This window comes from Brevibacillus daliensis, assembly GCF_021245735.1.
Taxonomy (GTDB): Bacteria; Bacillota; Bacilli; order Brevibacillales; family Brevibacillaceae; genus Brevibacillus_B; species Brevibacillus_B daliensis.
In genome coordinates this window covers 461,373-519,043 of sequence record NZ_JAJISB010000001.1, presented here as the reverse complement: position 1 = coordinate 519,043, position 57,671 = coordinate 461,373, and the positions used below count along the sequence as shown (strand labels likewise).

The following is a 57,671-nucleotide window of genomic DNA, read 5'->3' as shown; positions in this document are numbered from 1 at the left end:
GTCTGTAGATGCGGTAAAGGCTGTTATTCAGGAAACATTTGAAGTGAAGTATCCAAAGTTGGTTGCATCTAATCTACGTACCTTTGATGCGGGTTATTCAGAAGGTCTCATGACAACCTACATAGATGTAGAAAACACTGTTTCTGTTACAACGAAGCAAGCAGGTACTCTACTTGGATATCTTACACAGCCAATTGGTGGCGTAATCCATAATCCAGGTAATTCAATCCTAAAAGATTTAAGCGGTTCAAGACAAGGTTATTTACCACATTTTAATTCGGAGACCTGTATTCATTGCGCAGCCTGTGATATGCATTGTCCTGATTTTTGTTTTGTCTGGGAAGAAGGCGAAGATAAACGCGGACGCCCACAACAATTTTTAAGTGGGATCGATTATCAATACTGCAAGGGATGTATGAAATGTGTGGAGGTTTGTCCTACAGGCTCACTGACAAGTGAGCAGGAAGTTGAAGGATATGCACATGAGCATGCTGTTAAACACCACTTTGCATTGGTGAACGAATAGGGGGAAAGAAATCCATGAGCGCAGATACATCGATAAAACACGTTACAGAGACCACTGATTTTCGCTCCGGTAACGAGATGGCCGCAAAAGCAGCGGCACAAATCAATTACCATTTGATGGGCTACTTTCCCATTACACCTTCTACGGAAATAGCTGAATATCTGGATGAAATGAAAGCGAACGGTGAACATGACATCGTGCTGGTACCAGCAGATGGGGAGCATGGCTCCGCAGGGATTTGTTATGGGGCTTCCACAGCAGGGGGACGTGTGTTTAATGCTACTTCTGCTAATGGTTTCCTTTATATGCTTGAGCAATTACCTGTACAATCTGGGACACGCTTTCCAATGGTTCTAAATCTGGTTACTCGTTCCGTATCGGGACCACTTGATATTCGCGGAGACCATTCTGATTTGTATTACGGACTTAACACTGGCTGGCCTATTTTGTTAGCAAAAGATCCGCAAGCAGTTTACGATATGAACCTGTTTGCCCTACGTGTAGCAGAACACCATGATGTACGTCTGCCTGTCATTGTAGCTTCTGACGGATTTTTCACCTCTCATCAAAAGCGGAAAGTGAAATATTTTACCGACAGGAAAGATGTCCAAGCTTTTGTTGGTGAAAAACAACCTGTTTATGTTGATTCTACAGACGTGAAAAATCCGATAACCATCGGACCATACATGAACGATCCAGATTATATCAATAACAAATATCAACAATCAGAAGCTATGTACAATGCGGAAGAAGTTTTCCTGACAGTGGCTAAAGAATTCGAGCAATTGACTGGTCGTGAGTATAAACTGCTTGATGAATATTGCATGGAGGATGCTGAAGTTGCTTTATTCCTGATTAATTCAGCCTCTGGAACAGCTCGAGATGTCGTGGATAAACTTCGCAATCAGGGAATTAAGGCTGGTGTCGTATCACCTAACATGATTCGTCCATTCCCGAAAAAAGCGATTCAGGAATCACTACGTAAGGCAAAAGTGGTGCTGGTGGGTGAGCGTGCTGACTCCTATGGGGCACATGGTGGCAATATCAGCCACGAAATAAAATCAGCTCTACAGGATTGTCATGCCGATACAACCGTTTTGACTCGCATTTTTGGTGTGGGAGGTAAAGATTTTTATGCTTCGGACGCAGAAGAATTCTTTACCCTTTGCCTGAAAAAGTTTAATGGCGAAGAGGTGGCAAGCTTTGATTATCACGGTATTACACCAGGTAAAGAAGAGAATGCTCCAAAACGTCTGCTAGCACCATTAACAAAAGAAGAAACAACAGGATTTATAAACGTGACACAAGACGAGGCTAGTGGCGAACTGAAAGTGAAAATGTCTACCATGCGTGCCTTAACGAAAAAAGCGAAACGAATTGCGCCTGGTCATGGTGCTTGTCCAGGATGTGGAATTTTCTCAGGTCTGGAAATGTTCTTTAAAGGGATTGAAGGGGACATCGTAGTTCTCTACCACACGGGTTGCGCGATGGTTGTTACAACTGGATATCCATATTCTGCTCATAAAGTTAACTTCATTCATAACCTGTTCCAGAATGGATCGGCTACACTGTCAGGTGTGGTTGAGATGTTCTGGGAGCGTGTTCGTCGTGGTGAGGTTGAGGTAGACGAAAATAATCTAACCTTCATCATGATCTCTGGTGACGGGGGTATGGATATCGGAATGGGACCTGCTATCGGTACGGCTCTCCGTAACCATAAGTTGATCATCCTTGAGTACGATAATGAAGGATATATGAACACAGGTTCTCAAATGTCTTATTCCACGCCACTAGGTCATATGACTTCCACTTCAAATATTGGTGTAGAGAGCGTGGGTAAAGCATTCCATCATAAGGATACCGTTCAAATCATGGCTTCTACCAACATTCCTTATGTATTTACAGGAACGGAAGCATTTCCACAGGATTTGATCAAAAAAGCAGCAAAAGCTCAGTGGTATGCACAAAACGTAGGTACTGTATACGGGAAAATCCTGATCAGTTGTCCACTCAACTGGAAAGCTGCTGATAATCAAGGGAAGTCCATTGTGGAAAAAGCAGTGAATAGTTGTTTCTTCCCTCTATATGAAATTGAAAAAGGAATTACAAAGATTACTCACAATCCAGACGAGAAAAACAAACGTGTTCCACTAACGGAGTGGCTGGAAATGATGGGTAAGACCAAGCATTTGTTACGTCCTGAAAGCGAAGGGGCACTCAAGCAGTTTGAGGAAGAAGTGGAGCGTCGCTGGAATGTGTTGAAAGCGAAGCATGAAAGCCCTTATTTGTAAGTAGAATATAGATGAGTAAGTAAAAAAGAAGATGGCGTTGGTTCTGTGAACCGAAGCCATCTTCTTTTGTATGATACGTTTTCCATTTATAAGATGATGATAGAAACGAGTAAAAACAGAACAGATCCTATAATTTCAATAATTCCTATTTTTATCGGAGGAATTAGTTTGCCCCCATAAACGAATGCTCGAATTGTTGAGAATAAATAAGCAAGAGCCATCCAAGGATAGCCGACAGCAAATGGTACAAGGAGTATCAGTATGTGATATATCTGAGAATAGAGAATCCAACTTTTATTTTTTCTCTCCCGAAACATGGACTTTACATAAAATACAGTTCCAGTGAAGTACAAAAAATTGAACAGAACGACCATAAACATCGTGTTGTCCCATCCTCCACCGCTGAGTAAGTAGGCTGCGGCCCCACCAATTGAAAAAATACCAATAGCGCAAAGATTATTAATAAGCGAACGCTCTGATTTATGTGTAACATGCCAGAGCGTTATCAGTAGAAGTACAAGTAAGAAAGGTCCAAAGGTTAAGAGAGAAGGAAAGCTTAGTAACGTTGGAATTAAACAAATCCCGGCAAGTAAGCCGTAAATAACTGCCCACCTTAGCAAGTGTTCTCGATTTGAATTTCTCTTCATTGCCTGCAGGAGGGGATAAGACATTAGATATAGGAATAACCATGCTAGAAATAAGGGGAGGTGCATCCACTGAGGATGTCCAGCAAACATTCCTATAAGGAATGGTACACTGACCATTGACCATCCACCATGCTCATGGGGAATAACAATACCCTGCTTTTTCACGATATCATCCTTCCTTTGTCGAATTGCTCTATTCATTATAGCGCGTCTGTTTGTTAATAAGAGGAGCAAAATTAGCATTGAAGTGAACATTCGCAATTCGAAAGAGGGACTCTATTTATCGTCAACATTGTTTAAAGCAGAGTATTTGCTTTTTCTATTATAGATCAAGCAAGACATCAAAAAGTGAATTACTCAGAGTGAATTTTTCTTGCCATTGGTATGTATGTGCGAGGCGCAGTTGATTGATAAAAACGTATTTTGTTAGACCTAATTGTTGCGCTATCTTGATTGTTTCCTTCAGTGTAGATTCACTTTCATTTAGCTTACCAAGTACACGATAATAAGCCCCAATTAAACCATTCATTTTTACCCAATCGGTGCAATTTTGTTCCATTGCACTATTTCGTCTGACCAAGACTTCAATGCCTTGTTCCATTTCATCCCTATTATCTGGTACTTCACGCATTCTATCATCATAGTGAAAGTTCATATTAAACGGATCAGCCAGCAAGTGAATACACTCCTCAGAAACGAATTGTAGTGATATCATACAGAATATGGATCAGCATGAAAAGTGAAAAAGGACCTGCAATGAGGTCCGATTGAGTAGAAACTTCTTTTTTTTCTGATGATTGATCTAGTTCGTAACAGTTGTGGTTGTTTTAAGCATACCATTTGATAATAAACGCTTGCGTACTTCCACTCCTAGATAGGCAGCTAAAACTGCTTTTAAAATACCGCCCGCAATAAAAGGGGTAACGCCGATAGCCATAGCTTCTGCCCAGCCAACCGACAGTACGAATTTTAATTGCACCACACCAACTAGCATTGTAATACACATACCAACAAGATTTGCGAATAATGCCATGGAGAAGGTGAAACGAGTTTTTTCTAGAATAAGTCCAATAATGAATGCAGTAATAATAAAGCCAAAAATAAATCCGCCACTTGGGCCAATCAAAACTTGGGGACCGCCTGAAAACTCTGCAAAAACAGGTACACCAATTCCACCGAGTAATGCATACATCGCCATTACCAACGTTCCTTGACGACTTCCAAGAATCGTAGCAACAATACCTACTGCTAGTGTTTGTCCAGTGATAGGGACAACAGTTGGTAGGGGAATGGTAATTTGTGCGAGTACAGCGGTTATCGCTGTAAAGATCGCGGTGATAATATAATAGCGCAGCTTTTCATTACGATATTGCAAGAAGGTCACCTCTTTCTGAAATATGTAAACTTAATGTTATGTATAGGTTTACATATATGATTGTAGCAGACCCTTTTTTCTTTGTAAAGAAATTACTCTACACTTACATAGGTCCTATTCTTCTTAGCTCCGCAAAGAGTTTTATAGGAAATAGAAATAATTGTATCGCAGATAATTGAGCCTTTCCATCAGATAAAAAAGGACCTGGATGGGACAATTATTTCTTTCGTCCTATCCAGATCCTTTAGTTAACAACCCAGTATTCGCTACCATCTGCTTTTCGATCAAGAAAACCGTACTCAATCAAATATCGACGCAGAGTAACATGGTCTTCAGATGCGGTAAGCAGTATGGCATTCACTTCTTTTTCTGTGTAAATTTTATTCCGTTCAAAGCGACCTAAAATATGGCGCAAGATTGCGGCTTTTCGTTTTGCTTTGCGAGGGAACTCCTTAAGCGGTCCATGTAGTCCATCTGGAAAATATGCTTGTAATATTTCCATATATTCTTTTTCAGTCATGGCAAAACGCTCATCCTGAAAAGTTGTTTTAGGGGGGACTGGCAAAAACGAATCTGTTTTTACTGAGGTAGTTGAAGTTGCTTTCTTTTCCTCAGATGATTTACTGCGGTCACGATTAGATAAGGCTTCTTGCATGAGCGACATGATTGCCAGAAAAACTTTGGCTTGCTTTTCTTTTTCTCGTAACTGATAACGATGGTTTCTGATCGTAGAATTACTGGTTCCATGACCCGATTTCACAATCTCAGCATCACTCATGCCCTGATAGAACTGTTTAATAAGATCACGTTGGATCTCCGAGAGTCCAGTTACTTTCTTGTCTAGTTGAATTAAGTAGGTAAACATGGAAGAATGCTCATGATCTACATGGTGCTCGGCCGCTTTTTTCGCTTCAAAAAGGAGTTCGTTATGTGGATAAATAATCCCTTGTTCATATGTCTTACCGCATATTAGACAGGTATATACCTGTTTAGCCTGATCAAAGGTGTATCCTTTTTTTAACTCGTCCAAAGGTGCATTCCAGAATAAGGTGGATAGATCACTCATAAACAAAACCTCGATTCGTTTACTTTTATATAAACATAATAATATTTAGTTTGTAATAAGTCAAACAAAAAAGAGCTTTATCTAATTCCTCTATATATAAAACAGACTGCAAGTCATATGACCAGCAGTCTGTTTTTTTCTTATATATTTTGGGGGCATATAAGAGCTTATTTTTGTGCTGCAGCGTTTTGTCCAGCGATACGACCGAAAACGAAAACGTCTGCAATTGCGTTACCGCCTAGGCGGTTTTTACCATGGATAACACCAGTAACTTCACCAGCAGCATATAGACCAGGAATTACTTTGTTATCTTTATCAAGCACGCGAGTTTCTGTATCGATTACAAGACCACCCATTGTATGGTGAACAGAAGGCACTGCTTTTTGAATGTACCAAGGACCTTCTTCCATTGCAGTTAAAGTACCACGGTGTTTGAAGTCTTCATCTTTACCAGCTTTTGCAAAACCGTTGAAACGATCGATTGTTTTTTGCAATTGATCAGCTGGAATATTGAAGTGTTTAGCTGCTTCTTCCAGTGTATCTGTTTTAAACAAGATGCCATCTTTTACTAGCATGTCATACTCATCTTTGTGTGTTTCAACTGTCTTACTGAAATCTCCAACTTTTTGATTCCAAATCTGGTATGCATATCCGCCTTCTTGAGCAAGGATTGCTTTGGAGATTACATCACGACGTTCCAATTCTTCTACGAAACGGTTACCGCTTTGGTTAATCAGGAGCGCACCATCGAAGCGAGAGTCAGCTACCAGAGAGATCAAACCAGATTTAGGGTTACATACAGGGTAGGTTTGGATACTACCCATGTTTGTAGAAGCAGCACCGATTTTTTCACCCATGACGATACCATCACCAGTTGAACCAGTGGTTACAGTGGATAGGTAACTTTCGTCTAGCTCAGGAGCATACTTTTTACGCATTTCAATGTTGGAACCGAAACCACCAGTTGCAATAATAACACCGTTTTTCGCGTTAAAAGTAAGTTCTTCTCCAGAAGCTCCAGTTGCTTTTACGCCAGTTACACGACCATCAGTCATGATGAGTTCTTTTACATTTGTATCTGTTTTAACAGGGATTTGTAATTCATCAGCTTTCGCTTTCAGTTTTGTAACCATTTCTTGACCAGTGTGGCCATTAGGAATGAGAGCTCGTTTTACACTATGTCCACCGAATTGGAACAGGTTATCATCTTCAAAAACTACTTTTATTTCATCGCGAAGCCATTCAGCAGCTTCTGTTGCTTTTGTAGTCATGATGCGAACCATTTCAGGGTTACCGACATTGTCGCCGCCCTTCATTGTATCTTCATAGAATAATTCTTGGCTGTCTTTAATTCCTAACTTATTTTGTACCCATGTGTTTGCTGCATTCATTTCAGCACCAGAGATTAGTGTGTTACCACCAATTGTTGGCATTTTTTCTAGCAAAACTACGTTGGAACCAGCAACTTTTGCTTCAATTGCTGCTGCAAAACCTGCACCACCGGCTCCTACGACAACTACATCAAAATTTTGAACAGCTTCTTCCTTGCTCGTTGTAGCTGCTGCTGCTCCTGCTGCTACAAGCGTGATACCAGTTTGTTTCAGAGCATCTTGTACAGCGGCAATAAAACCGTCACTAGTAACGGTAGAACCACTAATCGCATCTACTTCTGTGCTATTGGAAGCGATCATTTGGTCACTTAATTTTGTGTAAACGGGTTCAGCTAATACTTCATTTTCTTTGGATTCAAGTACTTTGATTTCTTTCAGTTTGTCTTTTTCTACAGTAATTTCAACCTTGATAGGACCATGTTTTCCGTCTGCCTGTCCAACAGCAGTTACAACATCACCTGATGCTGTATCTTTACCGCCCCCGCAACCTGCCATTGTTAATACAAGGGCAAATACAAGCATAAAGATGAATGACTTACGTAGTGTTCTCAACTGATGAAACCTCCTTTATATCTGTGTGATGAAAAGAGAACGTTTACAAACCCATTTAAATACGATTCGAAAATAAAAGATGTGAAAACAATCACAAAGTGTTTTTAGTAAATAGTAAATTCAATTTTATTAATGTTAAAAACGTTGAAATAAAAAGCTTCTTCAGATACAAATAAAAGTTAATAAAATAAAATGAAATAGCATATCCACATGTAGTAGCTAGATATGCTCACAATGATTATCCTGTTATTCTGGCAGTCGAAGATCTCCAGGACGTATCCATTCTTTTTTCCATAGAGCGAGATAGACTAAATAGGAGATTACACCGGGAATTAATAGATAGGTAACCAGCATTGCCAAAATGATGTACCCAGGTGGATAAATAGTCAAGAGATGAATGGGGACAATGAGTGAGCATAGCCCCAAACCTGCATATTCCTTAGCAACCTCTATTCCAAATACGAAAAAAGAAACAGGACCAGCAATTGCGCCTGCAATCACAGAGGGGACGACGATCCAGATGTTTTTAGTGATGTTAGGTAACTGTATCTTGGGGGTACAAATTAATTGAGCGAGGATTCCACCCAGATTGTTTTCTCTCGCAGAGATTAAGGAAAAACCGATGAAGTGAGCCGCACACCCAGCCAATGCAGCCCCACCTATCAGCCCGTCCATATTCAGGGCAACCGCTAATGCCACAGAGGAAGCAGGGGAGAGAAGCAACAGGCCCCACACAACAGAAATGACAATGGAAGAGACAAATGGTACCCCGGAAGAGGCATCTTTTATAAACCCAGCTACGGTTGTAAGGATGGGCGAAATAGCACCTGAGAGCCACAAGCCAGCCCATCCAGCAATTAATATGGATCCAAGTGGCACGATCATCATATCAACGGGTGTTTTTCCTGAGATTCTTTTACCTATGTAGGTAGCCAGTGTAGCTGCCAATAGCGCACCGATTGGCTCTCCAGATTTAATGAGAAAACCTGCTGCTGTAAAGGTGATAGCACCAGCACCCAGAGAGGAAGTAATCATAGCGGACATGATCGTTAACAGATTAGCTCCTAACATGAAGGCAATCCCTACACCAATACTGGGTGCCATCAGGTTTTTTGCTACATTTCCAATCTGTATTAAGGATTCGGAGTCAATCAGCCTACCAATATTTTCAATTAAAAGTCCTATCCCTAATGTTACAAAAATACTTCGTGCGATCCCGGTTGAAGCCTTAAAGATGCGGGGCATGATGTAATCTTTCATGGTAGTTATTCCTTTCCGTATCTTTAGTATCCAATGGTTTTCATGTATTCATGAAGTACTTGATTAGACATGTCTATTTTTCTCGTATCAATCGACATGATTTATCCCCTTATGGAAATAGTTTGGCTTAGTGTTCGTGTATAAATATCGCTTTATACAACATGCAAGATGAGTGATGAGTTGATTCAACATCCAGAACAGGGCTACATATCAGTAATAGCGAATATATAATTGAGAAATGGTCATAAATGTAAGGTGAATTATGCAACGTTAGTTAGTCTGAACCGTATTACTAAGGGAATGATGAAAAGTAGGAGGCGAATCGTCATGAAAAGACGTAAGGTGAATAGACGGAGTATTCCGGTAATGTTTATTGCAGCGATGTTGATTGTAACGGGTTGTTCCAGTGAATGGGAACAAGAAATGACGCAAGCACAACAAGCAGTGGAGCAAGTAGGCAATGAGGCTACCAATAAAATTAATGACTTAGCAAATACTGATTTAGCTCAGTTAACAGAATATGTAACTACAATCGTTCCTTCTATAGAAGAAATGCAAAATTCAATAGCTAGAGCAGATGAGTTACTTCAACAATTCATAGATAAAACCATACAAGTAGAGGCATTCAAAGCTGAAGTAGCCAAACTTGAGGTAGACTTTAATCAGATTCAGAATGACCTACAAGCAATGGTTCCACCACAACCAATAGAAGCTTTACATAACGAAGTAACTCAAGTTGCAGCTAATTATCAGGAATCGTTAAAGCAAATAGGTGCAGAAGCAGGTAAATCAGGTGAACAAGCGATGAGCACCTTAGGAAATATACTAGGAGATTTGAATACCCAAACAGAGAAAATAATGAATCAATTTACGAGCGTAACAGGAGGAAAATAGCAGATATCTTTTTAAAGAAAGCCTGGTTAAGATATCGTCGCATTTCGCGAAGAATCTGAACCAGGCTTATTTATGGTACAGGAGTAGTGGAAGGTGCAGGTGCGACCTGAATCGGAGGGACGACAGTCGCTCCATCTGAATTGTTACTGTAATTAAACTGAGGTACTTCTCCAGGAAAGTACTGATTACTAATAGGCACGGAGGTAGTAATGATGGTCTGTTCAGTTGCGAACGGAATGATGACCTGTAGTTTTATCTCCACATGCAAGAGTACGGTTAACATCACATTATTAATGCCAGCTTCCTTCATTTCCGTATCTAACCATGTTTTTGCCGAACCTACAGGAGCAATAGTAATTGGCAATTGAGGACCAGTACTTGCCAAAAGTGAGCTGCCAGTAGCTAATCCCAATGGAATCGAAGCGTCAATCTTTTTTTGTTCCATGTCTTTTAATTGCTGCTTAATACTCAGGTTTGCTTCACTCATAATTTTTGAATAGGTCTGGAAGTTGTAAAAAATTGCTTGAATTCGACCGCCATTATCTTTTTCAACCTGAAAAATTTCCTCTTTGCCCAATTCCAATTGGGAGAAATGCTCGATTACCGCATCTGCAATTGCTTCCTTGGCGATGCTCTCTGTTTTTTGTTTGGCAAGGACTAAGAGGGTAGGCTTTATTTTGTCCTCCACATAAAACAAACCTTGTAGTCCAAACGCAAACAAAAGGACGAGCACAACAAATACCCATTTTTTTCGGGTTCTTGCAGTGCGCATTCGACGTCTCCTACGGAAGGCCATCTGGATCACTCCAATCTCTAGATCATATGAAACAGATGGTAGGAAACATGCCCTGGATCATAAATTTCTTTACTTTTATGAAAAGAAATTAAATTCAGAATAGTAATTGGAATGGTTTGGTTGCTTAGATATAATAAGTAGAAAGGAAGGAAGGGGAGAGAGTATTGACATACAAAATGATTTTTTTTGATGTAGATGGAACGCTACTGAACGAAGAAATGCTGATATCTGAAAGTACGAAAAAAGCCCTTCACACACTACATGAAAATGGAGTTGAAACAGTGATTGCAACAGGGAGATCACCGTTTCACGTAAGAGAACTGGCAAATGAGCTAAAGATAGAATCATTCGTCTGCTACAATGGTGCGTACGTCGAATATAAGGGAAAAGTTATATTTACCAACCCTATTTCTAAACAATCGCTTGAATATTTGACCAAACAAGTAGAGAATCATAACCATGCCCTCGTATTTTTGAGTGAAGATGTATGTTATGCCTCGCATGATAATGAAATGGTGCAGAGTGCGATCAAATCAATTAATTATGATCCACTGGAAGCACGCCCCGATTTCTGGCGAGATAATCACATATATCAATGCTGGCTCCATTGTCGGGAAGGGGAAGAACTAGTTTACGAACAGGATAAGCTATTAGGAGATGTTCGTTTTTTTCGATGGCATCAAGTCTCACTTGATGTAATGCCAAAGGGTGGTTCGAAAGCACTTGGTATTGAAGCCTTGCTCTCACATGCAGGGATAAAAAAAGAGGAATCAATGGCAATCGGTGACGGCCGTAATGATATCGAAATGATGAACTGCGTTGGAATGAGCGTGGCAATGGGAAATTCTCATCCCGATGTTATCCCGCATGCACAGTTTGTAACGAAGCATGTGGATGAGGAAGGCATTGCTTATGCATTAAGAAAACTGAACGTAATCAAGTGAATAAACTAGAACTAATACATAGATAGTACAGTATTTATTACTGTACTATTTCTTTTTTATGAAAATATGAAAAGTGTTATATATCAAGACTTTTTAACTGTATAACAGTTTTTGATATTAAATGAAACAAATTTGTGAATTCGATCACAAAACCATGTAATAAGTGATATTTATCACAAGTGAATAACGTAAGGCTCTAGTATGATCGAGGTGTAAAGAATATCAAGCATAACTATCACGTTTAGAAGATGGAATAAGCTTTAACAAGAGCCGAACAATAGGAGGAATGTAAGATGGCAGTTCAAGAAAAAGAATTATCTACAGTTGAACATGCATGGAGAAGTTTTAAGCCGGGTAAATGGATGAAAAACATTGATACTCGTGACTTCATCGAAGAAAACATCAATCCGTATCATGGAGATGATACATTCCTAGCTGGTGCTACTCAAGATACAAAAGCGCTTTGGGATATCATATCTGATCTGTCCAAAAAAGAACGTGCAAATGGCGGAGTACTTGATGTTGATGTAAACACTCCATCTACCATCACTTCTCACAAACCAGGCTATCTGGACAAGAATCGTGAGAAAGTAGTAGGTCTGCAAACTGACGAACCGTTCAAACGCTCTTTACAACCATTCGGCGGTATCCGCATGATGGTGGATGCTTGCAAAGCATACGGATTCGAAGTTCCTGAATCCATTATCAAATTATTTACAGACATTCGCAAAACACATAACCAAGGTGTTTTCGATGCTTATACAGATGAAATGAAAGCTGCTCGTAGAGCTGGTATCATCACTGGTTTACCAGATGCTTATGGACGTGGACGTATCATCGGTGACTACCGTCGTGTAGCACTATACGGTGTGGACCGTCTGATCGTTGAAAAGAAAAATGATCTAAAACAAATGGAAGTAGACGTAATGACAGAAGATGCAATGCGTCTACGTGAAGAGCTATCTGAGCAAATTCGCTCTCTGAACGAATTAAAATTGATGGCAAAAGAACATGGTTTTGATATTTCCAAACCTGCTTCCAATGCTAGCGAAGCATTCCAATGGTTATACTTTGGTTATCTGGCAGCAATCAAGGAGCAAAATGGTGCAGCAATGAGCTTGGGTCGTGTGTCTTCCTTCCTTGATGCTTACATTGAGCGTGACATTGCAGAGGGTACATTGACTGAGGAACAAGCACAAGAACTGGTTGACCATTTTGTAATGAAACTACGTATCGTTAAGTTCCTACGTACGCCTGATTACAACGAATTGTTCTCTGGTGACCCAACTTGGGTAACTGAATCCATTGGTGGTATGTCCATTACAGGTAAAACTCATGTAACGAAAAACTCTTTCCGTTTCTTGCACACACTATACAACCTGGGGCCAGCTCCAGAACCAAACTTGACTGTTCTATGGTCGAAAGATCTTCCTAATAACTTCAAAAAATTCTGCTCGAAAGTATCTATCGAGACAAGTGCAATCCAATACGAAAATGATGATTTGATGCGTCCTTACTTCGGTGATGACTATGGTATCGCTTGCTGCGTATCTGCAATGCGTATTGGTAAACAAATGCAATTCTTCGGTGCTCGTGCCAACCTGGCAAAAGCTCTGTTATATACAATCAATGGTGGCGTAGACGAAAAACTTGGCATGCAAGTTGGTCCTCAATTCGCTCCGATTACTTCCGAATATCTTGATTTCGATGAAGTAATGGCTAAGTTCGATAACGTGATGGAGTGGCTAGCGAAGCTATACGTCAACACATTGAATGTGATCCACTTCATGCATGACAAATACTCCTATGAGCGTATTGAAATGGCGCTGCATGATCGTGAAATTCTACGTACGATGGCAACCGGTATCGCTGGTCTGTCTGTAGTAGCTGACTCCTTGTCTGCAATTAAATATGCAAAAGTAAAACCAATCCGTAACGAACAAGGTATTGCAGTTGACTTCGTTACTGAAGGAGAATATCCAACATACGGTAATAATGATGATCGCGTAGATGAGATTGCAGTTGATCTTGTTGAGCGCTTCATGAACAAAATCCGTAAGAACAAAACATATCGTGACGCTCTACCAACAATGTCTGTACTTACTATCACTTCTAACGTTGTATATGGTAAAAAGACTGGTACAACTCCAGATGGTCGTCAAGCAGGCGAACCGTTTGCACCAGGTGCAAACCCTATGCATGGACGTGATCAAAAAGGTGCTCTAGCTTCATTAAGCTCTGTAGCTAAACTACCTTATGAGCACAGCTTGGATGGTATCTCCAATACATTCTCTATCGTGCCTAAAGCACTAGGTAAAGAAATGGAATCTCGTGTTAACAACATGGTAGCAATGATGGATGGTTACATGACTCCAGATGGCGGTCATCACCTGAACGTTAACGTATTTGATCGTGCCCAATTGATGGATGCTATGGAACACCCAGAAGAATACCCACAATTGACTATCCGTGTATCTGGTTATGCTGTTAACTTCATCAAATTGACTCGTGAACAACAATTGGATGTAATCAATCGTACATTCCACGGTAAAATCTAAGATATATATGCTTTACTGTCGTCCGAGGCGGTCCATTAGGGCTGCTTCGGGCAACAACAAGGAAGGGGAAGTGACATAAGAAGGACTCACTATTTAGGCCAGCTTTCCCTTCCTTGTTGTTGTAGAGAAAGGATTGATCAGGATGAAGGGTCGTATTCACTCAATTGAAACATTTGGAACAGTAGATGGACCAGGCATTCGTTTTGTCTTGTTTTTACAAGGATGTGCCTTGCAATGCAAGTTTTGTCATAACAGAGATACATGGGACACAACTAAAGGAAAAGAAATGACTGTCGAAGAAGTTTTGGCAGAAATTGAACCATATTTGGCGTACTATCGCGCCTCAGGCGGCGGTTTAACAGTAACAGGAGGGGAACCATTGCTACAAACCCCATTCGTTGCAGAATTATTTAAAGCCGTGAAAGACAAATGGAACTTGCACACTACCCTGGATTCCTCAGGCTTCTGTGAGACAAGCAAATTGGGAAAATTAATGGAAGCTACTGATCTTGTTTTATTGGATTTGAAACAGATAGACCCTGAGAAACACATTTGGTTAACTGGTCAACCTAATGATCGCACACTTGCCTATGCGAAGTGGATGTCTGATCATGGTAAAAAAATGTGGATTCGCCATGTCTTAATTCCAGATGTAACCGATTCTGCAAGTCACTTGATTTCACTAGGACAATTTGTAGGGACCTTACAAGGTGTAGAAAAGATTGAAATCCTGCCATACCATGAAATGGGTATATACAAATGGGAGGAAATGGGAGAAGAATATCCGCTTGAGGGATATCGCAGTCCTACTGATGAAGAGGTTGAGCGTGCTTATAATCTGATTGAAAAAGGTAAAACTCAACAACTACAAGTAATAAAATAATTGATATAGATGATAGCTAAGTCCTTTGAGACCGGAGATGGTTTCAAGGGCTTTTTTGTATTCACTACACCAGTGTGCTTCTTTTTTATACATACTGTTCTACATGCTTCAATCTCAACAGGAGAACCTAAAGTTGTATAGGGCAGCTGATATGGCAACAACTATTTTAGTCAGGTTGAATTAAGCGGGGTGGAAAGAAGCCTTTTGCTAAGCAGTTTTATGGGTTGCAAATTAACTTTTGTCAACAATCATGATGACGATAGTGTACTTTCATTTTGTTGAATAAGCATAGGCATGGTTTTACTATTAAATCATAAGCAAACAAGACAAGTCATAACAAATCACACAGAGTCAACTAATCGATTATGACAAGCAACATTACAATAATTCGGTATTTGACAAGATGAGAGGAGCTTGGATATGAGGCAAACAATCGAAAATCAGACCCAAGAAAAGGGCGCTCGCGTAAAAATTCAAAAGTTTGGTCGTTTCCTAAGTGGAATGGTAATGCCAAATATCGGTGCATTCATTGCTTGGGGATTAATCACCGCGCTATTCATCCCTACAGGATGGTTGCCAAATGAAGAACTAGGTAAAATGGTTGGCCCGATGATTACATATCTTCTTCCCCTGCTGATTGGTTTCACAGGTGGTAAGATGATTTATGATGTTCGCGGTGGTGTATTAGGTGCCGTTGCAACGATGGGGATCATTGTCGGATCAGATATCCCAATGTTCCTAGGTGCAATGATCATGGGTCCACTTGCCGGTTATCTGATGAAAAAGGTTGACAGACTGTTTGAAGGTAAAGTAAAAGCAGGCTTTGAGATGCTAGTAAATAACTTCTCCGCAGGTATTCTTGGTGCCATTTTGGCAATCGCAGCATTCTTGGGAGTAGGTCCACTTGTTACTTACCTGACAAACGGTCTTGCATCTGGAGTACAGAGCATTGTAGAAATGGGATTGTTACCGCTCGCAAGCATTTTCGTTGAGCCAGCAAAAATCCTGTTCTTAAATAACGCAATTAACCATGGTGTACTTGGCCCGATTGGATTAGATCAAGCTGCTGAAACTGGTAAATCAATTTTCTTCCTAATTGAGTCTAACCCTGGACCTGGTTTTGGTATCTTGCTAGCTTACTGGTTAGTAGGTCGTGGAATGGCAAAACAATCAGCTCCTGGTGCTGCTATTATCCACTTCTTAGGTGGTATTCACGAGATTTACTTCCCTTACATTCTGATGAATCCTAAACTGATCCTTGCAGCTATCGCAGGTGGTATCAGTGGTGTGTTTACCTTCAATGTGCTAGGTGCCGGTTTGGTAGCTACAGCTTCTCCTGGTAGTATCTTTGCATTAATGGCGATGGCTCCAAAAGGTGGCATGCTGGCGGTATTAGCTGGTGTAGCTATTAGTACCGTTGTTTCTTTCTTAGTAGCATCCATCTTCCTAAAAGCATCTGCAAAGGATGAAGATGAAGAAGATTTGGCAAAAGCTACAGAAAAAATGAAAGCAATAAAAACAAATCAGCCTGCTACGACAGCTACGAATGCAGCAACAGCAACTGCGCCACATGCAGAGCAGAATGAGCTTCCACCTGCTGATCAGGTTAAAAAAGTAATATTCGCATGTGATGCTGGAATGGGTTCTAGTGCAATGGGTGCTTCTATCCTTCGCAAGAAATTCCAAAAGGCTGGAATCGATGTAGAAGTTACGAATAAAGCAATCAATGACCTGCCACAGGATGTAGATATTGTTGTAACACACAAATCGCTAACAGAACGCGCACAGCATACAGCTCCGAGTGCGCATCACATCTCAGTAGATAACTTCCTGGGCAGTCCTAAATATGACGAGTTGACTAACTATCTAACCAAATAAAAGAGGGGGAGCATCACTCCCCTTCATTTTTAATAGGAGAGGCGGTGTATAGATGCAGCTATCGTCGAGACAGCAACAAATCATCAACATCATGCTTCATGTCGATCAGGGAGTAACGGTAGGGAAAATTGCTGAAGAAATCCAGATTAGCCCGCGTACCGTACACCGTGAACTTCGAGAAATTGAACAGATTGTTAAAAGATATGACCTACAGTTAATCAAACGTTCCGGTATTGGCGTGATCCTTGAAGGAGAGGCAGCAGATAAACAGCGACTATCCGAAGATTTATTTCATGCTATATCAGGGGAATACACTGCGGAAGAGCGGAAATTAATGATCTTGTGCACGTTGCTTTCAGCAAATGAACCGATTAAGTTGTTTGTTCTCTCGCATAATTTGAAGGTTGCGGTTCCAACGATAACTAGTGACCTCGATCAATTGGAAGAGTGGCTCTCTTTGCACCAATTGCAACTGATTAGACGACGAGGATATGGAATTGAGATTAAGGGTACCGAAACAGCCAAGAGAGGAGCAATGATTTCACTCATTGCGAATAATTTTGATGAAAACAAGCTAATCGCTCTCTTAAAAGAGAACGTCCAGCATAAAAACGAAGCAAAGGTAAACAGTGCCTCAGAAAAGCTCTTGAATCTGATTCAAAAAGATAGATTAATAGCTGTAGAAAACGCGTTGAAAAATGTACGAAGCCAACTAGTTGTACCTTTGGCAGACAGTTCTTATATCGCGCTTGTTGTGCATCTCTCTCTGGTCATCGAGCGATTGATAAAAGGCGAAGAGATTGAGATGGATGAACTCTACCTGAATGAACTCACCAAGGAGCCAGAGTATGCGGTGGCACAGGAGATTATCAGAGAGCTGGAAGAGAGATTTTCCCTTCCCTTTCCCAAAGCTGAAGTTGGTTATATCACGATGCATCTCCAGGGAGCCAAGCTACGCAAGTCCCAACAGGATCTGCTTGATACCCATCATGCTGAGGTAACCATTATTGCTCAAAAGCTAATGGACGGAGTAGGCAAGGAATTAGGCATTAACTTTTATGAGGACCGCTCACTTTTACCAGGTCTACTAACTCACCTGGAGCCAGCATTACATCGTCTAAAACGTAATATGCGTATCAATAATCCATTACTTGAAAAAATCAAGGAGGATTATGGTCATGTATTTCGACCGGTAGCCGCTATAGCAGCGGAATCCTTTTCTGATTTACACGTACCTGATGAGGAAATTGGCTTTCTGGTTCTGCATCTTGGTTCTTCATTAGAACGAATAAAGCGTACGAAGAAAAATTATCGAGTGCTAGTAGTTTGCTCTAGTGGAATTGGTACATCGCGTATGCTGGCAAACAGAATTGAAACGGAGATTCCAGAGATTCATGTGTTACGACATGTTTCCTTGTTTGATACCAATCACATCGATCCGGAAAGCTATGATTTGATTATTTCAACCATACCTCTTCCCAAGGAACTGGAGCCTTTTGTTATTGTCAGCCCGTTTTTGGATAGAAATGAGATCAATATGATCCGCCATTTTTTAAGTGAGCTAGACATTACCATGTCAGAGTCAGAGATAGAACAAGAGGATCAAACCGTTGATCAAATTTTGTCACAACTGGAGAAAAACCAACAATATCTACAGGTTACTCTGGATATTTGCAGACAATGGCAACATGTGATGATCAACAACCAGGACTTGAATATCGAGCAAATCTTGCTGAAAATAGCGAAACAATTAAAACAGGATGGGATTTTACTTAATCCCAAGCGTGTAGTAACGCAATTGCTTGCTCGTGAAAAAATGGGTGGATTAGGTATACCAGGAACTACTCAGGTTTTGTATCACACCAAATCGGGTGAGATTTTGAAACCTTCCTTCTCCGTTGTCTTTTTGGAACATCCGATTACAAGGAGTTCCATGGACGGAAAAGAGATGAAGATAACAAAATTACTGGTACTGATTAGTCCCGAACCGATGTCCAGCGAAGGGACAGAGATCCTGAGTGAAATAAGCGCGTTATTGATAGAGGAAGAAACGATCGAGGTAATGGAAAATAGTAAGCCCGATCAGATTAAAGCATTTTTTATTAAAAAGCTAAAAAATTATTGTTACCAACAATTGAGAGAAAGAGGGGATGTTTCATGTTAAATATTCTATCTGCAGATAAAATTGCTTTAAACGCAAAAGTAGCAAACAAAAATGAAGCGATTGAACTAGCTGGTAAACTATTGGTGAACGCTGGTCATGTAGAAGAAAGCTATGTTGAAAAAATGAAAGAAAGAGAAGAGCTACTAACAACTTTTATGGGAAACGGTGTTGCGATTCCTCACGGTACTAACGATGCGAAGGAACTGATCAAAACTACAGGTATTTCTATTATTCAAGTTCCAAATGGAGTAGACTTTGGTGACGGAAATGTAGCTCGTTTCATTATTGGTATTGCTGGTGTAGGAGACGAGCATCTAGAGATTTTGTCGGAACTAGCCGTGCTAGTATCCGAAGAAGAAAATGTTGATAAATTGGTTCAGGCAGCAACAGCAGAAGAGTTGATGGCGATGATCCAGGAGGGAATGTAAAATGAGGGCTGTTCATTTCGGAGCGGGTAACATTGGACGAGGATTCATTGGTCTACTACTTAATCAGGCTGGCTATGAGATTTGTTTTGTAGATGTAAACCAGGACCTGGTTAATGAAATAAATAACCGTCGTTCCTATCAGGTGCAAATTGCGGGAGAAGAAATGTCAGTGCTCTCTGTAACAAATGTGAATGCAATACTTGGCACAGATGAACATGCTGTTGCAGAGGCAATTGCCTCTGCTGAAATTGTTACAACGGCAGTAGGACCTACCATTCTTCCCCATATTGCCAAGGCGATTGCTGCTGGATTAAAGGTTCGTATGGAACGTTCCGCTGCTACATTACCTGTAATAGCTTGTGAAAATGTAGTAGGTGGTAGCACGTTGCTGAAAGGACATGTTTATCAGCACTTAACAGCTAAAGAACAAGAAGCAGCAGATAAACAGATTGGATTCCCTGATTCTGCTGTCGATCGTATTGTGCCAATGCAAAAGCACGAGGATAAACTGCTCGTTACAGTTGAACCATATTTTGAATGGGTAGTAGATCGTTCTGCTTCAAAAGGAGATTTGCCAAAATCAGATGATATCGTTTACGTAGATGATCTGACTCCGTATATTGAGCGGAAATTATATACGGTTAATACAGGTCATGCAACAGCAGCTTACTTGGGGTATCTAAAAGGATATGAATTGATTGAAGAAGCGATTAAGGATACTGAGATTCGAGAAATAACCAGGTCAGCACAGCAAGAGACTGGCCGAATGTTACAAGCTAAATACGGTTTTAATGAAGAAGAGCACCATGCATATATTGAGAAAATCATCAGCAGATTCGAAAATAAGCACTTGCATGATGAAGTTACAAGAATTGCCCGTTCTCCAATTCGTAAAATTGGTCCAAATGATCGTTTTATTAGTCCTGCCAAACAGGCGTTACAATTTGGACAAGTGCCAACATCACTCTGTATGGGAATTGCGGCAGCACTCTCATTTGACAATGCAAATGATGTAGAAGCAATGGAACTGCAAGGGAGCCTGATGGAAAATGGACTGCAAGAGACGTTGATCAAATACTGTGGATTAGATCATGAAAGCCCACTTATCCAGTTAATCAGTGAGCAATATGCAAAAATCCAGGCAGAGAAAAAATAAGTGTTTGCCTCAACTTGAAACAGCGAAACACTCTGGGTCGCATGCCCGGAGTGTTTCGCTGTTTTTATGTAATGGAGAATATCCAACACTCGGATGTTATATTAATTTACAAAATATTACAATCAAAAACTTTTTGTCGAGAAAAAAAGATCGCAAATTATGGTAAAAAACAGGTAAAATAAAGATTAGTACCTACATACGGTTTTATAGGCAAAATGACAGAATCATATTTTGCAAGGAGGAATAATAATGCTACAAAAATTACAGGAAACTTGGGATCTGGAAAGTGTTTTTCCAGGTGGGAGTCAATCGAAAGAACTGGCAGCTTTTCTAGACCAGATCAAAAATTCAATCGTTTCCTTAACAGACACGCTGCGTAAATTGCCAGCACCAGAATCGATGGAGCAAGCTAAGCAGCTAGAGGATATTATTACAGCATGGCAGGAAATGAGAACTGATTTAGGGGAAGCGAGCAGCTTTGTTGAATGTCTGGTAGCACAAAATATTCATGATCAAAAAGCTATCCAGTTACGTGATCGTGTAAATCAATTAAGTGCTGGTGCTAAGGAAACAGCCACTTTGGTGGAAGAATATATCTTGAAATTCTCTGATGATCTATGGAAAGAGTTCCTGAAGCTTCCTCGCATTGAGTCGATTGCTTTTAATTTGGATGAAAAACGTAAGCTGGGAGCTTCCAAGCTGCCGCCAGAGCAAGAAATATTGGTGAGTAATCTGGCAATAGACGGCTATCAAGCATGGGAGCAATTATATGATGTAATTGTAAGTCGAATCTCCATTCCGTTTGAAAAGGATGGAAAAGAAGAAAAGTTATCTGCAGGTCAAGCTTTCAATAAATTGGTGGACTCTGATTCTACTGTTCGTAAGGAAATGTTTAAGAAATGGAAAGATGCATGGGAAAACAGTGCTGATCTATGCGCTGAGTCGCTGAACCATTTAAGTGGATTCCGTCTTGCATTATATCGTCAACGCAAATGGGATAATTTCCTGAAAGAGCCAGTTGATATTTGTCGTATGGACGAAAAAACGTTAGATGTGATGTGGCAGGTTGTAGAACAAAACAGAGAACGTCTCGTTCCTTATCTGAAGCGTAAAAAAGAATTGCTGGGTGAAGATCGTCTTTCCTTCTATGACTGGATGGCTCCACTTCCAGGCGGCAAAAGCAAAATGTCATATGACGAGGGTGCTAGTTTCATTGTAGAACACTTCCGTAATTTTAGTCCGAAAATGGCTGATTTTGCTGAAGTAGCGTTCAATAACCACTGGATTGAAGCAGAGGATCGTTCTGGTAAACGTCCTGGAGGTTTTTGCACAGACTTGCCTAAGAGTAAAGAAACTCGTATTTTTATGACATATGATGGTGGTTTGTCTTCGGTTTCTACCTTAGCTCATGAATTAGGTCATGCGTACCACTCTTATGTCGTGAAAGATCTACCTGACCTGGCTTCCAACTACGCAATGAACGTGGCAGAGACTGCTTCTACTTTTGCAGAATTAATTGTAAAGGATGCCGCTCTACAAAATGCCAAGTCCGACGAGGAGCGTCTAGCTTTAATTGATGACAAGCTAACAGACAGTGTCTCTTTCTTCATGGACATCTTCAATCGCTTCACGTTTGAAAAGAAATTTTATGAAGCGCGCAAGGATGGTATCCTAAGTGCAGAAGAAATTAGCAACTTAATGGAAGAAACGCAAAAATTCGCGTATGCAGGGGCATTGGATGATTATTTCCCTCAATTCTGGGGTGCAAAATTACACTTCTATATCAGTGATGTTCCGTTTTATAACTTCCCGTATACATTTGGCTTCATGCTAAGCGCTGGCTTGTTTGCTCGTGCTAAAAAAGAAGGAGCTAGCTTCGAAGATAAATATATTGACTTCCTAATGGATACAGGACGAATGAAGGTAGAGGATTTGGCAAAACAACATCTTGATGTTGACCTTACTCAACCTGAGTTCTGGCAAAGTGCTGTAGATGTTGCTTTGGGAGAAGTAGATGAGTTCCTTCGACTAAGTGATTCGATGGTAAAATAAGAGGAAAATGATGGTGAATGAGAGAAAGCTCGTAATGGGCTTTCTCTTTTGTATCATTAGAATGTAAAGGTAGAAAGGATTGTTACGTATGAAAGAAAGCACACAGCTTGATATAACGACCGTGGAAGGGATACTGAAGCATCCCGTATTTCATTCGTTCAACCAGTTATCTCAGATTCCAAGAGGATCTGGTAATGAACATGCAGTAAGTAACTACCTGATGTCCTTCGCTAAGGAACTTGGTCTTGATGCGATACAAGATGAAGCATTAAATCTCATCATTAAAAAACCAGCTACACAAGGGTTTGAAGCTGCACCTGCTATTATTTTGCAGGGGCATATGGACATGGTTTGCGAAAAAAACAAGGGTACTACCCATGATTTTGACAAGGACCCGCTACAATTACGCGTTAAAGATGGAATGCTATATGCTACGGATACTACTCTGGGAGCGGATAACGGAATTGCTGTTGCCTACATGATGGCATTACTATCGGATAAGAATGCAGAGCATCCTGCAATTGAAGCACTCATTACTACAGAAGAAGAGAGTACGATGGGTGGAGCGTTGGCAGTTGATTTTTCTAATATGGATGGTCAAATTTTACTTAATCTGGATGGGGAAGCAGAAGGTGTTTTATTGGTGAGCTGCGCAGGTGGTGTAACAGCTAGACAGCGGTTGCCGATAGAATGGGATAGGCTACAGGCAGATAGAAAGGCCTATCGTTTGTGGATAAGCGGGCTATTTGGCGGACATTCTGGTGCGGAAATACATAAAGAACGTGGTAATGCTAATAAATTGCTAGGAAGAGTGCTATCTGATGCTAGAGAGCAAATCTCCCTACAAATTCAGTATGTTCACGGTGGCATGAAAACCAATGCAATTCCGAGAGAAGCAGAGGCGATTATTTTCATTTCCATTGAACAGGAAGCTACGTTACAGGAAATTGTAGAAAAATGGCAGATGACTCTTCAAAAGGAGTTGCGTGTTCAAGACCCTAATGTACAAGTTTCTGTGGAGCAATTGGAAGCGATTGAATCAGCTCATGGGAAAGAGACGAAAGTACTTTCTGAAAAAACAGCATCTCTTTTACTTTCTTCCATTCTTCTTACTCCAAATGGTGTAAAAGCTATGAGTATGGATATTGAAAATCTGGTGGAAAGTTCAAATAATCTAGGTGTCATTCGAATAGATGGAGATATGATCCTGCTAGAAAATGAAGTGAGAAGCTCCGTTGCAACTGCCAAGGAAGCGATCGTAGAAGAATTGCGTGCATTAGCCACTCTAACAGGCGCAACTCTAGCAACAGATTCTTCCTATCCAGAGTGGGCTTATCGCCCTGATTCTATGATTCGTCCGCTTTGTGTAGATGTATATGAAAAGGTGTATGGAAAACCGGCTCAGGTAGAAGCTGTCCATGCAGGGCTAGAATGCGGTGTTTTTGCCGGTCATGCTCCTTATCTGGATATGATCTCGTTCGGTCCTAATATTTATGATCCACATACACCAGATGAGCATGTAGATATCCTGTCTACGATCCGTGTTTGGGAGTATCTCTTAGAAGTCTTGCAAGCAACGAAAGATCTACAAGATGTAGAAGCCGGTTGATCCATGCTATCATGGTAAGAAAAGCTTCAATTGAAGACTTTTCGAAGAAGCTGGTTCTTCCTTAGAGGATGTTTTTCATGCGTATCAGGAAGTGACCCTTCGAAGATTATAATTTCTGATACAGAAAAAAACGGGTACAGGCAGGGGAGCTAGCATGCAAACGGGAATGTCAGACCGATGGATGAGTCAAGTCCTTACACATATTATTCATTTATCGAAAGAGCATTTGCTGGTAACAGATGGAGATGGAATCGTTCGCTTGGTTGGACCTACCTCGGAAGAAATCTATGGAGTGAGCCAAGCAGAGTTACTGGGAAAAAATGTACGTGATTTAGAAAAAATAAAAGTCTTTTCTCCATCTGCTTCTCGCAAGGTGCTAGAGACAGGACAGCCACAAACTATGATGCAGGAGACTGTTAATGATCAAAAATTAATGGTCTCTGCTTTTCCCCTTTGGAGCGATGAGGGGAAGATGCTAGGTGTCATTAGTTTCACACATGACTTAACAGAAATTTTAGAATTAAAGCGACGTTATGAAACGTTGACGAGACAGATTAAAGAATTCGAGAATGAGATTGAAGAATTACGTGAAAAAAACGGTTCAGACCATTTTATCGCTGTTAGCAAAGCGATGAAAGAAGTAGAAAGAATGGTAGAAAAGGTCTCTGGTGTAGATTCAACCGTTTTGATTCTAGGAGAATCAGGAGTAGGAAAAAATGTTATAGCCCGGGAAATACATCAACGAAGCAGGCGAGCACACGGGGAAATGGTTGAAATTAACTGTGGCTCGATTCCTGAGGGTTTACTTGAGTCGGAATTATTTGGGTATGAAGCAGGTTCTTTTACGGGAGCAGCCAAGTCAGGTAAGCCGGGCATGATTGAACAAGCGAACCAAGGGACACTATTTTTAGATGAATTGGGCGAATTGCCTCTGCCGTTGCAGGCAAAATTATTGAAAGTCATTCAGGAAAAGCGGCTACAACGTGTGGGCAGCACCACATATCGAGACGTTAATTTTAGACTAATCGCTGCAACGAATCGCAATCTGGATGAAATGGTGAAGCAAGGAGCATTTCGCCAGGATTTATATTTTCGTATCCATGTTGTACCCATTTTCATCCCACCACTTCGGGAGAGACCGGAGGATATTTCAGCACATATTAAACGTACCTTGCACTCCTTACATGAACGATACGGTTTGCAAAAGCAATTATCTCGTAAAACATTACAGCTGTTACTTCATTACGATTGGCCAGGAAATGTGCGTGAGCTGGAAAATGTGCTGGAACGTATGGTTGTTATTTCTGATGATGATTTATTGGAACCAGGGGATCTTCCAGTGGCAATCATACCTTCCGATCATACGGTATTGCCACATGATCTACTTTTATCTGATCACCAACTTACCTTACAGGTGGCATTGGAAGCACTTGAGCAAAGAATGCTGAAAGAGGCAGCTAATTCCTGCCGTACTACGACGGAAATGGCAGAGAGACTGGGGATTAGTCAGCCATCTGTGGTGCGTAAATTGAAAAAGTACAAAATTGAGAGATTCAAAAATGAATAATTGAAGCAATACGGGACTATCCAATAAAGTTAAAGTAGGTTTGTGAGTTGTAAAAATGCGAGAGAAACAAGCTACTTTCATAATTAGTCTGGATAATCACATGTGATGTAAAAGGAATAACGATATTCATAATTGAATAATCTTAAGATATTTATTCAATTTCGAATAATAATCCGTATAAATTACTTGCCTTCACAAGCTTAATAACTCGGAAAATCCCTATTATCCCTTATTAATTCCTTTTTCAGGATATTGGCATGATACTTGCTAATATTCTTCAGTAAGAATAAATTAAGGGGGAACTTATATGGAAACAAAATTTGTATCGCTACAAACAAGCATACCAGGACCGAAATCTCAGGAACTGATTAATAAAAGAAACGCATACGTGCCAAAGGGTGTAGGAAACAGTGCTCCTGTATTTGTAGAAGAAGCAGAAGGGGCACTTATCCGAGATGTTGACGGTAATGTTTTGTTAGATTTTGCAGGTGCAATAGGTACGCTAAATGCTGGTCACCGTCCAGCGGAAGTTGTGGAAGCAATCAAGGCTCAATTAGATAAATATATTCATACGTGCTTTCATGTGGCGATGTATGAACCATATGTAGCGTTATGTGAAAAACTGTCAGAAATCACGCCAGGTACGTTTGCCAAAAAGACGATCCTGTTAAATAGTGGTGCAGAAGCAGTTGAAAATGCGGTGAAAATTGCTCGTAAATATACAGGTAAGCCTGGCATTGTTTCATTTAGTCGTGGTTTCCATGGTCGTACTCTCTTAGGAATGTCATTGACCAGTAAAGTAAAACCGTATAAGTTTCAAATGGGTCCGTTTGCTCCAGCTACGTATAAGGCAAAATTCCCGTATCCTCTTCATCGTCCAGAAGGTATGACAGAAGAAGCATATGCCAAATTCTGTGTTGATCAGTTCGAAGATTTTCTCTATACAGAGGTTGCTCCCGAAGAATTGGCTGCTGTTATTATGGAGCCTGTTCAAGGAGAAGGAGGCTTTATTGTACCGCATAAAGATTTTGTGCAAGGAATCTATCAGATTTGCCGCAAGCATAACATCTTGTTCATAGCTGATGAGGTACAAACTGGTTTTGGACGCACAGGTACTATGTTTGCTTCCACACAATTTGATATTGAGCCAGATATTATTACGATGTCCAAGTCGCTTGCTGCTGGAATGCCAATCAGTGCGGTAACAGGACGTGCTGAAATCATGGACGCTCCTAATCCAGGAGAAATCGGAGGCACGTATGGTGGTAGTCCACTTGGTTGTGTGGCTGCACTTGCTGTCATTGAGATGATGGAAAGAGAGAATTTGCCTGAGCGTTCCAACAAAATTGGAGAGATGATCACAGCTACCTTCGAGAAATTGAGGCAGCATGTGCCTATTATTGCAGAAGTACGTGGGTTAGGTTCTATGTGTGCTATCGAGCTGTTAGACCCAGCGACCAAACAACCAATGAAGGACTTCACAGCAGCCTTTACCAAAAAACTATGTGAACGTGGGGTCATTACACTCTCAGCAGGGGTTCATGGAAATGTAATCAGATTTTTGGTGCCACTCGTAATATCTGATGAACAACTAGAAGAAGGCTTGCAAATCATGACAGGTTTAATGAGTGAAATGTATCAAAATTTGTTGGCGGAGGTATAAGAATGAAAAAGCATTTATATATTGGGGGCAAGTGGAAAGAAGCAAAAGAGTATCAAACACTCACCTCCCCTTTTACTGGGGAAGCCATTGCCAGCGTAGCGATGGCAGATTCCCTAGACGTTGAGGAAGCCATTCAAGCAGCCAAAAATGCTGCGCCGATCATGGCGAAGATGCCAGCCCATGAACGTGCCTCCATTTTGGAAAGAGCAGTATCTATCATGGAAGAAAGAAAAGAAGAGCTAGTTCGGCTACTAGCACTGGAAGCGGCGAAACCAGTTAAAACTGGGCGGGCTGAATTGGCACGTACGATTCAGACGTACAGATTTGCCGCATCTGAGGCTCGTCATATACATGGAGAAACGATTCCATTAGATGCAGCACCAGGTGGGGAAGGAAGGCTTGCCTTTACTGTACGTAAACCAATTGGTGTAGTGGGAGCAATTACGCCCTTTAACTTCCCGTATAATTTGGTAGCTCATAAGGTAGGGCCAGCGATTGCAGCTGGGAATACCGTCGTACTTAAACCTGCCAGTCAGACACCTCTTGCAGCCCTGATGCTGGCAGAGATTTTTGAGGCTGCAGGGTTGCCAGCAGGCGCGTTAAATGTCATTCCTGGTAAAGGTTCTGTAGTGGGAGAACAGCTAGTGAAGGATCCAAGAGTAGCTGCGATTACTTTTACAGGCAGTCCAGAAGTAGGTATCTCACTGAAAAATAAAGCTGGACTTAAGCGGGTAACACTAGAACTAGGCTCTAACTCAGGACTAATCATTAATCATGATGTGGAGCTAACAGATGCGCTGATTGATCGATGTGCATTTGGTGCGTTTACTTTTTCAGGTCAGGTATGCATCTCCGTTCAACGTATTTATGTCCATCAAAGCAAATATGAAGAGTTCGTTCAGCGCATGAAGGAAGCAGCGAAGCGATTAGTTGTAGGTGATCCTTTGAATGAAGCAACTGATCTTTCTTCCTTGATTGCCCCTAAAGAAATTGGACGAATGGAAGAATGGGTAGAACAAGCAATAAAAATGGGTGCAGAGGTTATTACAGGTGGAGAGAGATTATCAGAGCGTTTATATCCACCGACGATAGTAACGAAGGTAGCGGCGAATGCGAATATCAGCTGTCAGGAAGTTTTTGGTCCTATGGTCATGATCGCTCCTTTTGAAACGTTAGACGAGGCAATTACACTCGTGAATGATTCACGGTATGGTCTACAAGCTGGAATTTACACCAATGATATTCACGCAGCAATGAAAGCGGCAGACCAATTGGAAGTTGGAGGGGTTATGATTAATGATTTCCCAACATTCCGTGTGGATAATATGCCATATGGTGGGGTAAAAGAAAGCGGATTTGGTCGAGAGGGCATCAAATATGCAGTGGAAGAGATGACAGAACAAAAGTTGATAACCATAAAAATTGGATAATAACTACTAACATTTATAAACTATTCCCATTATATTCTTTTGTTTACTGTTGCAGGCCATGATATGATGTTCTTGTGTCCTTGTTAGTGAAACAAGGTTCACTTACTACCCAATCCAAATTATTGCCCTGTTGCCAGTTGCAGCAGGGCACTTTTTTTGACAAATAGCTTTTCTAATAATGACGATCAATGATTGATGTGGTGGACTTGCAGAAGAAGCACATTTTTTATCTGCAAACTCGTTAAGGTCCAGCAAGGGAGCTATGACTGTCCGCTACACAGCAAAGAGTGTGGAAAGTGCAAAAAGTTGTGACGCTTCGAAGTGTCTCTTGGGTTGCACTTTTTATTCCGCACTCTTTACTGAGTAGCTAGGCAGGACCTTAAATAGTTCTGGACAAAAAATGTGCTTCTTCTGCAAAGGGCTTCAGTGGAAAGAAAAAAATTCAAACATAACCAATAGCATGAAAGACCAGCTTCTCTTTTCACACAGAGCGTCTTGGCGAAGCCCGAACCCAGCATAGCACTCTTCATCGGGAATAAGAAGCGAACCCCAGCAAGTCTTACAGTGAATGCATCGTTGAGAGCTTCCCCGATGAATAGTGCGGAGCGGACAGTCTAACCTCTTGCGGGGCGAAGACTTTAGCGAAGTGTGAAAAGAGAAGCTGGTTTTCTTGCCAACAGCCGGAACATAATGATCTTTTGTAATCCATCTAATCCCTCCAAAGATTGGAAGGGTTTATGATACAATTAGCCAGGAGCTAGATGGAGCGGGAGGTGTAGATAGTGAGTGATTTTCTGCTAGAGGGTAGGCCGTTGGAACTGAGGGGACACCATTTACTATGTGTACATGGCTTTCGTGGAATGGGCTATAGTCCGGCATTTATAACTTCGATGAGGAAGATTGTAGAAGGGTTTCGAGATGATACATTAGATTTTACGATACGAGTTCTGAATGACCTTGATGATACCTGTCAGGTATGTCCTCACAAGGGTCAAGGGATATGTGAAGCGAGCGAAGGATCTGAAATACATGTACAAACCTTGGATCAAGCTGTGATTAATCATTTACAATTGAAATCTGGGCAACTATATAGGAAGTCGGAGGTTGTCGAACGAGTCAAGAAGCGAGTGGTGCCAGATGATCTAGATCAATTATGCAAGGGATGTTCATGGCTTCGCTATGGAGTATGTAAAGAAGGAATTGATTTATTAAAGAAGGGCGAATATCTTACCATCCAGGATTAATAGCCGGTGAAAGTGCTGAAAGGGGTAGGGAAAATGACAGATTACAGTGGGTTACGTTACCTTGCAGAACAGCTTGAACGATTGGAACCGCAGATTACAGAAGCACATTTGATGGTGATGACTTCTGAACATCGAGAACAGATTGTAACGCTGCTATTGGACGGGTTGCGTAAATTAAATCCGGAGATCAATGTTAAAGTGGAGACGAGTTCGGGTGAATATGCTAGCCAACTAGCACAGTTACGCACTGTTAATAACAATTATACATTTTCAAAAGATTATAAAGAAATCTACATAAGTGAAATCAATTCTTTTAGTTGTCGTATCACTGCTAATAGTCATGGAGTACTTGTCTATCATGTCGATTACCCTGGAGTCATTCACGATGTATCACGTATATTAGCCAAATACGAGATTAACATTTCCAAACTGAATGTATCAAGGGAACAAAAGGGGAAAATGGCTCTCTTAGTCTCTATTACTGATCATGAGATACCAGAAGATGCTATCAAGCAGATTGAACAACTAGAAAAAGTATCAAAAGCAATCTCCTTACGTTAAACCAAGAAAATAGGAAAGATTTGACGAAAAATGCCGAAGAGTGGAAAAGTTTTTGTTTTCCACTCTTTGATAGCGCTTGCTTGTCATGGTATGATGTTTTGTGAATCAATGATAAAAATCACGAGAAATAGACTCTTCGGAGTCAGAATAGTTACTTTTGTATGAACAATTTGTGAATATTTGCGTGTCAAGCAACTAAAAGATGGGAAAATTGTTTACAATAGGGGAAGTGTTTTCACTATTTATCAGATTTTTCTAATCACAATTGATCCTCTATTCACAAAAATCGGAAAGTTGCGGTCCATACAAAAGGATGAAGGGGGCAGTTAGAAGGACGATTTTTACTAAAACAGTATGAATTAAGAACAACTAATGATGCAAGCGTAACCATTAATGTAAGAGGTAAGTCTCTAATTGCACAATTATTCATAAATTTATTGCAAGAGTAGACTTCGTATGGTTGAATAATTAGGTCAATGAAGTATGTAAAAAGGAGAGAAAGTGGGGCTAGATCGTAATGATAAGACGATTGCAACATGTAGGGCGCATGCTCCCTTTGTTGTTGATGGTAGCGCTTCTGCTAACAGGTTGCGGTGACCCTTATCTGTCCGCTTTGCAACCAAAAGGTTCTGTGGCAGATATGCAATTCAATCTGATTAAACTAAGTATTATCATCATGTTAGGTGTCTTTACCGTGGTTGTTGTTATCTTTACGTACGTATTGATTCGTTACCGTAAGAAAAAAGGTGACAACAGTATCCCGGAGCAAGTAGAAGGAAACCACAAGCTAGAAATTATTTGGACGGCTATTCCGTTCGTTCTTCTGATTATTCTTGCAGTTCCGATGGTTACGACAACGTTTGCGCTTGCTAAGGATTACTCTAATGATAAGAATGTCGTACAAATTACCGTTACAGGTCATCAGTTCTGGTGGGAATTTGAATATCCAGATCAGAAAATTAAGACAGCACAGGAATTATACATCCCAGTTAATAAAAAGGCTCATATCAAATTGGAATCTGCTGACGTTATCCACTCATTCTGGGTACCAGCATTAGGTGGTAAAAAAGATACAAACCCTGGTATGACCAACTACTTATGGCTTGATGCAAAAGAAGAAGGTGTCTTCCAAGGTCGATGTGCAGAGCTTTGCGGTGAATCCCACGCATTGATGGACTTTAAGGTAAAAGTGGTTTCCCAAGAAGAGTACGATCAATGGGTTGCTAAGATGACCAAAGGAACGAACAAGCCTGCGAATAATGCTGTTTTAGCTGACCAAGGTGCTGAAATCTTCCAAAAAAGCTGTGTTAACTGTCACGCCGTTGATGGAAAAGGTGGACCAGCTGGTCCAGATTTGACTAACTTTGGTGATCGTACAACAGTTGCTGGTATTTTGAAAAACGATAAAAAACAGCTAGCGAAGTGGTTAACTGATCCAGAAGCAGTGAAACCAGGTAACTTGATGATTATTCCGAAGTTGGAAGAAAAACAAGTAGATGCTCTTGTTGAGTACTTGCACAGCTTAAAACGGGAATAGAGATCAGTAACGACTGAATTATTAATCTGAAAGAGGGGACAAAACCGTGGCTCAACATGTTCGTCCGAGAAATACGGGCTTGTGGGATTGGATCACAACCGTGGACCATAAAAAAATCGGGATCTTGTATCTGGTTGCCGGTGGATTCTTCTTCCTTTTGGGTGGACTAGAAGCGCTTCTGATGCGTCTGCAATTGATGTATCCTGAACAAAACTTCTTTATTGGTGCCACCTTTAACGAGCTATTAACGATGCATGGTACAACCATGATCTTCCTGGCTGCCATGCCACTGATTTTTGCTGTTATGAACGCAGTTGTGCCGTTACAAATCGGTGCACGTGATGTAGCGTTTCCGTTTGTGAACTCATTAGGATTTTGGCTGTTCTTCTCTGGGGGCGTGCTGCTGAATCTTAGCTGGTTCATGGGTGGAGCACCAGAAGCTGGATGGACAGCTTATGTGCCGCTTTCAGGCATGCAGTTTAGTAAGACTACAGGAGTAAGTTTTTATGTACTGGGTCTGCAGATTGCTGGTATCGGAACGTTAATCGGGGGAATTAACTTCCTGGTTACAATCATCAACATGCGCGCTCCAGGTATGACATTCATGCGTATGCCTATGTTTACGTGGACTGCATTTATCACATCCGCATTGATTTTATTTGCTTTCCCTGCGATTACAGTAGGTCTCGTGCTCTTGATGTTTGACCGCATCTTTGGAGCGGTATTCTTCAATGTAGCTAGCGGTGGTAACGTATTACTATGGCAACATTTATTCTGGATCTTCGGTCATCCGGAAGTGTATATTTTGATTCTACCTGCATTTGGTATGATCTCTGAAGTAATTAGTACATTTGCTAAAAAACGTCTGTTTGGATACTCTGCAATGGTATTTGCGACGATCGTTATCGGTTTCCTAGGCTTCATGGTGTGGGTGCATCACATGTTCACCGTAGGTCTTGGTCCTGTAGCGAACTCCCTATTCTCAATTGCTACGATGTTAATCGCTGTACCAACCGGTATCAAAATTTTTAACTGGCTGTTCACTCTTTGGGGTGGTCAAATCCGTTTTACAGCAGCGAACTTGTTTGCCGTCGGATTTATCCCAACATTCACAATTGGTGGAATGACTGGGGTTATGCTTTCTGTTGCTCCTGCTGACTACCAATACCAGGATTCGTACTTTGTAGTAGCTCACTTCCACTATGTACTTGTTGGGGGTATGATGCTTGGGCTATTTGCAGCTTTCTACTACTGGTGGCCAAAAATGTTCGGAAAAATGCTAAACGAAGCTATGGGTAAATGGAATTTCTGGTTGTTCTTTATCGGTTTCCATCTAACATTCTTCCCGCAACATTTCTTGGGTCTAATGGGTATGCCTCGCCGTGTATTTACTTTCATGGGCGGACAACAATTAGAGCTAGGTAACCTGATTTCAACTTGGGGTGCGATCATCATGGGTGTGGGTACGCTATTGTTCCTGGTGAACGTTGCATACACTCATATGAAAAAACAGCCGCAAGCTCCTGCCGATCCGTGGGATGGTCGTACACTTGAATGGACGATAGCTTCACCAGCTCCTGAATATAACTTTGCTCAAACTCCACGTGTTCGTGGTATTGATGCATTCTGGATTGAGAAAATGGCTGGCAACAAAGGCATGACTCCGGCTGAACCGCTTGGTCCAATTCATATGCCGTCACCATCTGTATTACCGTTTATTATGTCGATTGGATTCTTTATTGCTGGTATGGGCTTTGTCTTCAATAAATATTTATTCGCTATTGTTGGACTGGGTATTGTATTAATTTGTATGTTCTTCCGCTCCTACAAGGATGACGAAGGATTCCATATTGATGTAGAGGAAATCAAGGAAACAGAAAAGGGGGCTAGGCTATAATGAATCACGCTGATCATGGTGTTCTGCCAGCTGAGCCTGAAAAGGCAACCCTCGAGGGGAGAAATAAGATACTTGGATTTTGGTTATTCCTTGGTGGAGAAACCGTACTGTTTGGCTCCCTGTTTGCTACTTATCTAGCTTTGCGTACGCAATATGTAAACGGGCCTGCGCCGCATGAAATCTTCCAGATTGAATTGATTGCACTGGCAACGTTTATCCTGTTAACAAGTAGTTTGACCAGTGTATTTGCCATCATTGGCATGCACCGACAAAACTTTAAAATGATGCTTTTTTGGTTCTGGATTACAGTAATTTTGGGTTTCGCTTTCCTAGGTTTAGAGATTTTTGAATTCGTTCACTACTATCATGAAGGGCATACACTATCAAGTAGCGCCTACGGTTCAGCGTTCTATACGCTGGTTGGTTTTCACGGAGGTCACGTACTCTTTGGGGTATTGTGGATTTCCTTGCTATTGATCAAAAACCGTAAAGGCTTAACTGTCGTGAATGCACCTAAGTTTTATGTAGCAAGCTTGTACTGGCACTTTATTGACGTAGTTTGGGTATTCATTTTCACAGTGGTATACCTGATGGGTATCCTCGGCGGACAAGGAGGGGCTTAAAAATGGCGCAACATAATCATACAAGCCAACCTGTTAAGAAAGTCCATGCTAACCATCACAGCATGAAGCCGCATATCGTTTCATTTATCCTTTCTCTTATGCTGACAGCACTTGCTTTTGCTGCAGTAATCTACTTGCCAGAACAAAAAGGCTTTGTTTATCCTTACATCGTCTTCTTAGGCATTGTGCAAGCGTTAGTACAGCTATACGTATGGATGCACTTGAAAGATAAAGGTCATCTGTTCCCGGTAATGGGAATTTTTACGGGCGTAATAATCGTCTTCACATGTATCGTCATGGCATTGTATTGGGTGTAATGTAATAGGGAAGTAGTTGCGGGCTGCGTTGGTAGCCCGCATTTTTCCTATTTATACAACTTGTGGCAAACAGGTGAACGAACAGGGGTAAATTAGCAGTCTAGAGAGAGCGGAAGAAAACTGACAAGTAGATTGTCTGGAGTAGCTTACGTATAATGAGATAGTGCGTAAACTTAGAAAATTGAAAATCGAGTGATAATGTATCGCTTGGAATAGATTATTACAATTTAAGGAGGAGGCGATTATCGTGGGAACACATGAGCAACATTTGCTATCACACGGTTATCAGCCAAAGTTCGGGGACCTATGGAATCCGGAAATAATGGTTATTTTGGCAGTAGTGTTTGTCTTGTATATCATGATGACAGGACGCTGGCGTGATCGTTTTACTGATTCTACTCCAGTTCCTATAGGGAAAAAAGTAACATTCCTATTTGCGATTTTAACGTTATATGCAGCAATTGGTAGTCCTATCTACTTCTATTCGCATGTCTCTTTTACCGTCCATATGTTCCAACAGTCGTTGTTTTTAATGATTTTCCCACCATTAGTTCTAATGGGTATACCAGATTGGTTCTTGCGAGCAATATTAAAACCACCTGCTATAAATAAATGGTTCCGAATAGTAACGAAACCAATGTTATCACTATTGATGTTTAATTTATTTTTCTCGGTGTATCACATTCCAATGGTATTAGATTTTGTAATGCAGTATCATGCCCTACATCTGGGATATAAGCTGTTGCTTCTAGGAACGGCATTCATGCTGTGGTGGCACATGGCATGTCCGATCGTTGAATATCAACGTATCAAAAATGTTACCTTGATGGGTTTCATTTTTGCTGCGGGTGTACTGATGACACCTGCCTGTGCCCTGATTATTTTTGCATCTGAAATTGTATATGATTCGTTCAGAAATGCTCCACAATTGTTTATAATGTTGCCGATATTAGATGATCAACAATTAGGTGGAGTTATTATGAAAATGATTCAAGAGATCGCCTATGGAGTTGGGCTCTGGTATGCCTTTAGAAAGTGGTATCAGGATGAGAATCCAGCTGTCGATGAAATTGATCCAATTGATCAACCAGTAGTGCATGCTCGAGCTGAATTAGGTGTAAGTCCTCAAAATTAAGGATATATGTTAACATGAAGGAGAAAAAAGGGGGGGTTGTCCTGATTAATCAGCCCCTTGTCTATAATTGAACCAAGATAAGCACAAGTATTTGTAGGAGGAAGTGATTGCAATGTTCCATATCTTGCCGATGATTAGCACAACGTTTATTGCAATTAGCGCGATTTTCGTGGCAATTGGCTGGTACCTGATCAAACAGCGTAGAATTGAAGCTCACAAGAAGATGATGATTACTGGAGCAGTGTTTGCCTTGTTGTTCTTTACAATCTATATGTATCGAACAATATTTATCGGTAATATGAACTTCGGTGGACCGGAAGAGTATCGAATTTACTACCAAGTATTCCTTATCTTCCACATTACATTGGCTACAATCGCTGCAGTATTTGGACTGGTTACTCTTTATTTTGGCTTTAGTAACAAAATCTCGAAACACAAAAAGATTGGCCCCATTACTTCTGTCATTTGGTTTGGATCAGCTATTACAGGTGTAATGGTGTATTTCCTGCTATTTGTTCTATATCAAGGCGGAGAAACAGATAGTCTGTTTAAAACGATTTTGAATTTCTAATTATTTTTTACCAAATTATTGAAACAGAGTTCATAGCTTCAAAAAAACGAGGCGACCATCAACCAGTAGAGTACTGGAATAGGGTCGCCTTTTTTTGGCTGTTTATTTCTATTATCTGGTTCTAGCAAAAGGACTATAAGGTGGAATATAGTTTATTTCTTCATCGAAGGTTACATAATTAAGGTTAAGCATTAGTAGTAAGTAGCGCATGCCGGTTTCTGGATCGCTGATAATAATGTGATCTCTACCTGCGGTCTCGATAACTCCACGGAAGATTTTTGCATTCCATTGGGAATTATTTTCGTATGTCATGTAGAATGTACCTACTTTACCTCGATTGTCACGCAAAATGTTCTCGACATAGGTTTGTTCCACAACAGGCTGCGGACCACCAGGAATGAAACTGCCACTAGGTTGCTGGGGAACCATCGCTTGAGGTTGTTGCTGTGCAGGTTGCATTGGAGTAGCAGTAAACGGCATCATTTGATTGGATGGATATGGATTTGCATAACCTTGCGAGTACATGCTATCCCCGCAGCCGCAGCCAGAGGTGGTTCCATAGTTATTGTAATGCATCTAACACTCTCTCCTCTTTAATAGACTTCAGGACAATTTGATGGTGTTGGTGCAAAAAAACAGTGTGCCTTGAAACGCCCTGTGTTTGCTTGATTATACCAGGTAGGAGGGCAACTGCCTTCAGGACGGAAAAACCAAAGACCATTGGAAGCTGGATGAAATCTTTGGCCGTCAATGACACGTTTGGCTAATCTCTTTTCTGAATCTCGGGCTTTTTGGTAAAAATAAGGCTTTTGCACAGCCTCAAAGCCTCCGGGAGATTGATACACCATATCTGGAATTCTACGAATATTCTTGAAATCAAGACAATTACCAATAATGCGGTTGATTCCGACATTTCCGACCATTAACATTCCTAGATCCCCTTCACCTTCTGCTTCTGCTCTCAACAAACGTGCCAACATATCAAGGTCACTTGCATTGTATTGTATAACAGCCATTCCCTCACCTCCCGTATTACTCTACATAGTCAATATATTATGAACTAGCGAATAGGTGAATGTACAATAGAAAATAGCTGAACTGGATGAGCCCATTTCAGCGCAGAATATTAGAAAACTTGGCTTTGCCAAGCCTTTAGCGCAGGCAAAGGCTTAGTTGCACTTATGCAGATCAGAATTTTTATAAATTCTGATCTGTTGATATAGACTCTTCTGCTCGAATCGCCAGCAAAAGAGCCTACAAGTCGTTTATTGGTCTTGTACGTACGTTGTTGTGTATTATTCAGATCGTGCATCTGTGTTTGAAGCAGACTTTTTTATATTTATATATCTCCAAATCATGTAACTAACAGCTAATAGAGCTCCAAATCCAAATAGACCGAGATTCAGGTATTGATCCAGAATGATTTTGGCTTGCTCCCCAAATAGATAAAAAGCGAATCCAATGAGAAAAAACTTTGAACCTCTGCCAAGAAAAACATAGAGCATCAAACGAGCGAAGGAAAAATTAAATACACCTGACATAATGGTAATAACTTTAAAAGGAATGGGAGTAAACGACCCAATAATAATGAAGGCATCACCATTTTTTAGCATTTTTTCCTCTGCAGTTTTCATCCATTTATTAGGAATCACCTTATGCATAAGAGGTTTACCTAATTTTTTGCCAAGAAGGTACCCAAAAGGAGCTCCAAGAAACGAACCCATAAAGGCATAAGTAGCAAAAATAAGAGCAGATGAGGGATCAAGCAGACTCAACGCAATCTGTAAGAAGAATGGGGGAAATGGCAAGATGAAGGAATCAAGAAAAGCAAGAGAAAAAAGTCCCCACACTCCATACTCCTGAAAAAAATGGTTAATTGTTTCAAGCATGTGATTTTTATACTCCTTTAATATTGCAATTTTTATCAGTAATTTGTTCTTGTGAGTAGTTCTAGCCTATTACAATCAACGCTTATGCAGAAGAGCTTATATAATAGTATCACTTAAGATTATACGGAAGAAAAGCGAAAAAGATTCAATATAATGTATGGAGTTAATAGAAGACGAAGTTATGACGATATAACTATATAGATGAAGAAAAAATAAGGAAAAAGGTGGGGTTGCAATGAAGGATATTGGTTCTGGGGTCATTACTTTTTATTCTCCGGATGGCAAAGTGAGAGATCTGAAAGGAGAAATTGTTATTCGTGGTGAGCGAGTTTCTGTAACAGAAATTATTCGTTTCAATGGTCGTCCTAACGGAGCACGCGAGATCAATCTTCCGCTGGCAAATTGTATCATTTCATGGGAAGCAGAAGTATATGAAGAGATAGGGTTCGAATAGGGATACTTCCAAGATAGGCAGAAAAACCAATTTGTGATAGGATACTTAGAGGAATATTGTAAACTGAATGGAGGAATTCCTCTTGATAGATAACATACTGAAACGTGCCGTTGCAGGGGAGCGCCTTACGTTAGAAGATGGTCTTGCCTTGTATGAGTCTAATGAAATCGAAAAGATCGGTCATGCGGCGAATCAAGTCATGCAAAAACTACATCCAGAACCAATCACAACGTTTGTGATCGGTCGTAATATTAATTACTCTAACGTATGTGACACATATTGCAGATTCTGTGCCTTTTATCGTCCTCCTGGATCTAAGGAAGGCTACGTTTTACCAAATGAAACTATTTTCCAAAAGATTCAAGAAACAGTAGATGTAAATGGAACGGAGATTTTGATGCAAGGAGGAACGAATCCAGATCTGAAGCTATCGTATTTTACCGATTTGCTTCGTGAGATCAAATCGCGATTCCCTGACATCACCATGCATTCACTCTCTACTGCTGAAGTAGCTAAGATGGCAGAGGTATCTAACGTTTCCGTGGAAGAAGCGTTGCGTCAGTTAAAAGAAGCAGGATTAGACTCGTTACCTGGTGCAGGTGGAGAAATTTTGGATAATCGAACTCGTCGTAAGATTTCTCGTCTTAAAGGAACGTGGGAAGAGTGGATTGATATTCAAAAGAAAGCGCATCGTACAGGATTGCCTGGTACAGCTACGATGGTCATTGGTTTTGGAGAAGAGATTGAAGAACGCGTCCTCTCTATGATTCGTATTCGAGAAGCACAGGATGAAACGAATGGTTTCAAAGCATTTATTGTGTGGACGTTCCAACCAGAAAATACAAACATGAAAGCTGAACGCAATACTCCTGAAGAGTACTTAAAAACATTAGCTATTAGTCGGTTAATGATAGATAACATAGAGAATTTTCAATCATCTTGGGTAACGATGGGACCTGAAATTGGTAAGTTATCCCTTTCTTATGGAGCAAATGATTTTGGTTCCACAATGATGGAAGAGAACGTGGTTTCTGCTGCTAAGTGTGCTTATAAAGTAAACACAAACCGAATTCTGGAATTAATTCGTGAAGCTGGAAAAATACCAGCACAACGAAATACCCAGTATGATATCTTACGGGTATTTGAAGAGGGAGAATTAGCGGAGACAGATTTCGTTATGCAGAATTAAATAGGAAGAAAAAGGACTATCCAAGGGATGGTCCTTTTTTGTATCTATCATAAAGGATTGAAACGAGTTTAGAAGATAAAAATATCACACGAAAAGGAAGTGTCGGCAGAAAGTCATAATTATACAAAAAGAAATACAAAAATGTATATATAAGGTCTTGATTAATAAGTTATAAATGTTAGAATGGTCTCGTAATGAACGTGTTTTTTTTCACAAGTGGGGAGATATAAGGGGAGGTTACAAAAAGATGAAAAAGATTTCTTTGATTATGGCTAGTGTGCTGTCCGTTGGTTTATTAGCTGGTTGTGGTGCTACAGAAACACCAAAAACAGAAACTCCTGTAGCAGAAAATCAAACTCCAGCTGCAAGCGTATCTATAGCAGATGCTAAAGATGGCGTATATTACGCACAACAGAATGATCCAGAAGCTGATTGGAATTATGCTGTAACAGTAAACGTTGCAGGCGGTAAGTTCACAGATGTTAACTGGACAGGTATCAGCAAAAATGCAGGTCCTGATAAAAAAGCTGTATCTGAATCTGGTGAATATGGCATGAAAAAAGCAGGAGCTCAAGCTGAATGGCACGAACAAGCTGAAAAAGTTGAGCAATTCCTAATTGAAAAACAAGATTTATCGGCAATGGCTCCTAACGAAGAAGGTAAAACTGACGCAATTTCTGGCGTTTCCATTAAAGTGAAAGACTTCACCTCACTGGTTAATCAAGCACTTGCTGCTGGTCCTGTTGAGCCTGGTAAATATAAAGATGGTTCTTACAAAGCTGAAGGTACACCAGATGATAAAGGAAACAAAACAACTGTTGACCTGACTGTATTGAATGGTAATATCGTAGCTGTTAACTGGAATAGCCTCGATGCTGAAGGCAAAGACAAAAAGACTTTGTCTAAAGAAGGTACATATGCCATGAAAGCAGCAGGTGCTCAAGCAGAATGGCATGAGCAAGCCGCTAAAGCTGAGCAAGCTCTTATCGAAAAACAAGATCCTGCAGCTATCGTAGTAGATGCAGAAGGTAAAACTGACGCAATCTCTGGCGTTTCTATTAAAGTAGGAGAGTTCCTTGAGCTGACAACTAAAGCTCTGGAAGGTGCTATGAAATAAGCGTATTTTTTAACTGCATTTTCCAAATTTGTTAACCATTCCGACAAAACGCTGCCCATATTTCGCAGCGTTTTGTCGAGGTAATATTTTTACGCAATTTTTCATTTCTTATGCTCAATTAATCGAAAGAAGAGGTATCGACATGAAGAAAATTGTTGTGCTGGGCGGAGGATACGGTGGTGTCTTGACAGCGAAAAAGCTGGCGAAGAAATTCAAAAAAGACAGTAACGTAAAAATTACTCTGATTGACCGTAAGCCTTTCCACACGCTTCTTACTGAGTTGCATGAAGTTGCTGCAAATCGTGTAGAAGAAGAATCTATTAAGATCGATTTGAAAAAGATTTTTGCAAATCGCAACGTAGATGTTGTTCTTGATGAGATTACTAACATCGATTTTGCAGGACAAAAGCTTCAATCCGAAAACACTACGTATGAGTATGACTATCTGGTACTTGGCACAGGTTGTAAGCCATCATTCTTCGGAATTTCGGGTGCAGAAGAGAACTCCTTCTCTCTTTGGTCCTATGAAGATGCTGTAAACTTGCGTGAGCAATTCCGCAAAATGTTTATCGAGGCTTCCAAAGAAACTAACAAGCAAAAACGTGCAGATATGCTTACTTTTGTAGTTGTAGGTGCTGGTTTCACAGGTATTGAAATGGTCGGCGAACTAGCTGAGTTCCGTGACGAACTATGTGAAATATATGCAATTGATCCTTCCGAAGTGAAGTTGCACGTAGCAGATATGGCTCCAAAAATCCTGCCAATCCTGCCAGACAAACTGATCCAGAAGTCTGAAAGATATCTTCAAAAGCTAGATATTAACATTATCACTAACAGCAAAATCACTGGTGTTAGTAAAGATGGTGTTGAACTAGGTGAAAAGGGTTTACTTCGCTCTAAAACAGTAATTTGGACAGCTGGGGTTGAAGGGGCAGACTTGTTAGAGAGCGTTGAGCTTGAACAAAAAGGACGCAAACGTATCGTTGTTACTGATAAACTGCAAAGTCCTGAATATAATAATGTATATGTAGTTGGGGATAACATTTTCTTCATTCCTGAGGGAGAAGAACGTCCAGTTCCTCAAATGGTTGAGAACGCAGAACACTCTGCACCAGTTGTTGCTCATAACATTCATGCTGACATTACTGGTGGCACGAAAAAATCGTACAAACCTGTTTTCCACGGTAGCATGGTTTGTATCGGTAGCCGTTATGGTGTAGCAAACGTAGGTTTCCCGGGCAAGATGTTTATGCTGTCTGGATTTATGGCAATGCTTTCCAAGCACTTTATTAATTTGGTTTATTTCTTCCAAGTAGCTGGTTTTAACAAATGTTGGTCTTATCTCATTCACGAATTTTTCAATGTGAAAAACAGAAGAAGTTTCTTGGGCGGTCACTTTAGCAAACGTTCTCCAAACTTCTGGCTTGTACCTTTACGTATTTACCTAGGTTATATGTGGTTAGCAGAAGGTTTGGCTAAACTGCCTAAAGTACTTGAAAATCCAGGTAATATTTTCTTAATCCCACCATCTCCTCATGCGGTTGATGGGGCATCAGCGGCTTCACAAGCAGTAACAGACGTAACTCAAACGGTAGATGCTTCTTCTGCGGCATCTGCAGTTCAAGGTGCAGCAGATGCTGTACAAGCGCTACCAGTTCCAGGATTTGTCGAAAGCATTGTTAGCTGGTCAATGGATCTGTTGTTCTACAATGCAGATGGTAGTTATACAGCACTTGCAACAATCTTCCAAACAGGTATGGTATTTGCTGAGATAATCTTTGGTGCATTACTCATCCTTGGTTTGTTCACAGCGGTTTCTGCTATCTTCACAATCAAAATGGGCCTAATGATCTGGGTTTCTGGTATGGCTCCATATGAAATGCTATGGTTCCTTACAGGTGGATGTGCACTGATTGGTGGTTCCGGAAGTACGCTTGGTCTGGACTACTATGTCCTTCCAAAACTGAAAAAAGCTTGGAAAAAATTGCCGATTGTAAAACGTTGGTATATCTATACTGACTAATCGATAATTACAATAAAGAGGAGGGGGAATGTGCCATAGTTGTACATCCCCTCTTTTTTAACAGATTCGAATAGATACTGTATAACATTCTTATCCGACATTCGGATATTTTTACTTTGATTCAACCGTAGGATTGGCAAAACCAACTCCGATACAGTAACATTGATATTAAAATGTAATATGTAGTATGGGTATAGAAATACGGTTTGGTACGGGAAAGCAATGAGTAGGGGATGATATCTGTTGAAAATGATTCGGGAGACCTTACAGCAAATTGAGGAACAGCTGGCACCGGAAGCATTCCTGCAAGTAAAAGGTGAAACACGATTGTTAGAGGAAATGGCTACACTTCTGCAATCATCCACTCTTCCACATGAGCGAAAACAGACGATTCTAGGTTGCTACGCCCTGCTTACGGCTGCGTATGCCAAGCACAGCAAGCTGTCTTATCAAAATCCAGAACTGGCAAAAGAGATTATCGATGGTGACTATTTGCAAAGCTTTTATTATGAGTATGCTTTTAATCATGGGGAAAGGGAACTGGTCCTCTATCTTGCACCAGTGATGAAACAGATACAGATTAAAAAGCTTGAGGGTAAACCTACTGATCGTTTGTTACTTAATAAGATGAAAAGTTTTGTAGACAAAGTAGATAGACAGGTGACTTATGAAGTTAGCCGAACTTCTTGACATTGACTTAAAAAAAATAGATCGCGAAATGACATGGATGATAAAAGCTGACCTGGATCTGCCTATGTTTTTTGGAATAGCAGGTAATATCATTCATATGATTGAAGCAGGTGGGAAACGGTTGCGTCCTATGATGGTCATCGTAGGCAGTCGATTTGGTCGAATAACAGATCCTAAACTGGTACTGCGCCTTGCTGCTGTGACTGAATTTATTCATGTAGCTTCTTTAATCCATGATGATGTGATAGATAAAGCGGAGACAAGACGTGGTCAACCTACCTTGCACGTTAAAACAGATGTTCAAACGGCTGTATATACCGCTAACTATATGATGGCTCGAGTAGTAGAACTACTGGCAGCACAGGAACAGGAACAAGAAGATAACTCTTACTTAAAGGAGTTGTCAGGCTTACTAACTTCTCAATTATGCCTGGGTGAGTATCAACAGATGAATAATCGTTTCAATTTTGATCTACCTATGGAAACATATCTAAGTAAAACCCGTAACAAAACGGCCATCCTTATGTCCAGTTGTCTGGAAGTGGGAGCAAAGCTGGCAAAGGCTGATGAGGAGGTTGTATGTAAGCTTTCTCAATTTGGAGATCATCTAGGCATGGCTTTTCAGATTCGGGATGACATGCTAGATTTCATTCAGACCTCCGCAGTATTAGGAAAACCAGCCGGGAGTGACTTGGCTAATGGAAACATTACCTTACCTGTACTCTATGCCCTACAAGATGAAAGATTGGCACCAAAAGTGAGAAGGCTTAATGATAACTCTACCCAAGAAGAGATAGGGCAGGTTGTATCAGACATAGTGAACAGCAAAATTCTACATATGGTTGATAAAACTGCTGAAGAATATCTGAGCGCAGCAAGAAAAATTGCTGAAGAGTTGGTTGATTTCCGTGCTAGCAAAGATCTCGAGATACTGCTTGCTTATTTTGGTAAACGGGTTTTTTAGTAGCAACAAAACGGTCATGACCGTTTTGTTGGACCGCAAGCGGTCATATCCAATGTTATGAAAAATGTCGAGACGTTTTTCACAGAAAAAAGGCTCATAAGAAATATGTCAATTACACGCGGAATGAATTGCTTCTAAGGCTGAGGCAGTCGTATTTCCGCGTTTTTTTATTCATATCCTCCTCCTAATCCCCATATTTTACCTAATAGCATCACGTAAATCTCTACATTATGAACTGTTCCCTTTGCATATCAAATATTAAAACTATAACAAATTTTCTAATATATGGTATTATCAATTCCAGCTACCTTTCAATTTATATTCCAATTAAAGAACTTGTGTTCCTATATTGAGATTGTAGTAAATGAAAGCGGAGGTGTGCAAGAATTGATTCAATATGTTAAGGAAATGAGATCGCTTATTGGACAAAAACCGCTCCTTCTTTGTGGTTCCAGCGTTATTATTCTTGATCTGGCCGGAAAAGTCTTGTTATTGCAAAGACAAGATAATCATTGCTGGTGCTTTCCAGGGGGTTCCATGGATCTAGGGGAAAGCTTAGAAGAAACAGCGAAAAGAGAGGTCCTTGAAGAAACTGGGGTGACCATAACTACTATGGAGATGTTCGGGGTTTTTTCAGGTGAGGAACTACATTATACTTACCCGCATGGAGATGAGGTCTATAATGTTGATGTTACGTTCATTTCCACTGAGTACGAAGGACAGGTTCAAATAGACGAGGAAAGCTTGGATTTTGACTTTTTTTCACTGGATAACCTACCTACTCCTATTAGCCCTCCAAGCATACCGATACTACGAGAGCTATGTAAGAGAAAAGGAAGCAGTCTACATATGTAAACAAAATAAGAGCCCGCAGTTACTATTCAAGTAGCTGCGGGCTTTCACATTCGTTGCTATATCCGATTTATATATTTTCCTACATACGAGTCACATAAAAATCAATAAGCGTACACGCAAGTATCACCATACTTATCACTTGGTTCAACTTATAGGAAGCAATTTTCATCGTTTTTCGGTTTGATGGTCTGATGATCTTATGTTCAGTAAGCAATAGGATAATAGAAACACCAATTCCGAATAGATAAATGAACCCTAAATCTTGATAAAAGTACAGGAAAAGTAACAAGAGAACCATAATAAAATGAAGTCCGCGGGCAATCCACAGTGACTTTGTTAAGCCGAAATAGCTAGGAACAGACCAAAGGCCTGTTTCCCGATCAAATTCAATATCCTGCGTCGCATAAATGATATCAAATCCTGCAATCCATAGCATCACAATTGTACCTAACACAAATGGCACAAAGTCAAACTGACCTGTAACCGCAAACCAAGCACCAATCGGAGCAGAAGCGATCGTAAAGCCAAGATACAGGTGGCAAAGCCAGGTGAAACGCTTCGTATAAGAATAGGAAGAAATTAACAAAATGGCGATTGGTGATAAAGCAAAACAAAGCGGGTTAAGCATATAAGCGGCAAAAATTAGTACTGTATAGTTGATCACAATAAAAAGAATCACTTCTTTATCCTGTAACAATCGCTGTGGCAGATGGCGATGGCTCGTGCGTGGATTCTTCTCATCAAATTCTTTATCTACCAGGCGGTTAAAGGCATTTGCACCGTTCCTGGCTGCAACTAGTGCGATGAGCGACCAGATTAAGACGTGACTTGAAGCCATACCTCCCGCTGCCCATACCATCGCAATGATGGCAAAGGGCAGAGAGAAGAGGGTATGGGAGAACATCACAAGCTCGCCGAACAATCTGGTTTTTTGTAAGATGAGTCTCAAAAACGTTTCCCTCCTTGAAAAAATACACAAGTACAACAGGTATTACTTGTATGACACAGGTTTAGTCGTTACTTGGATTGAAACGACTGCTTTAAGGCATCCAGCATTTCCGTGATATTTTGCTCAGTGATAATAAGCGGTGGCTGGAATGCAATAACGTTACGGCCGATTCCATTTTTCCCAATAATAAAGCCACGTTCCTTCATTTCTTCCAAGATTTTATCAACCAGTAGTGCACCTCTATCTGGATCTTCGGCATGAAGCTCACAAGCGATCATTAAACCCTTACCACGTACATCTGAAATGGCTGTAAACATTGTCTGAAGCTCACGTAAGCCCTTCTGAAACATGTTACCAAGCTTACTGGCTCTCTCAACCAGGTTTTCATTCTGGATGTAGGAGAGGACAGCTAATGCTGTTACAGCAGAGACAGGGTTTCCGCCTAATGTAGATGCGGAAGGTCGATTATAATGAGCAGCGATTTCATCCGTTGTGGCAAAAGCAGCAATAGGAATACCGTTCCCCAAAGCTTTTGCCATCGTCATAATATCAGGAACAATCCCGTAATGCTCTATGGCAAACATTTTACCTGTGCGTCCAAATCCAGTTTGTACTTCATCAATAATCAACAGAACGTTATATGCTTCAAGAAGTTTTTTCGCTTGTTGGAAGTACCAGAGTGGAGGAGAAATAATACCGCCATTCCCTTGAATCGGCTCAGCAATCATGGCAGCAATTTGGTCGCCTTTTTCTTCTAAGACCTTGCGTAAAGCATCCAGAGAGCGTTTTGCTGCCTCTTCTTCACCGAGCTTAAGGTCGAATGGACGAGGGATGAACGTTACGCCTTCATCCAGATAATTATCAGATCTCCACATAGGAATTCCTGTGACGCTCATCGTCAGGAATGTACGGCCATGCAGGCCATATTCAAAGGCAATAAATTCTTTTTTTCCCGTAGCGAAGCGAGCGAGGGTAAGAGCACCCTCGTTTGCTTCCGATCCACTGTTAACAAAAAACGTACGATTCAAGTCTCCAGGCAACACTTCTGCCATTTTTTCTGCCAGCTCTACATTTGGTTCGGTTAGATAAATATTGCAGGTATGCTGAAGTGTTTCCAGTTGCTTTCGGGTAGCCTCTGTAATTACCGGATTGCAGTGTCCGCAGGCAACAACAGAAACACCAGAGAAAAAGTCAGTATATGTTTTGCCAGACTCATCAAACAAGTATTGCATTTCCCCGCGTACAAATTGCGGGGGATTTTTGTAGAAGTGTGCCGTACAAGGATAAAAATAAGATTTTCTTTTTTCTAAAATGGCTTCTGCTCCAAGAAAAGTTGTCATATTTATCGTGATCCCCTTCCCTTATTCAAATGATAGTGTCCCAAATGTGAAGCCTGCTGAGACAGGGGAGAGCTGATCAAACTGTGCTTTTGCTTGATCTGGATTAGCAAGAGCTTTTTGATATGAGCGAATAATGGTTTGCAATTGTTCGGTTTTATAAGTTGCTCCTTCGATTCGGAAATGACTTACTCCAGCATCGAGCAAAGGTTTCAGGATAGGAAGCAAGCATAATTCCTTTCCAGTAGTTAAGTGATTGCGACCAAACTGATCCATGTATACTGGATTCTCACCCTTATCTGTTAAGAGCACGAGATATTTATTATCAACATATTTATTATTTTCTTCAGCAATTGGCTGCCATTGGTTAATGTTCTCGTATAGATCATGTTCAAGATACATGACAACAGGAGTCCCGTGAACCACAATTTCTACAGGCAATGGAGATTGGTGGATAAATGAGTTCAATTTGTCTGCTTTTAGCTCAACAGATGCTAGTGCTCTGTTTAGTCCAAATTGTTGATACAGTTCAACAGCTTTGTGATTAAACAGATTGAGAGAGAGATCTGCTACCATAGGAAGTTCATACTTTTGGAAATGATGCATGGCTCCAATGTTTGTAACGAGTAAACCATCTAGTTCCCCATTCATATTAGCCAGGTATTGACTATATTGGTCAAATTGTAATCCAAACATCATACGTGGCATGCCTAGATAGATCTTGGAGTTCCCTTTTATCTCTGTAAGCTGACGAATTTGTTGTTTGGTAAACGGCAAGTCTGGCAAGAATACATCACCCGCAAGGTAAATGTTTTCAACGCCTTCTGTAATTGCCATCTCCGCTTGCTCCATATTATTTACACGGACACTTAGCTCACCTTTTGTTTGTATGGGCGCATCTTTTGGAGTGATGGCTCTTTCAAGAATCTGAATCCGTTCTTCTGTAATTTCACGTTCCGTTGTTGGGGTACTGAATACTTTACCTGTACTGTAAAACTTGCCTGTTCCTTCATAACGACGATTGATATAATCCAGACCTGGCTGACCAAAAGCATAGCCTGTACTGAAATCACGCTTACGATTATCAAATAGGTATTCTTTATCTTTTTGACGATCAAAGCCAATTGGATCATCGATGTAACGGTCAATTGCGTCACCGTAGCTGTTAATCAGTGACACGAGGAATTCTTTGTCACGCATACGTCCTTCAATTTTGAAAGAAGTAACGCCAGCTTCAATCAGTTCTGGAATGTGTTCATACATGTACATGTCTTTTGCAGCAAGCGGATATTCAGTAGGGAAGACATACCCATCTTTTTTCACTCGATATTCCCAACGGCAAGGCTTCATGCATCTTCCGCGGTTGCTGCTATTACCAAACAGCATAGAGCTATATAAGCAGTTAGCTCCATGTACCGTACACATATCACCGTGCATGAAGTATTCCAGTTCCATACCAGTAGTGTCGTGTAGGTGTTTAGCAGTTTTTAAATCCATTTCACGTGAGGTAACAACACGTACTACACCAAGGGTTTTCAAGGCTTCCACCATTTCCACGTTATGAACGTTCATCATAACGGAAGAGTGAAGTGGGACCGTTATATTCTCTTCCTGAAGTAACGGGAAGACTGCCATATCTTGTACGAGAATGGCATCTGGCTTCACTTTTTCCAGGAACCGTAAATATTCTCTTGCTTCTTCGATTTCCGATTCATCGAATAGATTGTTTACTGTTACAAATAGGCGTTTTCCATGATCGTGGGCAATTTTGACTGCCATCTCCAGTTCTTCGTGGGACAGGTTATAACCTTTACGCATCATACGCATATTCAGCACAGGACCGCCCAGATAAATGGCGTCACAATTTGTTTCAACTATAGTTTGGAAGATTTCAAAAGTACCTGCGGGAGCAAGCAATTCCACTTCTTTTCCATTAAAAAAACGTGCCATATCTGTAATACCTCCAGTTAGATAATAAGTAGGGTAGCCAGTCCAATCGCAAAAAATAAACTTAAAAAGACCGTATCAGTTACCTTCCAGGTAAGTGTTTCATATTGACTCCTTGGCGCACCTAAAACAAAGCCGCGGGCTTCCATGGAGTTAACAAGATCTTCAGCGCGTCGAAAAGCGCCAACCGTAACGGGAACTAGTAGAGACATGAGCATCTTCCCCTTTTCTTTCCAGGGAAGGTCAGATAGTTCTGCGCCACGTGAGGCCTGCGCCTTTAAGATTTTTTGCGTCTCTTCAAAAATAGTCGGAATAAAACGAAGCGATATGCTGATCATAAGCCCCAATCGTTCAGGTGAGACCCCAAGAAAACGAAATGGTTCCAAGATACCCTCTACACCTTTCGTTAGCGTAAGGGGAGCAGTCGTAAAGGTTAATAGGGACGTAAACGATATCAGCAAGATCATTCGCCAAGCGGTTAAGAACGCTAATAAAATCCCTCCACGATAAATAGAAATAGGACCAAGCTCAACCAGCAATTCACCTTGGTTATGAAAGAATAGCTGGAATAAGAACAGAAACAGGATTAAAAATCGAAGAGGCCGTACTGCCTTGACAAAAAACGAAGCAGGAATCTTGCTGCTCGCCATGATCGCAATGGCAAAGGATGTAACAAGAAGCAAGTCCCATAATGAGTGAGCTATCATAATGATCACTACAAAGAGGAACATGCTCGTTATCTTTGCTCTGGGGTCCATTTTATGCAACCATGAATCCGTTTTGATATACCTTCCGAACATAACTTTGTCTACTAGCATAACTCTTCACCTGCTTCTTCCTTACCATTGCTCATCTTGCATAACGCTATCTGTTCTCCGAGATGCTTGGCCCAGCCCTCGGCAGATTGATCAGTCGGCAGAGGATGTCCAGGAAATCTTCGGCGATAGGCTTGCTGAAGACGGAGCATGGAAGGAATTCGAATCCTTAAATCGCTAAACATGGAAGATTGATTAGATAACTCCTCAGTTGTGCCATGAAAGGCAAGGCGACCATCTTTTAACACCATCACCTTGTCAGCATAAGCTAGAACTTCATCTAGCCGATGGGTAACAAGTAAAATAGTTTTTCCTTGTTCCTTGCAAAGACGATGTAAGAGTGATAACAGTTCTCGTCTGCTGACAGGATCAAGCGTTGCGGTAGGCTCATCCAGAATAAGAATATCTGGGTCCATCGCAAGAATAGAAGCAATGGCAACTTTCCTCATCTGTCCACCGCTTAGCTGAAAAGGATTTTTATTTAAAATGGATTCATCCAGGTCCAGTTGATGCAATGCTTGTTTTGCAAGACCAAGAGCTTCCTCTTTGGTTGCACCAAAGTTTTTCGGCCCAAAAGTAATCTCTTGTTCAACGGTCTCAGCAAAAAGTTGATGTTCTGGAAATTGAAAGACGAGCCCAATACGCTTACGTAGTTCACGGAGTCCTTTTGTCTTTTGATTCGGTTCAAGAGTGAAATCCATCACATGTACTTGTCCACTTGTTGGCAATAACAGCCCGTTGCAATGTTGAATCAAGGTTGATTTACCTGATCCACTTGGACCAATCAGGGCAGTGAAGCTACCAGAATCAAGTGAAAAACTAATGTTTTGCAATGCTGTTTCTTCTAACATGCTGCCAGCTTGATAAGCATGGGTTACGTTGTGGAATACAATTGCCATAATTCCTCCACCAGTTCTTCCTCATTATGATAAAGAGAAATATTTGGATGTGTTTTCTTTAATAATTGCGCCACTTCCATACTAAAAGGAGGAAGCAAATTACAAGCCTTAAGCCAATCTTCTCGTAAGAATAGCTGCTTGGGAGTGACATCAGCAAAAATTCTTCCATCTTTTATCGCAATAACCCGGTCACTTGCCAAGATTTCGTCTGCATCATGGGTAACGGTAATCGATGTAATACCACTTTCTTTATGAAGAACAGTAACGATTTGCGCCATTTCTTCCTTGGCACTTTCGTCTAGCATGGAAGTGGCTTCGTCCATAATCAGAATACGCGGTTGCATGGCAAAAACAGAAGCAAGTGCAACTTTTTGCTTTTGACCACCTGACAATTCAGCAGGGTGTTTATCCAGCAGATGGATAATTCCAAAACGTTCTGTTATTTCCTTCAACCGTATTTCCATCTCGGAATGACTTAGACAAAGGTTCTCTAACCCAAACAGAATGTCATCTTGAACCGTATTTCCCACAAATTGATTGTCCGGGTTTTGAAAAACCATTCCGATTATTTTTCGAATGGAAGAAATCGTTTCATCCCGTAGCTTCAAATGGTCAATTCGCACTGTTCCTGATAGGGGAACGAGCAAACCGTTTAATAATTTGGTTAAGGTAGACTTCCCAGAACCATTAGGACCTACGATCGTAACCCGTTCACCTTCAAACACTCGCAGTGAAATGTCAGTAAGCAAGGGTTCCTGTTTGGGATAGCCAAAGGAAACATGATCGATATCAATCAAGGCAAGTTGTTGCTTCATAAAATAGCTGACCCACCTTTCTATTTGGTTTGTGCAAATGGTTCAAATAGAGTGAGTCCAGATAATGACTTCACTAGATATTTGACAGCAATTCCAATAAAAATCCCAGTGATAATTCCTGTTATCATCAACACAGGAAGATAATAGAAAATTTTGGTTGTTTTGAAGATCATGAAAGCTGCAGTCAATTGTCCAATGTTATGTGCAATCCCACCAGCAATACTTATACCAATAAGACTAAATGATGAACCAAAGCCTCTGATTAGAAGGTACATTACAATAAAACTAAATATTGCACCAAAAATACTGAATAAAAAACTGGAAAAAGTACCAAAAATAAATGCAGTGAGTAAGGTTTTGAGCATAATCAATGACAACGCATCCCTGCCACGTAAAAACATAAGGCAGGTTAACACCATAATGTTGGCAAGACCCAGTTTTGCTCCAGGTACTTGAAGATTAATTGGAATCATAGACTCCACAATGCTAAGGACTACCGCTATGGCAGCAAAGATGGAAATGATTACGACCCTCTTAAGGGCGAGGGTTGCATCACTTTGTAATGACATCCAAATCAGCCCCCTCTTCACCACCAACTATTTCAACAAGTACACGATTTGGTAAGCAAACAATTGTCTGATAAGGTTCCGTAATGAAACCAAACGATTTACATACTTGATCGGCACAATCAGCTTCGTGCATTTCAATACCGTTATTATGAACCTTCAATACGTTTTTGCCGTGGGAGGTTTCAACTGTAATCATTTGTTCTTCCTCCGTTAGTGGAACTTTTTTGTATTCTTTATTGTCCACTGTTATCAAGGCATATCGCTGATCGTTGTGCTTTTTTTCACTACTATTATTGCCCAAAAAACGAGGTACGAGTAAAACTAGAGCAACAACCAGGACAACCCCGATTATTAGTAAGTCTCCACGTTTCATATTTTTCTCCTGAATAATATTTTTTTAGTATTTGTATCCGTTTCTACCATAAAATATTATACACGATTTTAACGATAAGTGTGTGATAGGTTTACTATCCAAAAAAAGAACAAAATGTTATAATGCGCCTCAGTAACAAACTGGAGGAGAACCATGTTGATACGAAAAATCTTATTTACAAGTTGTATGATACTTAGTCTTATTGTAATGGGTTGCGAGACCAAACCGAATGAAGAAACTGTGAACACTCAGATTCAACCAAAATCGCAGAGTTATTTTATCTATGATACACTCGTTACTGTTCGAGTTTATGATAATCAAGTAACCTCTCAACATTTTGCTGAACTTGATGAGCGCATGAAAGAAATTGAAGGTAAACTTAGTCGTACACTAAATACCAGCGAGCTTTACAAGGTGAATGAAAACGCAGGAATTTCGCCAGTTGTTGTATCAGACGAAACATATAAGGTTGTTGAAAAAGCAATGAAGTATGCAGAGGCATCCAATGGGAAATTTAACCCTGCAATTGGACCTTTGGTTAGTCTGTGGAATATTGGACATGAAAATGCACATGTTCCGACAGAGAATGAACTTGCTAAAACCATGCCTCTGATTAACTATCGTGATGTAGAGTTGAATGATGAACAGAAGAGTATTTACCTAAAAAAAGCAGGTATGGCAATTGACCTTGGTGGGATTGGAAAAGGATATGCTGCTGACCAAATAGCTGAATATCTTGTGGCGAATGAGCTCAATAGTGCCATAATTGATCTTGGTGGAAATATTTTTGCCCTAGGGAAAAAGCCAGATGGTAGCCAGTGGACGATTGGAATTCAAGACCCTGAAGTTAGTCGTGGTAACCAATTAGGTAAGTTAAAAGTGGAGAATAAAACGATTGTTACTTCCGGTGTTTATGAGCGTTACTTTGTAGAAGAAGGTAAGCATTATCACCATATTTTTGATCCATCAACAGGATTTCCGGCTGATAATGGTTTAGTTAGTGTCAGCATTATTACGGACCTCTCTGCTGATGCTGATGCCTTATCTACCACTGGGTTTGTTCTTGGTTTAAAAGAAGGCCTTGCTTTCATGGAGAAGCAGCCTAATGTGGAAGCAATTTTTATCACAAAAGATAAAAAGGTTTATATTACACCAGGCCTAGAGGGAAAATGGGAATTGACAAATGATTTGTACGAAATGGCCGACATATAAGTAAGAGTAACGGAAAAACCGGGGCAGAATTGCTCCGGTTTTTTTGAATGTATCAGAAAGTATCAACTTCAATGGATCACTTCCTGATACGCATGAAAAACATCCTCTAAGGAAGTACCAGCTTCTTCGAAAGGACTTCGATAGAAGTTTTTCTTATGCATACGTAGTCTAATAATGTCCAATTGTTTGGACTTTTTTATTTTCATCTGCTACAATATGGGCATGTAAAAATGTCTAAAATACTAGACGTTAGTGGTGATGTAATGAAAAACAAAATAAAAATGTTGCGCAAAAAATTAGGGATAACACAGGAACAGTTGGCAGAAGAATGTGGAGTTGTCAGACAAACCATAAATTGCATAGAGAACAATAAGTATGACCCCACGCTGGAACTTGCTTTTAAAATTGCAAATATACTAAAAATGAGAGTAGATGAGTTGTTTATTTATGAGTAAATATAACTCGAATTACATGATAACCATGAAAGACATAGTTAGGGAAGGCAATCCCATTCTTAGAGAAGTAACGAAGGAAGTAATGTTGCCTCTTTCTGAAGAGGATAAAGAAACGTTACGCTGTATGATGGATTTTTTAAAGAACAGCCAAGAGCCCGAAATCGCAAGGAAATATAAATTACGTGGTGGAGTAGGCTTATCAGCCAATCAAATTGGATTGAATAAACAAATGTTTGTCGCCTATTTTAGCGATGAAAAAGGAAAAGAACACGAATACACCGTTATCAACCCAAAGATTGTTTCCCACTCTGTTTCCATGACGTATTTGCCTGAGAGTGAAGGATGTCTCTCTGTTGATCGACCTGTACAAGGTTATGTTCCAAGATACGAGCGACTTAAAGTGAAGGGCTTCGATCTATCAGGAGAAGAGATCATGATAAAGCTAAGAGGATATGCATCAATCGTTATCCAGCATGAAATGGATCATTTGAATGGGATCATGTTTTTTGATCATATTGACCAGAAGCACCCGTATAAGCTGCCAAAGAATGTTGAAATTACAAGCTTATATGATCTGGAATAATTGATGAATAACGAACCCCTCCACTCAAGCTACGATCCTACTAAATGAAAATCTCCGGCCGCCTCGACCGGAGATTTTCGTTGGATATAGGTTCACGCAAAACCGTAATTTAGTTAGCCTTTAAATTGTTTGGCCAGCTCAGTAATTTTTTTACTCTTCAGGACCTGCTCCATTTGCCGCTCGGCGTCAATCACAACCTGTTGAATTAGGCACTCATTACCATGATTAAAGCTACATTCAAACATAGAGGTCGTACCTTCGATCGCATGGATGATATCCAGAAAGGAGATATCCTCTTGGTTGCGTTTGAGTCGGTATCCGCCATTTGCGCCTGATATGGAGTGGATTAAGCCCGCCTTGACCAGTTTGGTCAGCATTTTGGAAAGATAGGTCTGGGAAACTCCCAGTTTCTCAGCTAAAAGATGCACGCTCACGGGTTTATCTGGTGCTTCAGCTACCAGAAAAAGCATAGCATGGAGCGCATAGTCGGTTGCCTGTGAATACTTCATGAGACACCTCAATTGTGGATTTTATTAGTCTATAATAGAGTTAATTCGAGAATAAAGCAAGTATTTTAGTGAGCTGAATCATCATTTGTGTCTTTCCTACATCATTAGTATTCGTATTAGGGAGTCTATGCTTCCTTGTCGTACAAATGGTTGTTAACACTACGACTGATATAGTAATTATGACTTGCTGAGTCGCGTTTACCAAGGAGGTAACTCGCCCTAGCATGTTATGTGGTGCTAATTGAGAAAAGGCGAAGCTTGACACATCAATGACTTCAAGGATATTATAGATACAATAAGTCTTTGAATGAGTTGTGGACATGAGATTTTTAAAAGCGACGAAATATGCTCTGCACACCATGCTCATGCTCGTTTCCGCTTCTCCGGTTAAGCTGGTAGGCATCCAGAAGTTGGCCAAATCTCAAGATGCTTCACGAACATATTTTCCGAAATTTTAACGAGGAGTGGCAACTCAAAAAACGAAATTGTCGCACCTGGTTCAAAAATCAAACGCAAGTTAAAGGTTGAACGACTTTATTTTGAAAGAATGGTGATAGTTCTCTACATATAAGAACCCTTTTTTTACGTTTATTATAGATATAACAAGTCTTTAAAATCTGTATTAAAGGAGATGAGCTTCATGATTTACGATTGCGCCATTATTGGTGGAGGACCCGCAGGGTTGAATGCAGGCCTCGTGCTTGGTAGGGCAAGGCGAAGCGTGGCTTTGATCGACAACAATCGGCCCAGAAATGCTGTTACGCATGCGTCTCACGGCTTTATTACGAGAGACGGTGTAACGCCGGCCGAGTTCCGCCGCGTTGCTTATGAGGAGGTGCGGCGTTATCCGTCTGTCGATCATCTGCAAACCGAGGTTGTTTCGGTTGGCAAAATAGAATCCGGATTTGAAGTGCTTGATTCGACAGGCCTTCGTGTTAAAGCGCGAAAACTGATCTTGGCGACGGGGGTAAAGGAGATATTTCCCGAGATCGAAGGCTTTTATCCTCTATAC

Annotated in this window: 53 protein-coding genes (2 of these 53 cut by a window edge); 34 read left to right on the top strand and 19 right to left on the bottom strand. The window is 40.6% G+C overall.

Going from position 1 to position 57,671, the window contains the following annotated elements; genetic code table 11:
- Together LM917_RS02530 and LM917_RS02525 are read left to right on the top strand one after the other, a co-directional pair.
- A protein-coding gene (locus LM917_RS02530) for a 2-oxoacid:acceptor oxidoreductase family protein (RefSeq protein WP_232695981.1) crosses the window boundary here: on the top strand, positions 1-526 show its 3' portion. The gene continues 482 nt to the left of window position 1, outside the view; only the last 526 of its 1,008 coding nucleotides appear in the window; its start codon lies off the left edge, out of view; its stop codon occupies positions 524-526.
- A 14-nt stretch (positions 527-540) separates the two neighbouring features.
- The gene (locus LM917_RS02525) at positions 541-2,817 is read left to right on the top strand and encodes a transketolase C-terminal domain-containing protein (protein WP_232695871.1); all 2,277 of its coding nucleotides are present in this window, start codon (positions 541-543) and stop codon (positions 2,815-2,817) included.
- 86 nt (positions 2,818-2,903) lie between these two features.
- Here LM917_RS02525 and LM917_RS02520 read toward each other — a convergent pair whose 3' ends face one another.
- The 6 genes from LM917_RS02520 to LM917_RS02495 form a co-directional block, all read right to left on the bottom strand.
- Complete coding sequence (locus tag LM917_RS02520) at positions 2,904-3,629, bottom strand: YwiC-like family protein (protein WP_232695870.1); 726 nt, start codon at positions 3,627-3,629, stop codon at positions 2,904-2,906.
- A 157-nt stretch (positions 3,630-3,786) separates the two neighbouring features.
- Entirely contained in the window at positions 3,787-4,140 is a 354-nt protein-coding gene (locus LM917_RS02515; RefSeq protein ID WP_232695869.1) for a hypothetical protein, read from the bottom strand.
- A gap of 126 nt (positions 4,141-4,266) precedes the next feature.
- Positions 4,267-4,839 carry a biotin transporter BioY gene (locus tag LM917_RS02510; protein ID WP_232695868.1) on the bottom strand — a complete coding sequence of 191 codons (573 nt, stop codon included), beginning with the start codon at positions 4,837-4,839 and terminating at the stop codon, positions 4,267-4,269.
- 244 nt (positions 4,840-5,083) lie between these two features.
- The gene (locus LM917_RS02505; RefSeq protein ID WP_232695867.1) at positions 5,084-5,905 is read right to left on the bottom strand and encodes a DUF2087 domain-containing protein; all 822 of its coding nucleotides are present in this window, start codon (positions 5,903-5,905) and stop codon (positions 5,084-5,086) included.
- Between the two features lie 167 nt (positions 5,906-6,072).
- Entirely contained in the window at positions 6,073-7,818 is a 1,746-nt protein-coding gene (locus tag LM917_RS02500; RefSeq protein ID WP_232695979.1) for a flavocytochrome c, read from the bottom strand.
- Positions 7,819-8,094: 276 nt separating this feature from the next.
- Positions 8,095-9,108 carry a PTS sugar transporter subunit IIC gene (locus tag LM917_RS02495; RefSeq protein ID WP_232695866.1) on the bottom strand — a complete coding sequence of 338 codons (1,014 nt, stop codon included), beginning with the start codon at positions 9,106-9,108 and terminating at the stop codon, positions 8,095-8,097.
- Positions 9,109-9,435: 327 nt separating this feature from the next.
- On the opposite strand from LM917_RS02495, the gene LM917_RS02490 reads away from it, so the two are divergent.
- Positions 9,436-10,002 carry a hypothetical protein gene (locus LM917_RS02490; protein WP_232695864.1) on the top strand — a complete coding sequence of 189 codons (567 nt, stop codon included), beginning with the start codon at positions 9,436-9,438 and terminating at the stop codon, positions 10,000-10,002.
- A gap of 70 nt (positions 10,003-10,072) precedes the next feature.
- Here the strand turns inward: LM917_RS02490 and yunB are convergent, their stop codons facing one another.
- Positions 10,073-10,774 (bottom strand): sporulation protein YunB, encoded by a 702-nt coding sequence (gene yunB / locus LM917_RS02485; protein WP_232695863.1) that lies wholly within the window; start codon positions 10,772-10,774, stop codon positions 10,073-10,075.
- 188 nt (positions 10,775-10,962) lie between these two features.
- Between yunB and LM917_RS02480 the strand changes: the two genes are divergently transcribed.
- The 20 genes from LM917_RS02480 to LM917_RS02385 all read left to right on the top strand — a co-directional run bounded on the left by LM917_RS02480 (position 10,963) and on the right by LM917_RS02385 (position 37,015).
- The gene (locus LM917_RS02480; RefSeq protein WP_232695861.1) at positions 10,963-11,742 is read left to right on the top strand and encodes a Cof-type HAD-IIB family hydrolase; all 780 of its coding nucleotides are present in this window, start codon (positions 10,963-10,965) and stop codon (positions 11,740-11,742) included.
- A gap of 293 nt (positions 11,743-12,035) precedes the next feature.
- Positions 12,036-14,300, top strand: a complete 2,265-nt coding sequence (pflB, locus tag LM917_RS02475) for a formate C-acetyltransferase (RefSeq protein WP_232695859.1) — start codon at positions 12,036-12,038, stop codon at positions 14,298-14,300.
- 142 nt (positions 14,301-14,442) lie between these two features.
- Positions 14,443-15,183, top strand: a complete 741-nt coding sequence (pflA, locus tag LM917_RS02470; protein WP_232695857.1) for a pyruvate formate-lyase-activating protein — start codon at positions 14,443-14,445, stop codon at positions 15,181-15,183.
- A gap of 420 nt (positions 15,184-15,603) precedes the next feature.
- Positions 15,604-17,061: a PTS mannitol transporter subunit IIBC gene (locus tag LM917_RS02465; RefSeq protein WP_232695856.1), complete on the top strand. Its 1,458-nt coding sequence runs from the start codon at positions 15,604-15,606 to the stop codon at positions 17,059-17,061.
- Between the two features lie 52 nt (positions 17,062-17,113).
- Positions 17,114-19,225, top strand: coding sequence for a BglG family transcription antiterminator (locus LM917_RS02460; protein WP_232695855.1), 2,112 nt, complete (start codon positions 17,114-17,116; stop codon positions 19,223-19,225).
- Positions 19,219-19,653, top strand: a complete 435-nt coding sequence (locus tag LM917_RS02455; protein ID WP_232695853.1) for a PTS mannitol transporter subunit IIA — start codon at positions 19,219-19,221, stop codon at positions 19,651-19,653. Before LM917_RS02460 ends, LM917_RS02455 begins: the two co-directional genes overlap by 7 nt.
- Before the next feature lies 1 nt (position 19,654).
- The gene (locus LM917_RS02450) at positions 19,655-20,809 is read left to right on the top strand and encodes a mannitol-1-phosphate 5-dehydrogenase (RefSeq protein WP_232695852.1); all 1,155 of its coding nucleotides are present in this window, start codon (positions 19,655-19,657) and stop codon (positions 20,807-20,809) included.
- A gap of 249 nt (positions 20,810-21,058) precedes the next feature.
- Complete coding sequence (locus tag LM917_RS02445; protein WP_232695851.1) at positions 21,059-22,861, top strand: M3 family oligoendopeptidase; 1,803 nt, start codon at positions 21,059-21,061, stop codon at positions 22,859-22,861.
- A gap of 88 nt (positions 22,862-22,949) precedes the next feature.
- Positions 22,950-24,470, top strand: a complete 1,521-nt coding sequence (locus LM917_RS02440) for an aminoacyl-histidine dipeptidase (RefSeq protein ID WP_232695850.1) — start codon at positions 22,950-22,952, stop codon at positions 24,468-24,470.
- A gap of 154 nt (positions 24,471-24,624) precedes the next feature.
- Positions 24,625-26,037 (top strand): sigma-54 interaction domain-containing protein, encoded by a 1,413-nt coding sequence (locus LM917_RS02435; RefSeq protein WP_232695849.1) that lies wholly within the window; start codon positions 24,625-24,627, stop codon positions 26,035-26,037.
- 307 nt (positions 26,038-26,344) lie between these two features.
- Positions 26,345-27,700 carry a 4-aminobutyrate--2-oxoglutarate transaminase gene (gabT, locus tag LM917_RS02430; protein ID WP_232695847.1) on the top strand — a complete coding sequence of 452 codons (1,356 nt, stop codon included), beginning with the start codon at positions 26,345-26,347 and terminating at the stop codon, positions 27,698-27,700.
- A gap of 2 nt (positions 27,701-27,702) precedes the next feature.
- A complete protein-coding gene (locus tag LM917_RS02425; protein ID WP_232695845.1) occupies positions 27,703-29,130 on the top strand; it encodes an aldehyde dehydrogenase family protein in 1,428 nt (475 codons plus the stop codon).
- Between the two features lie 860 nt (positions 29,131-29,990).
- The gene (locus LM917_RS02420; RefSeq protein ID WP_232695978.1) at positions 29,991-30,374 is read left to right on the top strand and encodes a DUF1284 domain-containing protein; all 384 of its coding nucleotides are present in this window, start codon (positions 29,991-29,993) and stop codon (positions 30,372-30,374) included.
- A gap of 33 nt (positions 30,375-30,407) precedes the next feature.
- The gene (locus tag LM917_RS02415) at positions 30,408-30,935 is read left to right on the top strand and encodes an ACT domain-containing protein (protein WP_232695843.1); all 528 of its coding nucleotides are present in this window, start codon (positions 30,408-30,410) and stop codon (positions 30,933-30,935) included.
- 517 nt (positions 30,936-31,452) lie between these two features.
- Positions 31,453-32,472 (top strand): cytochrome c oxidase subunit II, encoded by a 1,020-nt coding sequence (gene coxB / locus LM917_RS02410; protein WP_232695841.1) that lies wholly within the window; start codon positions 31,453-31,455, stop codon positions 32,470-32,472.
- A gap of 46 nt (positions 32,473-32,518) precedes the next feature.
- Positions 32,519-34,369 carry a cytochrome c oxidase subunit I gene (gene ctaD / locus LM917_RS02405; protein WP_232695840.1) on the top strand — a complete coding sequence of 617 codons (1,851 nt, stop codon included), beginning with the start codon at positions 32,519-32,521 and terminating at the stop codon, positions 34,367-34,369.
- Entirely contained in the window at positions 34,369-34,992 is a 624-nt protein-coding gene (locus LM917_RS02400; protein WP_232695838.1) for a cytochrome (ubi)quinol oxidase subunit III, read from the top strand. Before ctaD ends, LM917_RS02400 begins: the two co-directional genes overlap by 1 nt.
- A 2-nt stretch (positions 34,993-34,994) precedes the next feature.
- Positions 34,995-35,309, top strand: coding sequence for a cytochrome C oxidase subunit IV family protein (locus tag LM917_RS02395; RefSeq protein ID WP_232695837.1), 315 nt, complete (start codon positions 34,995-34,997; stop codon positions 35,307-35,309).
- Between the two features lie 247 nt (positions 35,310-35,556).
- On the top strand, positions 35,557-36,444 hold the full coding sequence (locus LM917_RS02390) for a cytochrome c oxidase assembly protein (protein ID WP_232695836.1): 888 nt from the start codon (positions 35,557-35,559) through the stop codon (positions 36,442-36,444).
- Between the two features lie 112 nt (positions 36,445-36,556).
- Complete coding sequence (locus LM917_RS02385; RefSeq protein ID WP_232695835.1) at positions 36,557-37,015, top strand: DUF420 domain-containing protein; 459 nt, start codon at positions 36,557-36,559, stop codon at positions 37,013-37,015.
- Positions 37,016-37,126: 111 nt separating this feature from the next.
- Here LM917_RS02385 and gerQ read toward each other — a convergent pair whose 3' ends face one another.
- The 3 genes from gerQ to LM917_RS02370 form a co-directional block, all read right to left on the bottom strand.
- Complete coding sequence (gerQ, locus tag LM917_RS02380; protein WP_373688746.1) at positions 37,127-37,591, bottom strand: spore coat protein GerQ; 465 nt, start codon at positions 37,589-37,591, stop codon at positions 37,127-37,129.
- Between the two features lie 17 nt (positions 37,592-37,608).
- Entirely contained in the window at positions 37,609-38,031 is a 423-nt protein-coding gene (locus tag LM917_RS02375; RefSeq protein ID WP_232695832.1) for a cell wall hydrolase, read from the bottom strand.
- A gap of 279 nt (positions 38,032-38,310) precedes the next feature.
- Positions 38,311-38,904: a YqaA family protein gene (locus tag LM917_RS02370; RefSeq protein WP_232695830.1), complete on the bottom strand. Its 594-nt coding sequence runs from the start codon at positions 38,902-38,904 to the stop codon at positions 38,311-38,313.
- A gap of 235 nt (positions 38,905-39,139) precedes the next feature.
- On the opposite strand from LM917_RS02370, the gene LM917_RS02365 reads away from it, so the two are divergent.
- The 7 genes from LM917_RS02365 (at position 39,140) to LM917_RS02335 (ending at position 46,196) form a co-directional block, all read left to right on the top strand.
- Entirely contained in the window at positions 39,140-39,358 is a 219-nt protein-coding gene (locus tag LM917_RS02365) for a hypothetical protein (protein WP_232695828.1), read from the top strand.
- 82 nt (positions 39,359-39,440) lie between these two features.
- The gene (gene mqnC / locus LM917_RS02360) at positions 39,441-40,547 is read left to right on the top strand and encodes a cyclic dehypoxanthinyl futalosine synthase (protein WP_232695827.1); all 1,107 of its coding nucleotides are present in this window, start codon (positions 39,441-39,443) and stop codon (positions 40,545-40,547) included.
- Positions 40,548-40,794: 247 nt separating this feature from the next.
- Complete coding sequence (locus tag LM917_RS02355; RefSeq protein ID WP_232695825.1) at positions 40,795-41,664, top strand: FMN-binding protein; 870 nt, start codon at positions 40,795-40,797, stop codon at positions 41,662-41,664.
- Positions 41,665-41,806: 142 nt separating this feature from the next.
- Positions 41,807-43,687: an FAD-dependent oxidoreductase gene (locus LM917_RS02350; protein WP_232695824.1), complete on the top strand. Its 1,881-nt coding sequence runs from the start codon at positions 41,807-41,809 to the stop codon at positions 43,685-43,687.
- 249 nt (positions 43,688-43,936) lie between these two features.
- Complete coding sequence (locus tag LM917_RS02345) at positions 43,937-44,377, top strand: hypothetical protein (RefSeq protein ID WP_232695976.1); 441 nt, start codon at positions 43,937-43,939, stop codon at positions 44,375-44,377.
- On the top strand, positions 44,355-45,341 hold the full coding sequence (locus tag LM917_RS02340) for a polyprenyl synthetase family protein (RefSeq protein ID WP_232695822.1): 987 nt from the start codon (positions 44,355-44,357) through the stop codon (positions 45,339-45,341). Before LM917_RS02345 ends, LM917_RS02340 begins: the two co-directional genes overlap by 23 nt.
- A gap of 387 nt (positions 45,342-45,728) precedes the next feature.
- Positions 45,729-46,196: an NUDIX hydrolase gene (locus LM917_RS02335; RefSeq protein WP_232695821.1), complete on the top strand. Its 468-nt coding sequence runs from the start codon at positions 45,729-45,731 to the stop codon at positions 46,194-46,196.
- A gap of 79 nt (positions 46,197-46,275) precedes the next feature.
- Here LM917_RS02335 and LM917_RS02330 read toward each other — a convergent pair whose 3' ends face one another.
- The 8 genes from LM917_RS02330 to LM917_RS02295 form a co-directional block, all read right to left on the bottom strand.
- Entirely contained in the window at positions 46,276-47,145 is an 870-nt protein-coding gene (locus LM917_RS02330) for a UbiA-like polyprenyltransferase (protein WP_255667867.1), read from the bottom strand.
- 68 nt (positions 47,146-47,213) lie between these two features.
- A complete protein-coding gene (locus LM917_RS02325) occupies positions 47,214-48,485 on the bottom strand; it encodes an aspartate aminotransferase family protein (protein ID WP_232695820.1) in 1,272 nt (423 codons plus the stop codon).
- 21 nt (positions 48,486-48,506) lie between these two features.
- Entirely contained in the window at positions 48,507-50,432 is a 1,926-nt protein-coding gene (locus tag LM917_RS02320) for a peptidase U32 family protein (RefSeq protein ID WP_232695819.1), read from the bottom strand.
- Positions 50,433-50,449: 17 nt separating this feature from the next.
- Positions 50,450-51,247: an energy-coupling factor transporter transmembrane component T family protein gene (locus LM917_RS02315; RefSeq protein ID WP_232695818.1), complete on the bottom strand. Its 798-nt coding sequence runs from the start codon at positions 51,245-51,247 to the stop codon at positions 50,450-50,452.
- Positions 51,241-52,143 (bottom strand): energy-coupling factor transporter ATPase, encoded by a 903-nt coding sequence (locus tag LM917_RS02310; protein WP_232695817.1) that lies wholly within the window; start codon positions 52,141-52,143, stop codon positions 51,241-51,243. Before LM917_RS02310 ends, LM917_RS02315 begins: the two co-directional genes overlap by 7 nt.
- Positions 52,119-52,958, bottom strand: a complete 840-nt coding sequence (locus LM917_RS02305) for an ATP-binding cassette domain-containing protein (protein WP_232695815.1) — start codon at positions 52,956-52,958, stop codon at positions 52,119-52,121. The genes LM917_RS02310 and LM917_RS02305 overlap by 25 nt, the downstream gene beginning before the upstream one ends.
- A gap of 20 nt (positions 52,959-52,978) precedes the next feature.
- Positions 52,979-53,527, bottom strand: coding sequence for a Gx transporter family protein (locus LM917_RS02300; protein WP_232695814.1), 549 nt, complete (start codon positions 53,525-53,527; stop codon positions 52,979-52,981).
- Complete coding sequence (locus LM917_RS02295; protein ID WP_232695812.1) at positions 53,511-53,900, bottom strand: NusG domain II-containing protein; 390 nt, start codon at positions 53,898-53,900, stop codon at positions 53,511-53,513. Before LM917_RS02295 ends, LM917_RS02300 begins: the two co-directional genes overlap by 17 nt.
- A gap of 153 nt (positions 53,901-54,053) precedes the next feature.
- Between LM917_RS02295 and LM917_RS02290 the strand changes: the two genes are divergently transcribed.
- The 3 genes from LM917_RS02290 (at position 54,054) to def (ending at position 56,150) form a co-directional block, all read left to right on the top strand.
- Positions 54,054-55,112 (top strand): FAD:protein FMN transferase, encoded by a 1,059-nt coding sequence (locus LM917_RS02290; RefSeq protein WP_232695810.1) that lies wholly within the window; start codon positions 54,054-54,056, stop codon positions 55,110-55,112.
- 263 nt (positions 55,113-55,375) lie between these two features.
- A complete protein-coding gene (locus tag LM917_RS02285) occupies positions 55,376-55,567 on the top strand; it encodes a helix-turn-helix transcriptional regulator (protein WP_232695972.1) in 192 nt (63 codons plus the stop codon).
- On the top strand, positions 55,560-56,150 hold the full coding sequence (gene def / locus LM917_RS02280) for a peptide deformylase (RefSeq protein ID WP_232695809.1): 591 nt from the start codon (positions 55,560-55,562) through the stop codon (positions 56,148-56,150). The genes LM917_RS02285 and def overlap by 8 nt, the downstream gene beginning before the upstream one ends.
- A gap of 113 nt (positions 56,151-56,263) precedes the next feature.
- Here def and LM917_RS02275 read toward each other — a convergent pair whose 3' ends face one another.
- Positions 56,264-56,659, bottom strand: a complete 396-nt coding sequence (locus LM917_RS02275) for an RrF2 family transcriptional regulator (RefSeq protein ID WP_232695807.1) — start codon at positions 56,657-56,659, stop codon at positions 56,264-56,266.
- A 640-nt stretch (positions 56,660-57,299) separates the two neighbouring features.
- On the opposite strand from LM917_RS02275, the gene LM917_RS02265 reads away from it, so the two are divergent.
- Positions 57,300-57,671 carry the 5' end (the start) of an NAD(P)/FAD-dependent oxidoreductase gene (locus LM917_RS02265; RefSeq protein ID WP_232695806.1) on the top strand. Its footprint extends 531 nt past the window's final position, so the window shows 372 of its 903 coding nt (coding positions 1-372); it begins with the start codon at positions 57,300-57,302; its stop codon lies beyond the right edge, outside the window.

Bases quoted from the DNA above. Each gene is read 5' to 3' on its own strand.
- LM917_RS02525 (WP_232695871.1), top strand. From the start codon at position 541: ATGAGCGCAGATACATCGATAAAACACGTTACAGAGACCACTGATTTT.
- LM917_RS02505 (WP_232695867.1), bottom strand. From the start codon at position 5,905: ATGAGTGATCTATCCACCTTATTCTGGAATGCACCTTTGGACGAGTTA.
- LM917_RS02500 (WP_232695979.1), bottom strand. From the start codon at position 7,818: ATGCTTGTATTTGCCCTTGTATTAACAATGGCAGGTTGCGGGGGCGGT.
- LM917_RS02495 (WP_232695866.1), bottom strand. From the start codon at position 9,108: ATGAAAGATTACATCATGCCCCGCATCTTTAAGGCTTCAACCGGGATC.
- LM917_RS02490 (WP_232695864.1), top strand. From the start codon at position 9,436: ATGAAAAGACGTAAGGTGAATAGACGGAGTATTCCGGTAATGTTTATT.
- yunB (WP_232695863.1), bottom strand. From the start codon at position 10,774: ATGCGCACTGCAAGAACCCGAAAAAAATGGGTATTTGTTGTGCTCGTC.
- pflB (WP_232695859.1), top strand. From the start codon at position 12,036: ATGGCAGTTCAAGAAAAAGAATTATCTACAGTTGAACATGCATGGAGA.
- pflA (WP_232695857.1), top strand. From the start codon at position 14,443: ATGAAGGGTCGTATTCACTCAATTGAAACATTTGGAACAGTAGATGGA.
- LM917_RS02465 (WP_232695856.1), top strand. From the start codon at position 15,604: ATGAGGCAAACAATCGAAAATCAGACCCAAGAAAAGGGCGCTCGCGTA.
- LM917_RS02460 (WP_232695855.1), top strand. From the start codon at position 17,114: ATGCAGCTATCGTCGAGACAGCAACAAATCATCAACATCATGCTTCAT.
- LM917_RS02455 (WP_232695853.1), top strand. From the start codon at position 19,219: ATGTTAAATATTCTATCTGCAGATAAAATTGCTTTAAACGCAAAAGTA.
- LM917_RS02450 (WP_232695852.1), top strand. From the start codon at position 19,655: ATGAGGGCTGTTCATTTCGGAGCGGGTAACATTGGACGAGGATTCATT.
- LM917_RS02445 (WP_232695851.1), top strand. From the start codon at position 21,059: ATGCTACAAAAATTACAGGAAACTTGGGATCTGGAAAGTGTTTTTCCA.
- LM917_RS02440 (WP_232695850.1), top strand. From the start codon at position 22,950: ATGAAAGAAAGCACACAGCTTGATATAACGACCGTGGAAGGGATACTG.
- LM917_RS02435 (WP_232695849.1), top strand. From the start codon at position 24,625: ATGCAAACGGGAATGTCAGACCGATGGATGAGTCAAGTCCTTACACAT.
- gabT (WP_232695847.1), top strand. From the start codon at position 26,345: ATGGAAACAAAATTTGTATCGCTACAAACAAGCATACCAGGACCGAAA.
- LM917_RS02425 (WP_232695845.1), top strand. From the start codon at position 27,703: ATGAAAAAGCATTTATATATTGGGGGCAAGTGGAAAGAAGCAAAAGAG.
- LM917_RS02420 (WP_232695978.1), top strand. From the start codon at position 29,991: ATGGGCTATAGTCCGGCATTTATAACTTCGATGAGGAAGATTGTAGAA.
- LM917_RS02415 (WP_232695843.1), top strand. From the start codon at position 30,408: ATGACAGATTACAGTGGGTTACGTTACCTTGCAGAACAGCTTGAACGA.
- coxB (WP_232695841.1), top strand. From the start codon at position 31,453: ATGATAAGACGATTGCAACATGTAGGGCGCATGCTCCCTTTGTTGTTG.
- LM917_RS02400 (WP_232695838.1), top strand. From the start codon at position 34,369: ATGAATCACGCTGATCATGGTGTTCTGCCAGCTGAGCCTGAAAAGGCA.
- LM917_RS02395 (WP_232695837.1), top strand. From the start codon at position 34,995: ATGGCGCAACATAATCATACAAGCCAACCTGTTAAGAAAGTCCATGCT.
- LM917_RS02385 (WP_232695835.1), top strand. From the start codon at position 36,557: ATGTTCCATATCTTGCCGATGATTAGCACAACGTTTATTGCAATTAGC.
- gerQ (WP_373688746.1), bottom strand. From the start codon at position 37,591: ATGCATTACAATAACTATGGAACCACCTCTGGCTGCGGCTGCGGGGAT.
- LM917_RS02375 (WP_232695832.1), bottom strand. From the start codon at position 38,031: ATGGCTGTTATACAATACAATGCAAGTGACCTTGATATGTTGGCACGT.
- LM917_RS02370 (WP_232695830.1), bottom strand. From the start codon at position 38,904: ATGCTTGAAACAATTAACCATTTTTTTCAGGAGTATGGAGTGTGGGGA.
- LM917_RS02365 (WP_232695828.1), top strand. From the start codon at position 39,140: ATGAAGGATATTGGTTCTGGGGTCATTACTTTTTATTCTCCGGATGGC.
- LM917_RS02355 (WP_232695825.1), top strand. From the start codon at position 40,795: ATGAAAAAGATTTCTTTGATTATGGCTAGTGTGCTGTCCGTTGGTTTA.
- LM917_RS02350 (WP_232695824.1), top strand. From the start codon at position 41,807: ATGAAGAAAATTGTTGTGCTGGGCGGAGGATACGGTGGTGTCTTGACA.
- LM917_RS02345 (WP_232695976.1), top strand. From the start codon at position 43,937: ATGATTCGGGAGACCTTACAGCAAATTGAGGAACAGCTGGCACCGGAA.
- LM917_RS02340 (WP_232695822.1), top strand. From the start codon at position 44,355: ATGAAGTTAGCCGAACTTCTTGACATTGACTTAAAAAAAATAGATCGC.
- LM917_RS02325 (WP_232695820.1), bottom strand. From the start codon at position 48,485: ATGACAACTTTTCTTGGAGCAGAAGCCATTTTAGAAAAAAGAAAATCT.
- LM917_RS02320 (WP_232695819.1), bottom strand. From the start codon at position 50,432: ATGGCACGTTTTTTTAATGGAAAAGAAGTGGAATTGCTTGCTCCCGCA.
- LM917_RS02315 (WP_232695818.1), bottom strand. From the start codon at position 51,247: ATGCTAGTAGACAAAGTTATGTTCGGAAGGTATATCAAAACGGATTCA.
- LM917_RS02310 (WP_232695817.1), bottom strand. From the start codon at position 52,143: ATGGCAATTGTATTCCACAACGTAACCCATGCTTATCAAGCTGGCAGC.
- LM917_RS02305 (WP_232695815.1), bottom strand. From the start codon at position 52,958: ATGAAGCAACAACTTGCCTTGATTGATATCGATCATGTTTCCTTTGGC.
- LM917_RS02300 (WP_232695814.1), bottom strand. From the start codon at position 53,527: ATGTCATTACAAAGTGATGCAACCCTCGCCCTTAAGAGGGTCGTAATC.
- LM917_RS02295 (WP_232695812.1), bottom strand. From the start codon at position 53,900: ATGAAACGTGGAGACTTACTAATAATCGGGGTTGTCCTGGTTGTTGCT.
- LM917_RS02290 (WP_232695810.1), top strand. From the start codon at position 54,054: ATGTTGATACGAAAAATCTTATTTACAAGTTGTATGATACTTAGTCTT.
- LM917_RS02285 (WP_232695972.1), top strand. From the start codon at position 55,376: ATGAAAAACAAAATAAAAATGTTGCGCAAAAAATTAGGGATAACACAG.
- def (WP_232695809.1), top strand. From the start codon at position 55,560: ATGAGTAAATATAACTCGAATTACATGATAACCATGAAAGACATAGTT.
- LM917_RS02275 (WP_232695807.1), bottom strand. From the start codon at position 56,659: ATGAAGTATTCACAGGCAACCGACTATGCGCTCCATGCTATGCTTTTT.